A 56,246-nucleotide genomic window follows, 5' to 3' on the forward strand; every position below is an offset into this window, starting at 1 on the left:
TGTAGTTCAATCAGCTTTAGTGATTGCCCGCAGTTAACCCTCACTACTAGCCAATCACTTGACTAGCAGGGCTTACTGATATATTTAATTAACTTTGGTTATAATTTGTTAAATAAATCGTAACAGTTAGTTACCCTATTAATATTGATGTAACGGGTTAAATGTAGCATAGGGCGGGGGAGGAAGGCAAAAATTAGCTTTTTATTTACGTCCTTCTAGCAAAATCTTTTCTATCTCTTCAAAGTTATGAGCGAGCGCATGCTCTAGCGGGGTAACACCATCGTTGTCTGGAATATTTACATCAGCACCGTGTAGCGCTGTCTCCATGTTTGTCATCTCCTTTTTAACTTCTTGTTCTTGCGAGCATCCTTGCAAAAAAATTACGCAACAGATCATGCTTACTGTTTTTTTGAACATGGAATTTCAACCTCCTCATTTCAACTGTAAAATAGGAACATTAAATTTTTATAAAATGACGCTAAAATTACTATAAAATCGCTTGAGTATTTGAACATATATTTTTATGCTTATGAAGTAATAAGGATGGATAAAGTAAAATTTTAATCAGTGGGGTTTTGTTCATTCCACACGGATTATTAGCCCGCACCAATCGGGCGTTTACGTGCAGTTAATCTCCCGCATAACTCCCTCGCATTCGCCGGATTTTGAGATGGGAGTCTTACTGCACACAAATAGCGGGATAAAGTGAGGATGTAAATGATGTCTATTAAAACGAGGTTTTTATTTTCTTATATTGCCGTTATTCTCGTTTCTATTACGCTCATATTAGTTGCGGGATTTTTAATTGTTTTTTCGATAACGGGTGACTTGGAATCAGTGAAAAATTTCTATAAAAGTTCTTACATTCAAAAGCCATTAACGGCTGAAGAAGAAAATGTTTTTCTTGAATTGAAATCAGAGGCTAAACAGAATCAATCGCAACTATTAGATGAATCATTTGTGTCATCCATAGAAAAAGAGGATGTGAAAATAGTTGTAAGGAAAGGAGAAACAATTTCATATGCTTCAAAAGTATTTGAAAGCGCAGCTTTAAAAGAAGCCCTTCCAAAATTTGAATCAGCAAATATTAATAGTCGTGGTACAACGGAATTAGGCGATACATTTTATCGATATGTAAAATTTGATTTTTATTTTCCACAGAAAGAAGAAGGGAGTATATTTGTATTAAAAAAGCAAAGCTCGTTTGTAGATCTTACACAAAAATTATTTCCAATTTTGTTCGTATCGCTCTTACTTTTAGCCATTTTGCTTATTGGATTATTAAGTTATCTCGTCTCAAGAAGTGTGATAAAACCAATTTTTTTATTAAAAGGTGCAACGGAGAGAATTAAAGAAGGAAATTTAGATTTTCAAATTCCAGTTACATCGCATGATGAGATAGGACAGTTAAATCAAGGGTTTGAGGAAATGAGGAAGAAGTTAAAAGAGTCGATTGAAGTGCAAACGCAGTATGAAGAAAATCGAAAAGAGCTCATTTCAAACATCTCTCACGATTTAAAAACACCGATCACATCTATAATAGGGTATGTTGAAGGGATAAAGGATGGGGTAGCAAATACGCCGGAAAAAATGGATAAGTATTTAACAACTATCCATACGAAAGCAAAACATATGGATACACTCATTGACGAACTATTTTTATTTTCGAAGCTCGATCTGAATCGAGTCCCATTTCAATTTGAAACGATAGAATTAAATATGTTTATGCAGGAATTATTAGAAGAGATGCAGATGGATTTAAGTGAGGAAGGTATAGAGGTGTGTTTACAATTACCTTCATCACCACTATATGTAACGGCCGATTGTGAAAAGATAAATAGAGTTATATCGAATTTAATTCATAATAGTGTGAAGTACATGGATAAAGAAGAGAAAAAAATTACTGTAACAGTATCGAGTGGTAAGAATAAAGTTATTGTGAAAGTAATGGACAATGGATCAGGTATAGAATCTGATACGCTGCCGTATATATTTGAACGTTTTTATCGTGCGGAACAATCACGAAACTCTAGTACAGGTGGAAGTGGACTTGGCTTAGCGATAGCGAAACAAATTGTCGAAGAACATGGCGGGGACATTTGGGCGGAAAGTATGCTTGGGGAAGGCACAAGTATTTTCTTCTCATTGAAAAAAGTACAGGAATGTGGTGAGTAGAATGAAAAGGGTTTTACTAGTAGAAGATGAGGTAAGTATCGCAGAATTACAGCGAGATTATTTAGAGATTCATGATATTCATGTTGATGTAGAGCATTCCGGAGAAACAGGTTTACAAAGGGCTTTGCAGGAAGATTATGACTTAATTATTTTAGATATTATGCTTCCGAAGATGAACGGATTCGAAATTTGTAAACAAATACGTGCTATGAAAGATATTCCAATTTTACTTGTTTCGGCGAAAAAAGAAGATATAGATAAAATTCGCGGACTCGGATTAGGTGCGGATGATTATATAACGAAACCGTTTAGTCCGAGTGAATTAGTCGCAAGAGTAAAAGCACATATTTCTCGTTATGAAAGATTATCAGGAAATATGGTTAAGCAACGTGATACGTTATACATTCACGGGATTTCTATTGATCAGCGAGCGAGAAAAGTTTTTATAAATAATGAGGAAGTAGCCTTTACAACGAAGGAATTTGACTTATTAACATTTTTTGTAATGCATCCAAACCAAGTGTTAAATAAAGAACAGTTATTTGAACGTATTTGGGGATTAGATTCCGCTGGTGATTTGGCGACGGTTGTCGTTCATATTAGAAAGTTACGTGAAAAAATTGAAAGAGACCCTGCTCATCCGCAATATATTGAAACTGTGTGGGGAGCTGGTTATCGTTTTAATGTGTAGTGAACCTGTCGAATTGTTGACAGGTTTTTTTATTGAAAAGAATGAGATTAAAAATATATTACTTTTATTTTATCTTTTTTTAATAATTTATTTATGAGCAATTTATACCTGCTATTTATGATTAATATCACAGGAAGCAATGAAAATATTAATCATAAATTTGGAGGGTATAAAGATGAAAAAAATGAAATTTTTAGTACCGGCAGTGCTTGGATTTACAGTGCTTGTAACGGGGTGCGCGCAAGGTGAAACGAAGGCGGAAACAAAACACGAAACGAAGCAAGAAGCGAAAAAAGAGAAGAAAAAACAACAAGCACAAATTACGAAACTAGAGCCATTAAACGCAATGACATTACAACTAACATTTTCTAAACCTTTATCAGAAGAAGAAGTGAAATTAGAAAACTTAGATGCTATTAAGAAAAACTTCGTGTTTAGTAATGGCTTAGAAATTGTGAATGTACCAAGACTAAAAACAGGAGCAACGAGTACATATATCGTACCTGTAAAAGTGCAAAAGCCAGGTGGGAAATACACGTTGAGTTATAAGGGCGGGAAGAAAGAAAAGTTTGAAGGTAGTTCGGAAAAGCTTAATATTCGTCAGGCGAAGCAAGTGACGAGTGATACGTTTGAAATTGAATCATTTTTAGAAGATGGTGTGACAGATTACGCGAACATCATTGAAGCATATAAGGCTGGAAGAGGAAATCAAGCTTTCCAACTAGATGATGAAAATAAAGATAAAGATGGTAAACAATATCAAGTAATCTCTTCACTTCGTGATAGAAAACTAACGATTACAGCAAGTTCGGGTGAGAAAATTGAAGTTGCGTATGTTCCGTTTACACAAGCGGCAGATGGTAGACAAGCACCTAAATTCCGCTTACCTGTAGGTCAAACGTTGAAACCTGGAACAGAATATACAATTACGTCTGATTGGGCAACTGTTAAAAATCCGAAATTTACAGCTTCAACTATTGCACCGTTAGCCATTCAAAGTGCAGAAGGAATAGACAATGAGTCTCTTCAAGTGACATTAGATAAAGATCCGGGCATGGAACTCTTTGCTGGTAGAAAAGTAGAATTACAAAGTGAAGATGGAAAGAAAGTAGAAGCACAATATCGCTTCAGCTCTCGAAAAGGTGCAGTAGGAATCTTTGATTTACAAAACGGTGCAACATTAGAGCAAGGAATGAAGTATACGGTCGTACCAACGGGAGGCTGGGCGACTGGTGAGCAAGTTACGTTTGTAGGGAAGTAAAATATGAAAAAAGTAGCAGGTTTAGTGCCTGTTACTTTTTGGTTGTAACGATTCATAAAATTTTTGAGTAGTAGAAATAAATGGGGTGACTTCTTCTAGAAAAGGGTAATGGTTACTGTCCTCAAATGGAACGAAGATAGAATTACAAATGCTCTCATGCATCTCAATAGAATACTGAATCGGACACTGTACATCATGCCTGCCGCACATAATAAGTGTTTTTGTTTGGATAGAAGGTAAGCATTCTCTCAAATCAAATGAAGAGTATTCTTTAGCGAAAGCGTTCATTCGGCTAGCAGACATTGTTTTTACGATTGGTTTACAAAAATAAGAGTTATAGCTTTCCGGTTTATACAAAGATAATTTTGTTCGTTTAGTAGATAATTCCTTTCGTTCTTCATTTGTAAGATGAGGGCTTTTTAAGTTTTCGATGATTTGTTGCATATAATGAAACTGCGGATGTTCTGGGTGATAAATGCAGAATGGTGTTTCGGTATAGTTACTTGCTGCGGCTCCCACAACGACTAATGATTGTAAGGAAGTTGGATATGTAATCGCATATAAAAGCCCAAGTATACCGCCTGTTGAATGACCCGCGAAGTGCCATGTAGGAAGTTGTAAAGCTTCACGTATCGCTTCTAAGTCGTGAATCGTTTCAATCATACTTAATTCGTTTTCTACTTTGGCTTTTACAGATTTACCAGCATCTCGCAAATTAATGAGGAATACACGATGCGTAGTAGTGAAAACATCCGCAAAGTAATCGCCAGTTTCATTAAATTGTGAATAATGGTGTGTAATACAAAGTGGTTCGCCATTGCCTTTTATAAAGAGTTCGAATGTGCCACGTTTCGTGTGGATCATTTGTTGTTCCCACATAATATCACGACCTTTTTTATTAGAGTTGGGATAGTCGATTAGTAACTTAAAATATATCAGCGATTTTTCGAATATATCGACCGTAACTCGAAATATATCAGCGTTTTTTTGATTATATCGACCACAACTTGAAATATATCGGCGATTCGACACAGGATATCGATTTACCAACAAAAAACGACATGGGTAGTAATTATACAAGCAAAAGGAGACCGTTCAAAAAAACGAGTCTCCTTTTGTTTAATACAAAGATTTTGTCATATTATTCCGAATAATTTCAAGAGATTTCGCTACAGTTAATGCATTCTTTTCTTCAATTTCTGGTTTTCTAGGGATAGGTTGATACATGTTGTCTGGATCTTCCCATGTGAGGGGAAGTTCTGTTTCTGCTTGTCCTTTCCAAGCGTCAATCCATTCTGGAGGGAGATAACCTGAGATGTTTTGGATGTTGTTCATTTCGAGCCAAATAAGTGCCCAAGCTCTTGGTACGACGCGCCAGTGGTCATAGCCACCACCGCCAACAGCGATCCAGCGACCGTCGCAATATTCATTAGCGATTTCGCGAGCGAGCTTCGGTATTTCACGGTAAATATTCATCGTTGAACAAAGGTGTGTAAGTGGGTCGTAATAATGCGCGTCAGCACCGTTTTGCGTTAAAATAATATCCGGTTTAAAGTATGCGGCAACTTCTTTTACAACTGTTCGATATGATTCTAAAAAGGATTCATCTTCTGTAAAGGCATCGAGTGGAACGTTAAAAGAGTAACTATAGCCATTACCTTGCCCACGTTCATTTACAGCACCAGTTCCAGGGAATAAATAACGCCCAGTTTCATGTAATGAAATAGTGCATACGTTAGGATCGTCGTAAAAAGACCACTGTACACCATCACCGTGATGAGCGTCTGTATCAATGTATAAAACGCGTAAACCGTATTTCTTTTGAATATACTTCATTGCGATGGAGCTATCGTTATAAATGCAAAAGCCAGATGCTTTGCCGCGGAAGCCATGATGTAAGCCACCGCCTAAATTGAGGGCGTGCTTTACTTTCCCAGAAAGAACAGCATCGACAGCTGTTAATGTTCCGCCAACGAGTAATGCACTTGCTTCGTGCATATTTGGAAACATCGGTGTATCTTCTGTTCCGAGTCCGTATGTCATTGCAATTGATTTTTCTAACTTTCCTTCTCCAGCAAGTTTTACCGCATTTATGTACTCCTCTGTATGAACGTAGGCAATCTCTTCATCTGTAGCCATTCGCGGGGAGATGACTTGAGAGGGAGAGATAAAACCGCCCTTTTGTAATAAATCGTACGTAAGAGTGACGCGCAGTTGGTTAAAAGGATGTTCAGGGCTAAACGAATAGCCCTGAAAGTCATCCGAATAAATAAACGCGCTACTCATGCTTGCATCCCCATGATGTTCGGCCATAATACGCGGTATCCCTCTGCTTCAAGTGCATCAATCACTTTTAGAGGATTCATCGTTTGAATGCGGAAAACGAGTACTTTATCATTCTCATCTTTTGCTGGATAGACGAGAACGCTCACGATATTTATTTGCAAATCGCTAAAAATAGCAACAACTTTTCCGAGAATACCAGGTTCATTTTTTACTTGAATTTCAATTTGTGAACTTGGTTGATGCGCTCCAGTTAATTTCACTAACGTATGCAATACAGTAGATTCAGAAATGATTCCAACTAACTTTCCGGCCTTTGTCACAGGAAGGCAGCCAATTTTATTTTCAAAAAATAAAGTAGCAATTTCCTCAACGAAATCGAGAGGATGACAAGTCATGACAGGGTGTTTCATAATAAGTTCAAGTGGTTGCTTCAGCATATCGAGTGAAACTTGTTCATCTAAAATAGACGGACTTGCATCTCTTACATCCCGATCAGAAATAATGCCTACGACATGATTATTTTGATCGACAATTGGAATGTGCCGAATGCCTTTTGTACGTATCGTTCGGATTGCTGTTTCAATTGTATCGTTTGGATGTAGTGTCACTACATTTTGATTCATAATTTCTTCTACAATCATTCCAGTTGCCCCCTTTATTAATACATAAAACGATTGTGAAAACGTAGACGATCAAATGCTTGAATAGAATCCGTATCAACGCGTTTACCGATGCGAACCATTAAACAGTTGGCAGGATGTGAACAAATTTCAGGATCATCTGTAGCCATCCATTGTAAACCACCAGCATTCATCATCTTTTCCATTACTTTTCGGTATTCCCAAACATTTAAGCCTGTTTGCTTTAAATCCCAGTGCCAATAATATTCAGTCGTCAATATAATGTAATCTTCCATATGATCGTCCATCATTGAAACTTCTAATAAGTTTTTTCCGACAGAGCACCCGCGAAAGGCTGGGACAACTTCAATCGCCCCAAGTTCAATTAAGTTTTCTATTTTTCCTTCTGACCATCGCTCGAGTGGATCAGGATACAAGTATGTAACATATCCAACAATCATTTGTTCATGTCTAGCAATAATGAGACGAGCTTCTGGTAATTTAGAAATTTCGACAATTGCTTTATATTGCTGCTCGGCAGGACGAAAAGCAATTAAGTCTGGATGAAATTCATACATTTCTAAGTTATGTGTAGAGACAGGACCTTCAATAATTAAAGTGCCTTTCGCTGTTTTTAAGTTTCTAGCATTATATATTTTTTTATGGATCAATGTATTGCTCACCACCTTGAGGGTTTGTGAATCTATTAATATCGTACTTTATAATATATGCGATGTGAATCGAAATTTGTCATTAAAAATTTGTCTAAAAATCAACAAATATACTGAAAATTTTAAATAATGTCATTATAATAGATAATAGAATACATAGGAGGGGGATGTAAAGTATGAAAGTAGAAACGCTTCCTGTCATTAAAGGAGAAAATAATTTGCCGAATTATGAAGAGGCATACGCGAATTTTAACTGGGAAGAGGTTAATAAAAATTTTACTTGGAATGAAACAGGCCGAGTGAATATGGCGTATGAGGCAATTGATAAGCATGCGAAATCCGAACGGAAGAATAAAGTAGCACTTTATTATCAAGATGGATCGCGAAAAGAGAAATATACATTTAAGGAAATGAAGGATTTTTCTAATAAAGCAGGAAACGTCCTGAAAAATTATGGCGATGTTGAAAAAGGCGATCGCGTTTTTATTTTTATGCCGCGTTCTCCAGAATTATATTTTGCACTTTTAGGTGCAGTGAAATTAGGGGCAATTGTTGGACCGTTATTTGAAGCATTTATGGAAGGTGCAGTTCGCGATCGTTTAGAAGATAGTGAAGCAAAGGTGTTAATTACAACGCCTGAATTGCTAGAGCGCGTACCATTAAATGATTTACCTGCTTTAAAAACAGTCTTCCTTGTTGGAGATAATGTAGAAGAAGGCGGTAAAACGGTAGCGTTCAATCCTTTATTTGAACAAGCTTCAAAAGAATTACATATCGAATGGTTAGGCCGTGAAGACGGTTTAATTCTTCACTATACGTCGGGTTCTACTGGTAAGCCAAAAGGTGTGCTTCATGCGCAAAACGCAATGGTTCAGCACTATCAAACGGCGAAATGGGTATTAGATTTAAAAGAAGACGATGTATATTGGTGTACTGCTGACCCAGGCTGGGTAACTGGAACTGCTTACGGTATTTTTGCACCGTGGTTAGTCGGAGCATCAAATGTTATTTTAGGTGGACGCTTTAGCCCAGAAGCTTGGTATGAAGCACTGCAAGATTACGGTGTAACAGTGTGGTATAGTGCACCAACAGCGTTCCGTATGTTAATGGGCGCTGGACAAGATGCAATTAAAAAATATAATCTATCACAAGTGCGCCACGTATTAAGCGTTGGTGAGCCATTAAATCCAGAAGTAATTCGCTGGGGTATGAACGCATTTGGTCTTCGTATTCATGATACGTGGTGGATGACAGAAACAGGTGGACAAGTTATTTGTAACTACCCTTGTATGGAAATCCGTCCAGGCTCAATGGGTAAACCAATTCCAGGTGTGAAAGCAGCGATTGTTGATAATGAAGGAAACGAAGTGCCTCCATACACAATGGGGAACTTAGCGATTGCGAAAGGTTGGCCAGCTATGATGCGTGGAATCTGGAATAACCCGCAAAAGTATGAGTCTTACTTCATGCCAGGAGATTGGTACGTATCAGGTGATTCAGCTTATATGGATGAAGACGGATACTTCTGGTTCCAAGGACGTATTGACGATGTAATTATGACGTCAGGTGAGCGCGTTGGTCCGTTTGAAGTAGAAAGTAAATTAATCGAGCACGCTGCTGTTGCAGAAGCTGGAGTAATCGGTATTCCTGATCCGGTTCGCGGAGAAATCATTAAAGCATTTATTGCGCTTCGAACAGGATACGAACCATCTGAAGAATTAAAAGAAGAAATTCGTCAATTTGTAAAGAAAGGTCTAGCAGCTCATGCAGCGCCAAGGCAAATTGAATTTAAAGATAAATTACCGAAAACGAGAAGTGGTAAAATTATGCGCCGCGTATTAAAAGCGTGGGAGTTAAACTTACCGACAGGTGATTTATCAACGATGGAAGATTAAGAGAGGAAGGTCTGAACGAAAAACGTTCAGGCCTTTCTTTTTGTAAATAATAAAGGAGTTAATATAGATGAAGATACCAATTTTAGAAGGAGACATAGTGTGCTTGCGTTCTGTAGAACCTGAAAAAGATTACAAACAGTGGTATGAGGTAATGAAAGATCCTGATATGCATTATTGGACGGGGAATACGATTCCAAAAGATAGTAATGAAATTAAGGACTTGTTGCATACTTATAAAAATTTAAAAGATATTATGGCTTGGTCAATTGTAATGAAACAATCAAAGGAAATGATAGGGACATATTGGATTTCTATGCCAACGGTGAATGAAAATAAAAAGTTAATTGTAACTTCAGAAGCTCAGCGGATTGCCCGTAAGTATTGGCGTACAGGTGTCAATCAAGAAGCGAGAAACTTAATATATAATTACATATTTTTAACTTTAGATGTGGATGAAGTTCATGCGCAGGCTTGGGATAATAATATCAATTCGTGCAGGTCTATGGAACAAATAGGTTTTAAATTAGAGAAACAAGTGAAACGCCTATTCCCTAAATACAATGAAATGTTTGTAGAAAACCATTATGTGCTATATAAAAAGGGCTGGCTTGTATAAAAGGTTATGGTTGAAAAAAATATTTGTTGATGTAAAATAATATCAAACTTATACATATGAGTTAAAGGGGATAGTATGATGAAAACAGAAAAAGAAAAGATGATACTAGGAGAAATGTACATACCGGCTGATCCAGTTTTAGTAAAAGAGAGAGCACAAGCGCGTATATTAACGAGAAAATTCAATGATACGCCAGAAGTGCAATTAAAAGAGCGTAGCGAAATCGTAAAAGAACTATTCGGAACGACAGGAGACAATATTCATCTTGAATCTTCTTTTAGATGCGATTACGGTTACAACATTCACGTTGGCGAAAATTTTTACGCGAACTTTGATTGTACGATTTTAGACGTATGCCCAGTAACAATCGGAGTGAATTGTATGTTAGCTCCAGGCGTTCACATTTATACAGCAACACACCCGCTTGATCCAGTAGAGCGCATAAGCGGATTAGAATATGGAAAACCAGTAACAATTGGCGATAACGTATGGATTGGCGGAAGAGCGATTATTAATCCAGGTGTAACAATTGGAGATAATGCGGTTATCGCATCTGGCGCTGTTGTAACGAAAGATGTGCCGGATAATGTAGTAGTTGGCGGGAATCCTGCGAAGATTATAAAAAAAATTAAATAATATTTGAACGAAGCGCCTTCCTCGTCTGTATACATTTATGAAAGAATAGATGAGGGAGGCTTTTATATGTCTAATAAGTTACTTCTTACTTTTGCTTTAGTTGGAATTATAGTTGTGTTTTCTTGTGGTCTGCTATTACCGATGCCAATCGGATTTAAAGTTTCAATGATTACAGCTGGCGTTATGATGATTGTGATGTTTTCCATCATCATTCCATTTGATAGAAAATATATAGTACGGAAAAAAGGATATAAAATTGATTTTACAAAAACAAAAGTGTACTTTCGCTGGAATGTATTTGATACGATTTCGGCTTGTCTTGCAGTGTATGCATGCATATGTGTGCAAGCATTAAATATTTTAGTTTCAACCGGACAGACAATTCAAAACCCGTATGTTCAATTTTTTACGAATCAATCGCAAGTATGGATCATTGTCGCTAGTTGCTATTTAATTTCCCGCATTTCATTAACGTTAAAAGGAATAAAGGAGATCAAAAATCATGGCGCAGATTGGGATTGAGGAGGAACTCATGCTTGCGTATCAAAGTGGGGATAAACAGGCGGGAGAAAAACTATATGTTTTAATTAAACCAGCGCTATATACATTTTTGTATCGCTTTAACCGAGATGAACAATTAAGTATCGACCTTGTGCAAGATACGTTTTTGATGCTAGAGCGTAAGAAACATATGTATGAACCTGAAAAGGGCAAAATAAAAACGTATTTATTTCAAATTGGTTATCGTCTTATGATTAATAAATTAAATAGAAGAAAAAAGTGGCGTACGCTTTTGCCATTTTTAGTGCCGATTCAGGAAAAAGAATTTTCTCACGAAGATCGGCTCACAGTAAGAGAAGCAATTTTGAAAGTTCCCGAAGAGCAAAGAGCGGTCCTAATCCTTTCTTATTATCATGACATGCAACAAAAAGAAATTGCAGAGGTATTAGATATTCCAGTCGGAACGGTGAAGTCGAGACTTCATAACGGAATAAAGAAATTGAAACAATTGCTGGAGGTGGATGAAATTGAGCGAAAATCCCTTTAAGAATGAATATAAATTACAGCAGCATTTAGATAGTGACCATGTAGAAATACCGGATTTTCCAAAAACGGTAAGTCGCTTCGATCGATTAATCGGATTTCTTGCTTCTCCGGCGAAAGATCCTGTGGAAGCGACGATTGGGAATGATCTATCGATGGTTTTTCATGTTTCGATATTAGTTGGTGTTCCAGTTCTTTCTCTTATTACGATACTCCTTGCGACGTTGTAATGGATTGGAAAGAAGAGAAATCCTACCTCTATTTGACACGCCTATATAAATGATGGTATAAAGAAAAGTATATGAATAATTGAGCGTGGAAAGGGAGAAGTAGTGATCATTTCCCTGTTTTAGAGAGCTGATGGCCGGTGAAAATCAGCACATAGATGATCGCGAATTACGCCCCTAGAGCATCTTTTTTCGATTGAATTGTATTCAAAAGGGAAAAGACGGTGCTAAGCCGTTATGTAAATAAGGTGGTAGGCTTTTTTTGCCTGCAACTAGGGTGGTAACGCGATGATTAAAATCGTCCCTTATTTGAAGGGGCGATTTTTTTATGTTTTCAACCTTCACGCCAGTAATGAACTTAAAGGAGAGTATGTAGGATATGGGTATTTTACAAGATCTTGAATTTCGCGGTCTAATTAATCAGCAAACAGACGCTGAGGGCCTTGAGCAACTATTAGAAAAAGAAAGCGTTAAATTATACTGTGGTTTCGACCCGACAGCGGATAGCTTACACATCGGTCATATGTTACCAGTATTAATGTTACGTCGTTTTCAATTAGCTGGTCACCAACCAATCGCACTTGTTGGCGGTGGTACTGGTATGATCGGTGACCCAAGTGGTAAAAAAGCAGAGCGTACATTAAATACGAAAGATACAGTTGCTTACTACACAGAAAGCATTAAAAACCAACTTTCAAACTTCTTAGAGTTTGAAAATGTGGACAACCCAGCAACGATGGCTAACAACTATGACTGGCTAGGTAACTTAGATGTAATTACATTCTTACGCGATATCGGTAAAAACTTCGGTTTAAACTATATGTTAGCAAAAGATACAGTAGCATCTCGTTTAGAGACTGGTATTTCATTCACTGAGTTCAGTTACATGATTTTACAATCATACGACTTCTTAAACTTATACCAACAACATAATTGTCGTCTGCAAATCGGTGGTAGTGACCAATGGGGCAACATTACAGCTGGTCTTGAATTAATCCGTAAATCAGAAGAAGATGCGAAAGCATTCGGTTTAACAATTCCACTTGTTACAAAATCTGACGGTACGAAGTTTGGTAAAACAGAAGGCGGCGCAATTTGGTTAGACCCAGAGAAAACAACTCCTTACGAGTTCTACCAATTCTGGATTAACACAGATGACCGCGACGTTGTTAAATACTTAAAATACTTCACATTCTTATCTCATGAAGAAATTCTTGAGCTTGAGAAGCAAGTAGCTGAAGCGCCAGAAAAACGTGCAGCACAAAAAGCATTAGGTTCTGAAATGACAAAACTTGTTCACGGCGAAGAAGCGTTAGAGCAAGCAATTAAAATTTCAGCTGCATTATTCAGCGGTTCTGTAGCAGAACTTACTGCAAGCGAAATCGAACAAGGCTTCAAAGACGTACCATCTGTAGAACGTACTGCAGAAGATACAGTATTAATCGACTTACTTGTAGAAAGCAAAATCTCTCCATCAAAACGTCAAGCACGTGAAGATGTAACAAACGGTGCAATCTACGTAAACGGTGAGCGTACACAAGCATTAGACTACGTTGTAACAGAAAACGACCGCATCGAAGGTAAATTCACAATCATTCGCCGTGGTAAAAAGAAATATTTCTTAATTCGTTACTAATAAGAAACGAATTGAAAAAAATAGTACCCCGAATTGTAGGCTGAAAAGTCTATAATTCGGGGTTTTTATATTGCCTCATGATTTCTTTTAAATAGAATATGAAGAATTAATACGAGCATATAAAGTAAGCTAATTAACATAACGACAAATGCCGCGGGATAAAATTTTGCCGCATATATAAAGAAATCGATTTGATAAATATCGTCATAATGTGAAACGTACCCTTTAAAATAATTCGTAAACTTAGCGCTATATTTCCATTCATCAGGATAATCTATTAAATTACTTCCTTGATACCAACTCATAAGTGCCGAAGTAATAAATAGCATAAATGCACTACCCAATTGAACCATTTGGTTTATTGTCAAAACGAATCAACCTCCTATTTTATGGTTATTATAACGTAATAATTTGCTTTAATAAAATGTTTTCGGGATAGGGTACATTATCAGTCCTGTAACTTTTTTGTTGTAATCTCCTTTTCGAGTTCATACGGAAATCACATGTAAGCGGTATGATAAACGTATAACAAATAGAAAGGAGTGGTAAAACGAAATGTCACTAGAAGCGCTCATTATTTTTTCTTTGCTAAATGCGGGTCAGCTTGCAGAGAATTCGAAGGTTGATATACATAAAGAGCAGAAAGATGCTTATGTATATGTTCAAAAAGAAGAAAATAAATAACGTTAATATATATAAATAAAAGCTATTTGAAGTGACCACTAAGTTGCTTTAGGTAGCTTTTAAATTTGTATAGCTTTATAAGTTTTAGAATGAAATGAAGCTGTAATTATTTGATATTAGAAATATAAAAGCGCTTGAGAAAGTATGTATGGTGAGAAATAGTACTTACCAGTGAATTTTTTAGGGATCATGCATATAGTATAGATGGTAATTCTTTTTGGAATAAACTGGAGGAGGATTGTATTGAGTAATAAAAAGGATACTTCTAAAGAGTTGTTATCAGCGGCTACATCGAATCCAATTTTGGTAGGGCCAACATTACCACCTATCCCGCCGTTTACATTACCAACGGGAGCAACAGGAGCGACTGGGAGAATCTGTAACAATAAATAATAAAACCTCGTATAAAGTCAGATACAGCTGTACTGAAAAAAAAGCAGATGAATGTGCAAATCGATTAACTATTGATATTGGCCATTGGGATGGCTATCATGGACGCTTTTTTGAATGTAAAGTAAATCCATTTTCTGTGGGTTGTAAAGAACGGAATTATAGGATTACATTGGATGAATGCTTAAAAAATAACAGTATTAGTCATGAAAGAGTGAAAATGATATTAGAGGAAAAGGGTATTGAAAAACAATTTAAGCCGCTGGGTTATGACACTTTGTTTGCATAAATAAAGTTATCGAATGAATTATTTTGATAGTTGTTAATACAAAATCTAAAAATCTATCATGTTGTTAATATTTCCTTTTGTTAAAAATATCCATTTCAAGTGTTGTCTTGAGAAAGCTGTTTTTTTGTGGGATTTAATCTTTTTAATATTAGCTCCCCTATCGAAAATTTAAATTTTCGATAGGGGAGGATAGGTAGCGTAGGGGGTATTTTTATCGTTAGACAACATTTTAAAAAATAAAGGGGGTGTGAAATGTCTAGGGGAATTTATAAATACTACATAATAAAAGCCACAGCTCGTGTGAGTGTGACTTAAATGTTTTTATTCTGCTAAATTGTCCCCTTCTTCATGAGGTTTATGTATATATTGGAAACCATATCCAGCTTTCGTAACTATTTCCTCAGTCTTTTCAAAAAACTCTTCACCGTACTCAGTACAACGATATTTTCCGTGTATGCTAATAACAAATTGTCGTCCCTTAGCATCAGGATACATTTCATATATCGCTCCACTTTCAATAACTCCTAAGTAGGCATAAATCTTCTCTATCAATAAAGATACGTGTTCTTCTTCGTCTGACCAATCCTCTTCATCAGCAATAATAAGGTGAACATACCCTGTTTCCTTTTCAACGGCTAATAAGTCTATTTGTTCTAATTCTCTTAAAGACATATATACCAACTCATCCTCTACTGTTTACGTACAATTTCGACTTTAGATGGCGGTATTTCAGTCCCGCCAACTAACGGTGGTTTCCCTTTCCCTTTTACAATAGCCCCATACTTCTCGATTTCAGGGAAAGCTGCTTTTTGATTTTTTGTTAAAGGTGCGGTTAAGGAAGCTTTCGCCTCATATAAATTAATCTTACTATTTTCTTTACCAATTGCAGCTAAATCAACTCTACTATGTTTAAAATAAAAAAAGAAGAACGTTAATCCTCATGACAAGGCGTTCTTCTTTCATTTCTATTATTCTTCTGTATTTTCAATTTCTTCAGACGGCCTGTAATTAAACTGTAAGCCATATCCAGCAGCATGTAACTGATCTCGTAAGAGAGCATAAAACTCTTTTCCATATACGTTAAGTTCATGTAAAGCATACACTTGTATAACAAATTTATTTTTCCCTACTGTTTCTGGTGTTGTTTCATAAACTTCGCCGCTTTCGATAAAGGCTAAATAATTATTAATTTTATCTTGTAAGAGTAATGCATGTTCATGCTCTTCTTTCCAATTTAATGCATCAAAAATAGTTAAGTATACAATATCTTTATTGTTATTATCTAAGGAAATTAAATCAACCTGATCTATATCATGTAACGCCATATAAATCCTCCTATTCTTTTTTTCGTATCACGTTAACTTTAGTGGGTGGGATTTCTTCGAGATATTCAAAAGGTGGCTTATTTTTACTTCTAATAACAGCGCCACTTTCTTCAATTTCAGGAAATGCTTTTTTCTGATTTTTGGTAAGTGGTGCTGTTGGCGATGATTTTAACTCAATTAATTCTATTTTACCATGTATGTCTTTCCCACCTATGTCTACACGGGTTCGAACACCTGATTTTGTCATTATAGTGACTTGATTATTTAATTCGAATTGTGATTTCTCATTTTTTATAACTGTTTCCATTTCTTTTTCAAATGCTTTTCCGACTTTTATATTTGTATCTAAAGTTTTTCTTTGTTTTTCTAGTTTTGTTGCTGCATCTATTGTATTTGCAACCTTTTTACCTGATTTTAATATTTTAACACCTTTACCAATCGGTGTGATACCAGCTGCAAGAGAATTAATCATACAAAGAAAACGTGAGCATAGAAAGAAGCTAAATGAATTGAAAAGCATGAAAGAAGGTGAATAACATTCTTGATATTAAAATAGATGAGCAAAAGATTGAAGAACTTTTCTTAGAAGAGTTACGAAAACGGCTAGATAATATTGAACAGAGAAAAACGTTTTGGGATATGAAAGAATTGTGTAGACAAACAAGTATGAGTGGAAGCTCCATCAGAGAATATTTCTTTTATGATGAACGTTTTCCAAAATTTAAGATAGGTGGAAAGTGGTATTTTCCAGCATTAGAAGCAGAGAACTTTTTATTTATGTGGATAAAAGAACAATGAAAGTTTTTGAAGAAAAGAAGGGCTAATAATTATTAACTACAAATAAGATAAATGTACTATGGATCCATAGAGTTTCTTATTATTTTGTTTACACTTACCCATTTCTATACACACGCCAGCCTTATATTTTTTTGCCCCAAGCTAGCCCCACTTAGCCCCAGGTGCCTTATTTTGCATTATTAATAACAAATAAAAAAAGCCCAGGCCCCTTGATAAACAAGGTTCCTAAGGCTTTTAATACGACTCTTTTCAGAGTACCGAGATTAACGAGAGTAGAACTCTACGATTAATGCTTCGTTGATTTCAGCTGCTAACTCAGAACGCTCAGCGTGACGAGTGTAAGTAGCTTCTAATTTATCAGCATCGAAAGTTAAGTATTCTGGTACGAAGTTGTTAACTTCGATCGCTTCTTTAACAACAACAAGGCTGTTAGATTTTTCGCGAACGCTGATAGTTTGACCAGGTTTTACACGGTAAGATGGGATATCTACGCGAGATCCATCAACTGTGATGTGACCGTGGTTTACTAATTGGCGAGCTGCACGACGAGTGCGAGCTAAGCCCATACGGTAAACTAAGTTGTCAAGACGAGCTTCAAGAAGGATCATGAAGTTTTCGCCGTGCTTACCAGGCATTTTACCTGCTTGGTCAAATGTGCGACGGAATTGACGCTCAGTCATGCCGTACATGTGACGAAGTTTTTGTTTCTCTTGTAATTGTAAACCGTATTCTGAAAGTTTCTTACGTTGGTTAGGACCGTGAGGACCTGGTGCGTAAGGGCGTTTTTCTAATTCTTTTCCTGTGCCGCTTAGAGAGATTCCAAGACGACGAGACAGTTTCCAAGCTGGACCTGTATAACGAGCCATAGTTGACTCCTCCTTTAAAAATGTTTTTATTTACGTAAAATAAAAACAGACGTAATCGATATTTACGGGCATTTTGTTTTCATGTACCTTCGCTCCAGCAGCAGGGAGTTACGAGATACACCTCCGTAGAGGAACAAAATACAAACGATAAACTCACATTACAAGGCTGCCTTTTTATTTTACACAAACGCTATTATATCTTTTACCCAGAGTTTCGTCAAGCGAGTACGTTTTTGTTTTATTCATATAAATTTTGGAAATTAACAAGAAGGAATTTAAAACAATGTAAAAGAAGAGAGTTAGAAACACAAATAAAACGCTTACATAAAATGTGGTAAAAACGTTCATCAAATTTTTATTGATGAATATGCGGCAATAAAAACATAAAAGGGGATGTTTTTATGAAAAAGAAACATATGGAGACAGCGTTAATTCATCACGGTTATACATCTGAGGAACATAAAGGAAGTTTAACACCACCTTTATTTCAAACGTCTACATTTACATTTGAGACTGCGCAGCAAGGCGAGGCAAGTTTTGCGGGAGTGGATCCATCTTATATTTACTCAAGACTTGGAAATCCAACTGTGAAATTATTTGAAGAACGTATGGCGGTGTTAGAAGGAGGAGAAGAAGCGCTTGCCTTCGGATCTGGTATGGCAGCTATTTCAGCAACTTTAATTGGTTTTCTAAAGGCTGGAGATCATATTATTTGTTCAAATGGATTATATGGATGTACGTACGGTTTTTTAGAAGTGTTAGAAGAGAAATTTATGATTACGCATTCGTTTTGTGATATGGAGAGCGAGGAGGATCTTGAAAGTAAGATTCGTCCAAATACAAAGCTTATTTTCGTTGAAACACCGATTAATCCAACGATGAAATTAATTGATTTAAAACAGGTTATTCGTGTTGCGAAGCGAAATGGCTTACTTGTCATTGTTGATAATACGTTTTGTTCACCTTATTTACAAAGACCGCTTGAACTTGGTTGTGACGCTGTTGTGCATAGTGCGACAAAATATATTGGTGGTCACGGTGATGTTGTAGCGGGTGTCACAATTTGTAAAACGAAAACGTTAGCTGACAAAATTCGCCCGATGCGAAAAGATATCGGCGGTATTATGGCGCCGTTTGATGCGTGGTTATTGTTACGCGGATTAAAGACGTTAGCGGTAAGAATGGATCGCCATTGCGATAATGCAGAAAAAATTGTATCGTTTCTGAAAAATCATGATGCGGTAGAAGGTGTTTGGTATCCAGAAGGAGATGTAGCATCTCGCCAAATGAAGCGGGGCGGCGGCGTTATTTCTTTTTCAGTAAAAGGCGGAAAAGAAGAGACGCAAGCTTTTATCAATGATCTACATTTTATTACGATTGCGGTAAGTTTAGGAGATACAGAAACGTTAATTCAGCATCCAGCGACGATGACGCACGCTGCGATTCCGGCTGAACTAAGAAAAAAAATGGGTATTTTTGATAATTTAATACGTTTATCAGTCGGTTTAGAATCGTGGGAAGATATCGTTTCTGATTTAGAGCAGGCGTTAAAGAAAATATCGACTGTGAATCAATAAAAAGAGTGAGCTATCGATTTCGTACATGACGTACTGAATCGATAACTCACCTTTTTTTTGTTTTATATATGTTTTAACAGTGTTTCCACAAACTTTTCTAAATAGTGCTGATCTACTTCGTCGAAACGATTTTTTTCGGGACTATCAATATCAAGTACACCGATGACATTTCCTTCTTTCATAATCGGTACAACGATTTCCGAATTCGAAGCACTATCGCAAGCGATATGCCCTGGGAATTGGTGAACGTCCGCTACAAGCTGCGTTGTTTTCGTTTCAGCTGCCACGCCGCAAACGCCTCGTCCGAATGGAATGCGCACGCAAGCAGGCATTCCTTGGAATGGTCCAAGAACAAGCTGATTTCCTTCTGTTACGTAAAAGCCAACCCAATTAACACGATCTAAAAATTGATTTAATAGTGCGGCCGCATTTGATAAGTTTGCGACGGCGTTTGATTCGCCCGTTAATAATGCATCCAGTTGTTTAATTACTGTCTCATATTGCTCTTCACGAGATCCTGCATAACTTTCTTTTGTAAACATGGAAACAACTCCCTTTTTATCGAGGTGTGTAAAATATTAGCAAAATACGATGTATTTCACATGACTTTGTCGATAGAAAATTAAAGGAATTTGTCTTAAAAGTCAAGAAATTTACACTATAGCTGTTCAGTGAGAGGAAGTGAGCGCATGAAACAGACGAAACAAAAGGTAATTGATGCGGCAATATCGTTGTTTAATACGAAAGGTTATGATGGAACGTCGGTACGAGACATTGCAAAGCGGGCGGATGTGAATGTAGCGAATATTTCATATTATTTTGCTGGAAAGCAAGGTTTATTAGAACAGCTTATTACTGATTTCTTAGAAGGATATATTCATGTAATTGAAACGTCATTTGAACAGAGAGAATATTTGTCGGCTAAAGATGTGATGGTGCAAATGGTGCGCGGGATTTTACGATATCAATTTGAAAATAGGGAACTGACACGTTTCTTCTACCGAGAGCTTTCGCTTGATACGACATTAATTCGTGAAGTGATGACGATTTATTTTTCTAAAGAAAGATATTATATAGAGCAAATTGTTAGACAGGGACAAATGAACCAAGAATTTAAGAAGGTATCTTTTACAATGTTTATGACGCAATTAAAAGGTATGATGAATATGCCGTTTTTATATCCGCAATATATATCAGAAGTGCTGCATTCTTTTCCATCCGAGACGTTTTTCTTAGAAATGTATACGAAAGAAATTGAACAATGGATGGAGCGAGCATTGTGCAACACGAATATGTATTATGAATTGCCAAGAGCTGTTCATATGTGAAAAATCCCCACCTAACGAACTGAGGTGGGGATTTTTGTCGTTTCTTTTCTTTGCCATAAATTGTTGCATAATAGCGCAATGATTGTTAATGAGGCTCCGGCAATTTCAATTTTTTCGACGGTATAACCTCGAAATATGGAACCAATAAGAGCAAGTACAGGAACTAAATTCATAAATAATATGCCGTTAATTGATGAAATATAGCGATTTCCTGTGTTCCAGCAAAATACAGCGATAACGCCCGCGACAATTGACATATAAAAGAGTTCAAAACGAACGCTCATAATTGTGTGCAATGACGGTACAGCGACTATATTTGCACTTGTTAATGCAGTAACGATTATAACGAGTGAAATAGAACCAAATAAACAAGTTAATGTTGTGTACCTAAGTGGTGACCAAGATTGAAAACGAGCACCGCCATTCGTATAAATGACCCAGCAAGTAACGCCACATAACATCAATATGTTTGTTGATAAGTGGCTTGCTGCTCCAAATAATAAGTGAATATTTCCTTTTGAAATGACAAGCATAACACCGAGTAACGCAACGAACATACAAAAAAATGTGTAGTTTTGAGGGCGTTTGTTTTTCGTTATCCATTGCAATAATAAGGCGATGAGTGGCATAAGAGACTGAATCATCGCGGCATGGATTGCTCCGGAAGGCCCAGCAAGTTGTTGGCCGTAGAAAACGAGAAAACCGTATCCTGCGAAACCGACTGTTCCGTAAAAGAATAACGAAAGAGTTCGTTTTTCGAAGCGGAGTGAATTTCTTCCTTCAGCGATTAAGAGAAGAATAAGGAAAATAATAGCTGCTGATCCATATCGAATAGTTGTGAAGAAGAACGGATCGATAAATTGCAAAGCATTTGCCATTACAGGAAACATAAATCCCCAAGCAGTTACAGCAAGTAAGCATAGAAGAGAGCCGAGTAGCATTTGTTTTTTGTCCAAGAGTTTCTTTCCCCTTTACATTTCGTTTATAGTAAGTTGATGAAATAAGTATAAAGATTGATTTCTACTAAAAGGAAATATCGATTTTTTATAGCAGTTATAACTTTTTGTTAGAGGTGTGTACGATGGATTTAGAGGCAGTACGATCGTTTATAGAAGTAAAGCATACGCGAAGTTTATCAAAGGCGAGTAAGCTTTTACATATTTCTCAACCGGCGCTTAGTAAACAAATTCAAAGATTAGAAGCGGATTTAGAGGTTACGTTACTTAAGCGTTCTGCTCAAGGAGTGGAGTTAACAGAGGCTGGAGAATTATTTATAAAAAGAATGTTACCGATTTTGGAACAAATAAATGAAGTGAAAACGGAAATGAAGGGATATCAAGAGAACCGGAAACTTTCAATTGGCATATTACCAAGTTTAGCGGAGCGTTACATATCAAAATGTAAAGATATATTAGGTGATGCATTCGAAGTGGAATGGCAAATTGAGCATACGAAAGTATTAAGGGAATTATTTAAAGCGCGGAAGATTGAAGCGATGTTCATCGATTCGGTAGTAGAAGGTGCTACGTATATAAAAGAAGTGAAACAAGAGAGAATTGTTTGTGCCGTTTCACATAATCATTCGTATAAAGAGAAGACGGTAATTCAAATGGAAGAGCTGCAAAATGAAAAGTTAATTGTATATCCAGAAATATGTGATGTACGGAAAATGATTATGAACATGTTTCATGGTATAGGTGTAAAACCAACTATAGCTGTTGAAACATCGTATGCAGAACCGATGCTTGCGATGGTAAAAGCTGGTCTTGGTATTACGTTGCTTCCAGAAATGGTGGTAGAGCAGGCGATAAGGCAAGGGGATGTACATGTAATTTCTATTGAACCACCACTCATGCGAAAAATTTATTTCATATCTCATAGGGAAGACGGCCTTTTATTGCGTGCATTTGAAGAGGAGAGATAGGGTAGACGGAATATTAAGAAAAATTACGGTTGCATTTAAAGAAACATGAAATTTTAAAAAAAACTAGGTCAAAAACACGCCATTACATGGTATGATTAGAACATTGTTAGTTGTTAAATATAGGGGAATTCCCTTTTTATACATAATGCCTTCCATTTCATAAACGGAACGGACAAAAAAAGAGATATAACTAGGAGGCTTTTTTGCATGGATTCTATCCTGACGATCGTTATCATTGTAGTAAGCTCTATTCTAGTGCTGCTCATGATAGAGCTTGTGATAAGAAATCGTTCATATAAAGATATTGAAGCACTGGAGCAGTGGAAACAAGAAATAAAAGATAAACCTGTGGCAGATGAACTAAAACGGGTAAAAGATTTAAATATGACGGGTCAAACAGAAGAACTGTTTGGCAAATGGCGTGAAGAATGGGATGAAATTGTATCAACAACCCTTCCGAAAGCTGAAAAAGATTTAGCGCAAGCGCGAAAATTCGCCTCGCAATTCTCCTTCCGAAAAGCAAAGCATTCGATGAATGAATCCATAAGTGGTTTAGATGACGCTGATAATCGTATTACTGACATTTTAAATGAATTACAGCAATTGTTAGAAAGCCATGAGAAAAATAGCTCGGAAATTGAAGGATTACGTGATACATATCGTAGTATGAAAAAGAGTGTTCTTGCCCATAGACACATGTATGGAGCAGCTGAGCAAAAAATCGAAGAGATGTTAGATGTTGAATCCGAGAAGTTCAAAACTTTTGAAGAGGCAACAGATAATGGTGATTATTTAAAAGCACGAGAAATTGTTATTAGTTTAGAAGAAGGTTTAGCAAGTTTAGAAATCATCATTCATCAAATTCCAGATTTATTGGTAGAGTGTCAAGCGACATTACCAGTTCAGCTAGAAGATTTATTACAAGGTCATGATGATATGATAAGACAAGGCTATGTATTAGAGTATTTGGATATTCCTAAAGAAGTTCGCGATATGACGACACAACTACAAACATGTTTAATGGATATACAGGAGCTTCATATAACGGAAGCTGCAGGAAAAGTAGAAAACTTAAAAACTCGTTTAGATGGTTTCTATGATCAACTTGAACAAGAAGTGCATGCGAGACATTATGTGGAACAAAAAACACTTTCTGTTTATGAAGATTTAGAAGAAATTCGTGTTGAAACGATCGAAACAAAAGCAGAAACACAACTTGTGAAACAAAGTTATCAATTACAAGACAAAGATATTGAGTCGCAAAAAGTAATTGAAAAACAAATGCACATTTTAATGAAACGTTTTGAAGTGTTGCAATTACGCGTTGCGGAACAAGATATTGCCTTCTCTATTATTCGTGAGGAATTAGAAGAGATTTATGAGCAATGTGAAACGTTAAAAGTGCTCCATACAGAGTATAAAGAAATGCTACAAACGATGCGCAAAGAAGAATTTGAAGCACGTGAGAAGTTACAAGAAATGCGAAACACAATTTTAGAAACGAAACGCTTTATGCATAAGTCGAATTTGCCAGGTCTTCCGACAAGCATTATGGAAGATTTACAAAGAGGACAAATGGCAATGCAAGCTGTATATGATCAATTAGAAGTAAAACCGTTAAATATGAATGCTGTAAATAGCAGTTTAGAAGAGGCGTACACAACTGTTAACGGTGTAGCAGAAATGACAGAAGAGTTAATTGGACAAGCGTATTTAGTTGAAAAATTAATTCAATACGGTAACCGTTACCGCAGTCATGATGAGAATCTTGCAGAAAGCTTAAATTTCGCTGAGAAATTATTCCGTGAATATCAATACGATGCAGCTTTAGAACAAGCGGCTTCTGTATTAGAGCAACTTGAGCCTGGCGTTGTTCAAAAAATAGCTGAATATGTAGACAATGAACAAACCCTTTCATAAAGGGTTTGTTTTTTGTGTAATTTTGAAGGTGATGTTGCTATAATGAATAGCGGAATACAGTAAGGTTATTCGTTTTAAAATAAAACGAAACCTTTGAGTAGTTTTAGCGTAATTACACGTATTTATGATATGATTATACGATGTGATAGCGCTGAAAGGGGAAGAACGATGATCTATTTTGATAATAGTGCGACGACGAAGCCATATCCAGAAGCCCTTCAATCGTACGTAACGGTTGCTGGAAAATATTTTGGAAATCCTTCTTCCATTCATTCGCTTGGAGGAGAGGCAGAGCGTCTATTAACACAATCAAGAACGATTGCAGCGCAGCTCCTTCACGTTAAACCTTCTGAAATTATTTTCACATCAGGTGGAACGGAAGGGAATAACCTTGCGATTAAAGGGATTGCGATGAGGAATCGTTCGCGCGGTAGACATATCATTACAACAAATATTGAACACGCGTCTGTGTTTGAAGCATATAAGCAATTAGAAGAGCTTGGATTTGATGTAACCTATTTACCGGTTAACGAGCATGGTGTTGTATCGGTAGAAGATGTAAAACGAGCGCTTCGTGAAGATACGATTCTTGTGTCAATTATTCATGTGAACAACGAGACTGGAGCAATTCAGCCTGTTGTTGAAATTGGAACGTTATTATCGAATTACCCGAAAATAAGATTCCATGTGGACCATGTACAAGGGATAGGAAAAGTACCGCTTGATTTATACGCTTCTCATATTGATCTTTGTTCAATATCTGGGCATAAATTTCATAGTGTAAAGGGAACAGGACTTCTTTACGTACGTGATGGTGTAAGATTAGATCCAATCTTATCAGGTGGTCAGCAAGAGCTTAAGTATCGCTCAGGCACAGAAAACTTACCTGGTATTGTAGCGATGGTGAAAGCACTTCGTATGACGATGGAGCAAGTGAATGAAAAGATCGTTCATTTGCAAAGTTTACAAACAGAGCTTGTCCGTTTCTTTGAAGAGATGGAAGATGTAACGATTAATACGTCGCTTGAATTTGCGGCACCGCACATTTTAAATGTATCGTTTGTCGGTTTAAAACCGGAAGTGGTCGTTCATGCTTTAGAAGAACACGGTGTATATGTATCAACGAAGTCTGCTTGTTCTTCAAAAGCAAATGAAGTGAGCCGAGTACTCGTGTCAATGGGGGTACCACATGCCGCCGCTGCAAGTGCTATTCGCATTAGTTTAGCACCGGAAAACACGATGGAAGAAGTAAAACAATTTGAAGGTATTGTAAAAGAGACAATGCCAAAATTATATGAAGTGATGAGGTAAAGAAATATGATGACATATGAATATATTTTAGTTCGTTACGGAGAAATGACGACAAAAGGTAAGAATCGTTCTAAGTTTGTAAGCACATTAAAAGATAATGTGAAGTTCAAACTGAAAAAGTTTCCAAATATTAAAATCGATGCAACACATGACCGTATGTACATCCAATTAAATGGGGAAGATCATGAAGCGATCTCTGAAAGATTGCAAGATGTATTCGGTATTCATAAGTTTAACTTAGCAATGAAAGTACCATCAGAATTAGAAGACATTAAAAAAGGTGCATTAGCAGCTTTCTTACAAGTAAAAGGCGATGTGAAAACATTTAAAATTACAGTGCACCGCTCTGATAAACGCTTCCCAATGAAGACGATGGAGTTACTTCCAGAAATCGGTGGACACATTCTAGAAAATACAGAAGATATTACAGTTGATGTTCATAATCCAGATGTGAATGTACGTGTAGAAATTCGCAGTGGTTACAGCTATATTATGTGTGGTGAGCGCATGGGAGCTGGCGGTTTACCAGTTGGTGTTGGTGGAAAAGTAATGGTACTTCTTTCTGGTGGTATTGATAGCCCAGTAGCAGCGTACTTAACGATGAAGCGCGGCGTATCTGTGGAAGCAGTTCACTTCCATAGCCCACCTTTCACAAGTGAGCGTGCAAAACAAAAAGTAATCGATTTAGCACAAGAATTAACGAAGTACTGTAAACGTGTAACACTTCACCTTGTTCCATTTACAGAAGTGCAAAAAACGATTAATAAAGAAATTCCATCTAGCTATTCAATGACAGTTATGCGCCGTATGATGATGCGTATTACAGAGCGCATCGCAGAGGAGCGTAACGCACTTGCAATTACGACTGGTGAAAGCCTTGGACAAGTAGCAAGCCAAACGCTAGATAGTATGCATACGATTAACGAAGTAACAAACTATCCAGTTATTCGTCCACTTATTACAATGGACAAATTAGAAATTATTAAAATTGCAGAAGAAATTGGAACGTACGATATTTCGATTCGTCCATATGAAGATTGCTGTACAGTGTTCACACCAGCAAGCCCAGCGACGAAACCAAAGCGCGAAAAAGCAAATCGTTTTGAAGCGAAATATGATTTCACGCCGTTAATCGAAGAAGCTGTAGCGAACAAAGAAACAATGGTATTACAAACAGTAGAAGTGGTGGCGGAAGAAGAAAAGTTCGAGGAACTTTTCTAAACCCATAAATTACCACGTTCAAATGTGTATGAAGTCATGTTGTTTATCACACTCTATACTCACAAGGAGGTGATACAACATGGCAAGCACAAATAAATTAGCAGTATCTGGTGCTCAAGCAGCATTAGATCAAATGAAATACGAAATCGCTCAAGAGTTTGGTGTTCAACTTGGAGCTGATGCAACATCTCGCGCTAACGGTTCTGTTGGTGGAGAAATTACTAAACGTCTAGTTTCACTAGCTGAGCAACAATTAGGCGGTTTCCAAAAATAATCCCATATACGATGGCTTAGAAAGAGCGGGTTCCCCGCTCTTTCTTTTTTTGTTTGTATCGTTATAAATTCAATTCGACATAGATATAAAAAATTTGTCAAAAGAAGAGGGTTCAAAATTTACTGAAAATTCTTTATTATATAAGGGAGGCATAGAAATAAAGGAGGATGTTTTTATGAAGAGAGAGGAATTGTTGGCACCACCATCTTATAATTTAGTTTCAGAAATAGAGAAATATACGAATGATAAAGAGAAGCTTGCTGTAATTTGGCAGGATGATAAAGGAAATAGACGAGAAGTTACATATTGTGAATTAATGCAAGGTGCGAATAAAATTGGAAATGCTTTTATAAAAAGTGGCTTACAAAAAGGGGACAAGCTCCTCATTATGATGCCGCGTTTAATTGAAGCTTACATGACGTATATTGCTGCGATTAAAGCAGGATTTGTCGTAATTCCAAGCTCGGAAATGTTGCGTAAAAAAGATATTGAGTATCGCATTGGGCACGGAGAAGTAAAGGCAATCGTAAGTTATGAACCGTACATTAAACAGTTTGATAACATAGAGGCGATGGACTCTCTTCAAAAGTTCGTCCTGAGCGAGCAGTCAGTAGATGGATGGATTAATTTGAAAACAGCATTAGAAACAGAGAGTGACATGTTGGAAATGGCGAAGACAGATAAAGAAGATATGGTCTTTTTATCGTACACGTCAGGGACGACAGGAAATCCAAAAGGTGTCGTTCATACGCATGCGTGGGCATATGCTCATTTACGTACGAGCGCCCCAAATTGGCTCGGAATTGAAGAGAATGATGTTGTATGGGCAACAGCTAGTCCAGGCTGGCAAAAATGGATTTGGAGCCCGTTTTTAGCAACTCTCGGCTCAGGGGCAACAGGATTTGTATACCACGGTAAATTTGAACCGAAAACATATTTAAATTTATTAGATGATAATAAAGTGAACGTGCTTTGTTGTACGCCGACTGAGTATAGATTAATGGCTAAGGTAGAAAACTTAAACGAGTACAATTTAGAAGCGTTACAGAGCGCTGTATCAGCAGGTGAACCATTAAATAGGGAAGTTATTGAAACGTTCCAAAAGCATTTTGACATTACAGTAAGAGACGGTTATGGACAAACGGAAAATACGTTACTTGTTGGGACGATGAAAGGGATGGACATTAGACCGGGATCAATGGGAAAACCGACGCCAGGCAACCATGTTGATATCGTAAATGAGGAAGGTATTCCAGTGCAGGTAGGAGAAGTTGGTGATATTGCAGTTCACATTGAAACACCAGCCCTCTTTAAACAGTACTATAAAGATGATGAGCGTACAGCGATGCAATTCCGTGGTGATTATTATATTACCGGTGACAAGGCGAAAAAAGATGAAGATGGCTACTTCTGGTTTGAAGGACGCGGAGATGATATTATTATTAGCTCCGGTTATACAATTGGACCGTTCGAAGTCGAAGACGCACTTGTAAAACATCCATACGTAAGAGAATGTGCGGTTGTCGCAAGTCCAGATGAAATTCGTGGAAGTGTCGTGAAGGCATTTATCGTATTAAGAGAGAATATAGAAAAGAACGAAGAAACATTGATTCCAGTACTTCAACAACACGTCAAAGAACTCACTGCACCATATAAATATCCTCGCAAAATTGAATTTGTAGATGAACTACCAAAAACGATTTCTGGAAAAATTCGTCGTATTGAACTTAGAAAACAAGAGATGGAGATTCCTTCAAAATAATTTCGAAAATAGTGAAGGAAATAGTTGAATGAAATGTAAAACGTATGATATTATAAAAACGAACACGAGTTCGGTTTTATAAATTTTAAAAAAGAGGTGTCCGTATGATTTTAGGTATTAATCCTTACTTAGTTTTAGATGGTAGTGGGCAAGAAGCTGTTCAGTTTTACAAAGAGGCGTTAGACGCAAAAGTAGAAGTCATGCAAACCTTTGGTGATATGCCTGAAAATCCAGAATACCCGATTCCAGCTGAAGCGAAAGAGCGCGTTTTACATGCTACTTTAAAAGTTGGCAATACGGAACTGATGATTTCTGATACATTCCCAGGTAAAGGGCATGCGATCGGATCTCAAGTGACAATCGCAATTCAAATTAGTAACGCGGAAAAAGCGAAAGAAGTATTTGATAAGTTACAAGAAGGTGGCGAAGTTATTATGCCACTTCAAGAAACATTCTGGAGCCCAGCATACGGACAAGTAAAAGATAAATTTAGCATTGAATGGCAAATTACAACGAATCCTACTGAACAAAATTAATTTTTAAAAAAGCACCATGTTTTGAAATGGTGCTTTTTTCTATACAATAAAAATAAAGGAGATGGGATATATGGGAGAAATTTGGTACGGCGGCACCATTTACACGATGAGAGAAGAAAATGAAAAAGTGGATGCTATTTACGTTGAAAATGGCGTCATTGTTGACGTGGGGAATAAAGAAAAGTTAGAAAACCGATATTCAGAAGTGAAGTTATATGACTTAAAAGGGCAAACGATGATTCCAGGGCTTGTTGATAGCCATATGCATCTTATTGGGCATGGGGAGAGGTTACTCCGTCTAGATTTATCAAATTGTACATCTTATAGTGAAGTACTTACTCTCGTTCAGAAGCGAGTAGAAGGAGCTCCACAAGGAACATGGATTATCGGAGAAGGATGGAATGAAAATAATTTTACAGATACAAAACAAGTTCATGTACGTGATTTAGATGAGATTTCTAAAGAACATCCGATTTTATTAAAGCGCGTTTGTCGTCACGTGACATGGGTGAATTCATACATACTGCAAGAAGCGAACATAACAGAAGCGGCGCAAGACCCGAAAGGCGGGAAGATCGGCCGGGATTCATCAAATAAGTTAACAGGACTTTTATATGAACAAGGACAAGAATTAATTAAACATGTTCAGCCTGAAATTGATGAAGCCTATTTACAAGGGGCTCTGCAAACAGCGATTAAAGACTGCTGGCAATACGGACTCGTTGGTGGGCATACGGAAGATTTAAATTATTATGGCGGTTTTAGAAAAACATACAATGCGTTTTCACACGTTATAAAAGAAATGCCATTTAAAGCCCATTTGCTCGTTCATCATGAAGTAGCGAATGAGCGAAAAGAATATGAAAATGAGCACTACATTGAATTTGGGGCGATGAAAATTTTTTCTGATGGCTCTTTTGGCGGAAGAACAGCTTTATTAAGTAAACCATATGAAGATGCGCAGGAAACGAATGGAGTTGCGATTTTTTCACGTGCAGAGCTTGCAGAGTTAGTGAAGAAAGCTCGTGATTTACATATGCCAGTTGCCATTCATACAATTGGTGACTTATCGCTTGAATATGTCATTGATGCACTCGAATTATATCCGCCAGCAAAAGGATTACGTGACCGCATTATTCATTGTCAGCTCGCTCGTGAAGAGTTGATTGAAAGAATGAAACACTTGCCGGCTATTATCGATATTCAGCCAGTCTTTGTTTCATCGGATTTCCCGTCAGTCATTGAAAAACTAGGGAAGCATCGTCTTCGTTATGCATACGCTTGGAAGACGTTACTAGATGCAGGATTACACTGCAACGGTGGGTCTGATGCTCCAATCGAACAAGTGAATCCGTTTTTAGGTATATATAGTGCTGTTACACGTAGAAGTTTTATTGACGGCGTATGCTATATGCCAGAAGAAAGGCTAACGGTATATGAGGCTGTTTCTTTATTTACAACAGGAAGTGCCTATGCAATTGGGAAAGAAGAGAAGCGGGGGCAAATTACAACAGGATATGAAGCAGACTTTACAATATTAGACCGCGACATATTTGAAATCGAGTCAGAAGAAATAAAAGAAGTACAGGCAGAAATGACCGTCATTGATGGGGAAATCGTGTATAGAAAAGGTGCGTAAAAATATATCGACTTACCGACAAAAAATGACAAGAAAAGTTGCCGGATAATAGAGGGGGTTACCCGCGTTAATCGGGGTAAATAAAAAACCGACAAATTATGATATTTCATAATTTGTCGGTTTTTTTAATACTATAAAAACGTTCTCTGTACTTTTTCCCAGAAAGAGTTATTTTTTAATTTAACTGTTTTAATTTGTTTATCGCTTAAGCGTACAACAACTTTTTCCACTTGTTTAATGCTAAGTGCTTCATTATCCATGCCGATAACCGGATAATCATTACTGTCTGGTTTTAATGCTAAAGTTAATGTACGTTCGTGATTTAAGATGAACGGTGAACCAAGTGTACGGTATGTGTTGTTATTTAAAGATGCTAATTCACTTACTTGGAAGCAAGGGATAAGCGGATCAACAACTGCACCATGCAATGATTTATTGTAAGCCGTACTTCCTGTTGGAGTAGAAACAACTAAACCGTCGCCTCTAAATGTTTCAAAATATAAATCATCAACGTGAACATCCACAACGAATGTTTTAATGATGCTTGAGCGTAAAGAAAATTCATTTAAACAATGGAAAGATGTTCCGTGATCTACATCTACTTGAATTGTTGGGTATTTTCGCACTTCAATTTCGTTCTTTGTAATTTCTTGAAGGGCTGTATCAACGTGATCAATATGGAAATCGCAGTAGAAAGAAATTTCATCTTTCGTAGAAATCCCTGCGTATAAGCAATCTTCTCTAAAACCAGTTTTACGAACGGCTTGTAAGAAAGTTCCATCATCTCCAACGCTGACAATAGCGTTTGCATTTTTTGGATGATCTAATATGGTAAATCCATTCTCTTCTAAAATACGATAGATTGGTTTCATTTTTTCAACAAGTGTTACTTTGTCATCACCATAAAAGAAAAATAAATTGCGACGATCTGCCATTATGTATCCCTCCACTGCAGTTAAGTTTTCTGTTCTTCGTGCTACATATCATGAGAATGTGTCCTCGATGATATGTTCAAATAATATATTTCGATATAAATTGTCAAAATCCCTTTTTATTTTTAGAAAAATTTTTATATTCAATTTTATGAAAGGTTGTTTAATGGTGAATAAACTTGTCGATAATGGGTATGGAGTGAAAGGATGGTACAAATGAAGTGGCTCGTAATTGGAATGATAATTCTTCTACTTTTTATTTTGCTTATACTATTGTCGAAAATATCACTTAAGGTGACGTTTTTATATTCAGAAATGGAAAAGCAATGTTTGTTTCAAGTGAAAATATGGATGATTCGATATACATTTGATGTGTTGGAAAGAATTGAAAAACAACAGAAAAAGACGGAGCAAAAAATCGAAAAAGCTGAGAAAGATGGCGGCATAGATAATAAAATTATGGCACAACTTGATAGCATGGGTGAACTGATAAAAAAGCTTCAAGAAGTTCATACTATTGTTAAAGATTTTCTCAAACGAGTGAAAATCAATGGTTGGAAATGGCATTCACAAATTGGAACAGGCGACGCAGCCAGTACCGGAATTGTCACTGGATATGCATGGGGGACAAAAGGAATGGCTGCTGGAATTGTAGGACAATATATGCATATTGTTGACGTACCAGAATTTGAAATTACACCTGTCTTTCAAGGGAAGGGATTTGCATCAAGAGGTGAGTTAACAGCATCTTTTCGTATATTCCGTACTGTAAAAACAGCGGTGAAATTACTCATATTTATGAGGAAACAAAGATCTGGTATGACAGAAAAACCAGTTCAAGCATAGGGGGGATATAGAATGGACCATCCAATTCAAGGTTTAATGACAACCGCAATGCAGCATTTAAAACAAATGACTGACGTTAATACAATTGTTGGAGACCCAATTAAAGCAGCAGATGGAAGTGTAATTCTTACCGTTTCAAAAGTCAGTTTCGGTTTTGCTGCTGGTGGAAGTGAATTTGGTAAAGTAGAATATTCAGGCCGTCATCCATTTGGTGGAGGTAGTGGTGGAGGAGTTTCTATTAATCCTGTTGCCTTTCTTGTTATAAATGGAGAAGGTGTGAAAGTGTTGCATTTAGATAAACAAACACACGTCATCGATAAAATAATTGAATTAGCGCCACAAGCTGTTGATAAAGTGAAAGAAATGATGGATAAACGAAAAGAAGATGATCCAGAATTTCAAATTTAACGAATAGAGGTCGTCTCAAAGGGTGTTTTGGGACGACCTTCTAATATGTATAGGTTGCTACTATTGTCTTATTTTTCGTTAAGTTGATATATTTAGAGTTGTGTACGATAGGATTTCAATTACTATTGTAATCGTAAAGTTAAGAGCTCTACTTTTAGGATGTTCTCTTTTTTTATTTTTTTGTAAATAAAGCGATTTTATTTGCATTATCGATAGGGACAAACTATCATTTACAGTGTACATATTTTGTTTAAATAAGGGAGGATTCTCAAGTGGCAAACGTAACTTTTAAAGGTAATCCAATGACTTTAGTTGGAACAGAAGTTAAAGTTGGCGATCAAGCGCCAAACTTCCAAGTGTTAGCAAACGACTTATCTCCAGTAAGTTTAGAAACATACAAAGGTGAAGTGAAATTAATTAGTGTTGTACCTTCAATCGACACAGGTGTGTGTGATGCGCAAACACGTCGTTTTAACCAAGATGCAGCAGGTATTGAAAACGCGAAAGTATTAACAATTAGCGCTGACTTACCATTCGCTCAAAAACGTTGGTGTGCAGCAAACGGTTTAGAAAATGTTGTAACACTTTCTGACCACCGCGACCTTTCATTCGGCGAAGCTTACGGCTTAGTAATGAAAGAACTTCGTTTACTTGCTCGTGCAGTATTCGTAGTAGATAGCAATGACAAAGTAGTTTACGCAGAATACGTAAGCGAAGGTACAAGCCATCCAAACTATGAAGCAGCATTAGAAGCAGCAAAATTGGCGAAGTAATGTAAATGAAGATGACCTCTAATTAAAGTTTCACTTTAGAAGAGGTCGTCTTTTCTCATATATTGTTAAATGAACCGATATATGAGAAAAGACGTTACGTCATACATCACTTAAAAGGGAGCTCCTAAAAAGAGGTCGCTTTTTCTTTTGGGAAAAAATCAGATTATGGTATGATATAAGTTATGTGTAAAAGAGAGAAGGAGGAATGTACGTGAGTCAGGCAGTAGAAACATTATTTTCTATTTTTGATTCTTCTATGGTAGTTTTACGTAAAGAATTAGATGTGACATATTTAGAGGCGCTTGTAGAAACAGGTGATAACTTGTTTGAAGGAGCAATTTTACAAGAAGAATTATCCGAGGCAACAATTGAAAGGTTGAATCGTGAATATAGTACGTTTAATGAAGAAACATATAAAGGGGAAGAAATTCGTAAAGCATTTCAGCTAGCCATTTTAAAAGGAATGAAAGAAGGCGTGCAAGCGAATCATGAAATGACGCCTGATGCAGTTGGAATGTTCATGAGCTACTTATTCCATAAATTTATGCAAGGGCAAAAAGAAATTACTGTTTTAGACCCTGCAATTGGAACAGGTAACTTAATGACTACAGTGTTTAATAGCGCCAAAGAAGGACTTGAAATGAGTGGATTTGGTGTAGAAGTGGATGAAGTGCTAATTAAACTTGCTTTGGTAAATGCGAATTTACAAAAGCATGCAATCGAATTCTTCCATCAAGATGGACTAGCACCACTTTATATTGATCCAGTTGATGCAGTTGTTTCAGATTTACCAATCGGTTACTATCCAAATGAAATCGGTGCAAGTGAATATAAGTTAAAAGCAGATGAAGGAATGTCATATGCGCATCACTTATTTATTGAACAAAGTGTGAAACATACGAAAGAAGGCGGATACTTATTCTTCTTAGTACCGAACTTCATTTTCGAAAGTGATCAGGCGCCAAAATTACATGCATTTATTAAAGAAACATGTTTTATTCAAGGGTTATTACAGCTACCTGTTTCCATGTTTAAAAACGAGAAAAATGCAAAAAGTATATTTGTGCTCCAAAAGAAAGGCCAAGGTGTAACAATGCCGAAACAGGCACTACTAGTGGAATTACCTAAGTTCTCTAACATGAAGGCTATGGAGAACATTATGGATCAATTGAATACTTGGTTTGCAACACATAAATAATACGATATATATGTAACAGGGTTAGTAATTACTATAGTACAGTTGTATATGATGTGTAATATTTTTTAGTATATACAAGATTTAACTGAATTTTTTTGAAATCTGTAATATATTTTTTTTCTTGGTGTTACAATTTTTTCACTTGAAATATATCTCAGACGATGTTTAAATTAAAATCGTGAGTATAAAATTTACTGATGATGAAATGGTTTCATAATGAGTAAGTTTAATTAGATAAAATCGAGCGGTTTGTGGAATGATCCACACAACTACCAAGAGAAAAAGGGGCGAAAGACTAGATGTCAAAAATCATCGCGATTAACGCAGGAAGCTCTTCCTTAAAATTCCAATTATTTGAAATGCCAAGTGAAACAGTATTAACAAAAGGTTTAGTAGAACGTATCGGTTTAGAAGATAGTATCTTCACTATTACTGTAGATGGCGAAAAACAAAAAGAAATTACAAGCATCCCAGATCACGCAGTAGCAGTTAATATGCTTCTTAAAAAATTAACTGAAAACGGAATCGTTAAGTCTCTAGATGAGATTAGCGGTATCGGTCACCGTGTTGTTCACGGCGGCGAAAAATTTGCTGACTCTGTTTTACTTACTGATGAAGTATTAGCTGATATCGAAGAATTAAGCGATTTAGCACCACTTCACAACCCAGCAAACATTGTTGGTATTAAAGCATTCCAAGAAGTATTACCAAACGTACCAGCAGTAGTAGTATTTGATACAGCATTCCACCAAACAATGCCGGAATCTGCATTCCTATACAGCTTACCATATGAGTACTATGAGAAATTTGGCATCCGTAAATACGGTTTCCACGGAACTTCTCACAAATATGTAACTGAGCGTGCGGCTGAATTATTAGGTCGTCCACTTGAAAGCTTAAGCTTACTTTCTTGTCACTTAGGTAACGGTGCAAGTATCGCAGCAGTAGAAGGCGGTAAATCTATCGATACTTCTATGGGCTTCACTCCACTTGCTGGTGTAACAATGGGTACACGTTCTGGTAACATTGACCCTGCGTTAATTCCATACATCATGGAAAAAACAGGCCAAACAGTAGAAGAAGTTCTTAACGTATTAAACAAGAAAAGTGGTATGTTAGGTCTTTCTGGATTCTCTAGTGACTTACGTGACATCGAACAAGCGGAAGAAGAAGGAAACCACCGTGCAGAAGTAGCGCTAGAAGTATTCGTAGGACGTATCCATAAGTATATTGGTTCTTATGCAGCTCGTATGAAAGGTGTAGACGCAATCATCTTTACAGCTGGTATTGGAGAAAATAGTGCTCTAATTCGTGAGCGTGTATTAGAAGGCCTTGAGTTCATGGGCGTATACTTCGATCCAAAACGTAACGACATTCGTGGCGAAGAAGCATTCATCAGCTTCCCACACTCTCCAGTAAAAATTATCGTAATTCCAACTGACGAAGAAGTTATGATTGCTCGTGACGTACTACGTCTTGGAGATATTGGTTAATATATGCATGAAAAAGACGAGATCCTAAAGGGTTTCGTCTTTTTTTGTATAGGGACGATTATAATGTAGTTGAATAGAAATTAGTAACATTTATTTGGATAGATTCTTGCAATTTATATTCCATATAAAGAATGTGCAATGTATAAGCATATTTGCAAAGAATAAGCGGAAATATGTTACAATAGAAAAAAATCAAACGAGGTGGTTGTTACGGTGCGATCGAAGCGAGAACAAGCCATTTTAGACAATATAAAGGAATGGGAAGCGCAATTAATTGAGCAAGAATCGACCGATTTTCAAAAAATGTTTGATAAATGGGTACATACTACAATTGCGAAATTACCTGAGAAAAAACGAAAAGATTTCTTTACGAAAGCAGATGGATGGCTCTTTCATTTGCATGCGCTTATTCAAAGTTCACAATCACAGCTAGATGCACGTAATCGTATTTTAGGAACGTCGAGATTATTTGATGAATCAATTGAGCAACTTGAAGATTTGAAATCATTATCTATTGATCAATTAACATACATAGCAGAGCAGCAAACAGCACGTCATCGCCTATATTCATTCGTACAAGGCGGAGCAACGGGTGCTGGTGGTTTATTATTATTAACAGCTGATTTTCCGGTTATGATTGCGTTAAATGTAAAGGCCGTACAGCTTATTGCAACATCATTTGGGCATGATGTGAACAAGCCTTATGAAATGATGCTTGCGTTAAAGGTATTTCATGCGTCATTACTACCAGGAAGACTTCAGCAGTACGCATGGTACAATTTATTGCAAGAACTGGAGCAAGAAGATTCGTTCTTTTATGAAGGAGACGAAGCGGTGTTACAACCAGCTTCTACGGAGGTTGTGTTAAAGCAAATTTTGAAGACATTTTCGATTTATGCGCTTCGTCGTAAGTTATTCCAAGGCATTCCGGTAATTGGAATGGCAATCGGATCTACAGTGAACTATCGTTTAACAAGAAATGTTACTGAATTTGCGAATCGATTTTATCAAGTGCGCCACATAGTCGAAAAAGAAAAAAGAGCGTAAAAAAAAAGCGAGAGGCCGAAGCCTTTCGCTTTTTAGTTTGTTGCATGTTTTTTGGACATTGGAATTGATACTGGTTGCTTTGTTGCTTTCTTTTCTGTTTTTGGATAGTAAATTAAATCCAATGTTTTTGCCTGTACGGCAATCGAAAGAATAGTAAAAGCAATTTCTGTCCAATTTAAATAATATAATGAAAGCGCAAGAACAATCGCGTCAAAGACGAAGAAAATTTGCCCAATTGTAAAACGAGTTCGTTTACTTAATACAATCGTTAAAATATCGTCTCCGCCGGTTGCACCGCCAAATCGCAATATAAAACCGAGTCCAATACCAGCTAACGCACCGCCAACTACTGCAGCTACAAATAAATTATTTGATAAATCTACCGTAAATGGAGAATAATTTTCCATAAGGGAATAAAATACTCCGAATGAAATTGAACCTAAGAATGAATAGCCAACCATTTTTCTACCTAAAAATGAAGCACATAGTAAAATAATAGGGATATCCATTATCACAGTTGAAATAGATGGTGAAATATCATAAAAATTTTGGATAAATAGTGCAATACCTACAAATCCACCTTCTGTTAAGTGGTTTTGGAAGTGAATGTGATATAGCGCTGCTGCTAAAATAAATGAACCGATTAAAACCATAAAAATTTCTTTAATAATTTGTCGACTTTGGATGTTCCTCATCGTTATTCCTTCTTTCCGTAGTTAGTAGTCCTTTTGGTGTTGTAAACTAACTACGAGCTCACATGTAGCTTTCAGTTAGTTTACGTAAAACTAACTACGCTATATGTCGCTGAAGAAATAACGAATAATCCTCTCGTCCATCAATTCTCCCTACCTTCGTTTTAGTTTAAGTCTTAAAGCGACTAAACAAAACGTGGAGTAGAATTCTTCATTTAGCAATCCTGCTCTTCTTTGTTTTGTTTAGCTAATAACAATTAAGTCCTAAACAAAACGCTATGTGTAAGAAGAGTCTTTTTTTTGCCAAATTATCCTTCGGGCAATCATAATTTCCCCACTCTCGTATTTTTTTCGCTAGACTAAAGTATCTGAGCTGAAAAATACGCTACGTGTATGATTCGTCAATACGATGCCACATGCTCCTTCGGGCGATCATGATATCAAAATCCCTTCCTTCAAGATTTATATAATTATATCATACTTTCAAAAAATGTATGCGGATGGAAACCGACAATAAACGGAGGAAATCTACAAAAATTGTTATGTTTAAATATTTTTGTAGAAAAGCCTAAGTTATTTCGTAAGATAGGAAAGGTTTTAAAGTTTGTCCAATAAGTAAGGAAAGAGTCTGCTAGTAGGTCCATTTGATGTGTGTTTGGCGAAAACAGCACAAGAAATATATTGTAAATCGTGTTACGACAAAAAAGCATGACCCAAAGTAATTGAGGGGCATGCTTTTTTCATTGGTGTGCTTTTCCCTCAGATACGTTTTGGGTAAGGCGATACCAAAGCCAAAGATCGTTAATAATTGAAGCAAGATCAGCAATTTCAGAATTAAGCTTACAGGAAATTTCAAAATTCTCTTCGTTATTTAAACGATGTTGTTTTTGATTAATGTAATGTTCAAGTTCTTTTATACGATCGGGTATTTTTCCCCGAATTTGCTCCCATTTTAATAAAATAGCGTGCTGCGTTTTTTTAGAGATGTCTTCCCATTCTTCTTGTATGTTCGGCACTGCAATTCCTAGATGCTCGTTGTATATAAAATATTTTTCCATAGATACACCTCCATTTTCCTGCCTCTATTTTACATAAAAAAAGAAAGAAGTTCGACGAAATTGTTTGAAAAAAATTGAAAATGACTCTTGATACATTTTGTAAAAGGTGTTAAAGTGTGAATTATTATAAAAGAAAATGAATATTTATTCTTTAGGGGGATGCAAAAATGGAGAAGAAAAAAGTTGTATTAGCATATTCTGGAGGTCTTGATACTTCCGTTGCAATTAAATGGTTACAAGAGAAAAATTATGATATTATCGCGCTTTGCTTAGACTTAGGGGAAGGTAAAGACTTAGCATTTGTAAAAGAAAAAGCACTTTCAGTAGGTGCAATTAAATCGTATATGGTGGATGTTCAAGAGGAATTCGCGAATGAATATGCATTGATGGCGATGCAAGCACACACATTATACGAAGGAAAATACCCTCTTGTCTCTGCGTTATCTCGTCCGCTGATTGCGAAAAAATTAGTAGAAATCGCAGAACAAGAAGGTGCGACTGCAGTTGCACACGGATGTACAGGGAAAGGGAATGACCAAGTTCGTTTTGAAGTTTCTATTCAAGCATTAAATCCTTACTTAGAAGTAATTGCACCTGTGCGTGAATGGAAATGGTCACGTGAAGAAGAAATTGCATATGCAAAAGAAAATAATGTACCAATTCCAATTAATTTAGATAGCCCATTTTCAATCGATCAAAACTTATGGGGACGCAGCAACGAATGTGGAATTTTAGAAGATCCATGGGCAGCGCCGCCAGAAGATGCATATGAGATGACATTGGCATTAGAAGATACACCGAATAAACCAGAGTTTGTAGAAATTGGATTTGAAGCAGGCGTACCGACTACTTTAAATGGCACTGCATATCCACTTTCAGAATTAATTAAAACGTTAAATGCACTTGCTGGAAAACACGGCGTTGGACGTATCGATCACGTAGAAAATCGTCTTGTCGGTATTAAATCTCGTGAAGTATACGAATGTCCAGCAGCGATGACGTTAATTACAGCGCATAAAGAGCTGGAAGATTTAACACTTGTGAAAGAAGTAGCGCATTTTAAACCGATGATTGAACAGAAAATAACAGAACTTATTTATAACGGCCTATGGTTCTCACCTTTAAAACAAGCGCTTAATGCTTTCTTACAAGAAACGCAAAAAAATGTAACAGGTACAGTGCGTGTGAAATTATTTAAAGGTCATGCAATTGTAGAAGGTCGTAAATCTGAGTACTCTTTATATGATGAGAAATTAGCAACATATACTGCTCAGGATGAATTTAATCATGATGCGGCAGTTGGATTCATTTCATTATTCGGTTTACCTACGAAAGTATACAGCCAAGTGAATCAAAAGAAGGTGGAAGCGTGAGCAAACTTTGGGGCGGACGTTTTACAGAAGAAGCGGAAGCATGGGTTGAAGAGTTTGGAGCATCCATCTCCTTCGATCAACAATTAGTAAATCAAGATATAACTGGGAGTATTGCACACGTAACGATGCTAGCAAAGCAAGGCATCGTTACGAAAGAAGAAGCAGAGAAAATAAAGATAGGGCTTCAATATTTACTAGAGGAAGCGAAAGAAAATAAATTGAGTTTCTCAGTCGAGGCTGAGGACATTCATTTAAATATTGAAAAGATGTTAATTGAAAAAATCGGTGAAGTAGGAGGAAAACTTCATACAGGCCGAAGCCGTAACGATCAAGTAGCGACTGATATGCACTTATATTTAAAAGAAAAAGTGCAAGATATTATAAAGGCTACAAAACAATTGCAAACTGTTCTTGTTCATCAAGCGGAAAATAACATTGAAACAATTATGCCTGGGTATACGCACTTGCAGCGTGCGCAGCCTATATCATTTGCACATCATATTCTTGCTTACTTTTGGATGTTAGAGCGCGATGTGAATCGTTATGAAGATTCATTAAAGCGTATTAACATCTCCCCATTAGGAGCAGGAGCGCTAGCTGGGACAACATTCCCGATTGACCGAGAATATAGTGCGGAGCTTCTTGGATTTAATGGAATCTATGAAAATAGTTTAGATGCGGTAAGCGATCGTGATTTCATACTGGAGTTTTTAAGTAACTCGTCTATGCTCATGATGCACTTATCACGCTTTTGCGAAGAACTTATTTTATGGAGTAGCCAAGAGTTTCAATTTATTGAAATGAGCGATCAATACGCAACGGGAAGCAGTATTATGCCGCAAAAGAAGAATCCGGATATGGCGGAACTAATCCGCGGTAAAACGGGCAGAGTATACGGTAACTTATTCAGTTTACTTACAGTAATGAAAGGATTACCGCTCGCTTACAATAAAGATTTGCAAGAAGATAAAGAAGGAATGTTTGATACAGTAAAAACAGTAGAAGGATGCCTGCATATTATGGGCGGCATGCTAGAAACGATGACTGTAAACAAAGAAAAGATGGGGCAAGCTGTAACGCAAGATTTCTCTAATGCAACAGAAATTGCTGACTATTTAGCAAACAAGGGACTACCATTCCGTCAAGCTCATGAAATTGTTGGAAAGTTAGTTCTACATTGCACACAAAAAGGAATTTATTTATTAGATGTACCACTTGAAACGTATAAAGAAATGAGTTCGTTATTTGAAGAAGATTTATATGAAGTTCTTTCACCATATGCGGCTGTAAAGCGCCGTAATAGTGCTGGCGGAACAGGGTTTGAACAAATCCAAAACGCTTTGGAAAAAGCGAAGGGGTTAGTTGGAGAGTTTGTTGGAAGTTAAATGATGTATGATATAGAAGGTAAGGTGCTTTTTTTAAAGTACCTTACCTTTTTGTATTTAGACTTTTAGGTACGCATCTATCATTTCATAATTTTTTTGCATAATCATAAAGTGATGCTTCTCATGAATCGCTAATAGTTGAATAGATTGAATAAGGTTAGGATAGTGAGCAATGGGGTCTAAAAATACGATATGCCCTGCGATATTTTCTTCTATATTTTGAACTAGTTTTTTTAGTTCATCTGTTTCATGTGAAAGTAATTCTTCTAATTCGTTTACATTCATAGAGTGATAGACTTTTTTTGAAGGGATTAAAATCCAAGGGGCTTTCATGCCTCTGCCGTGTTTTTCTTTATATTCGGCATAAATATCATGTATGTCAGTTGCAAATGGCGCGTTTTTTCTTAGCTTGGCATAAGGGATAAGAGTGAAAGAGAATTTAATCGCTATTTTTAGCATCCTTGCAATTAAATATAAGTGATAAAAGTGTTCACCAATAGACCATTTTCCATCCTCTTTCCTATACCATAGTTGTTCTTGTGAAAGTGAATGAAGCTTAGGAAGGAACTGGTTTCTTTGTACATGTAATGTATGAAAATGTTTTGAGATATTTTCAGATTTCATAGTAGAGCATCCTCCATACTTGTTTTTTCCTAATTATAACATTTTTCGTATAGATTTAATTAAGCCTAGAACAATATGTTCTAGGCTTAAAGTTTCATCGATTAATCATACTTATGTCGATCTTTCGTAATTCGAATATACTCAATATCCATCAAATCTCGAAGTAATGCACCATTACTTAGTTCCACACCATGTTTCTCTTTAAAATGTGTGCGAATCGTATCTAACATTTCGATCTCTTTCCCATTCACATCTAAAATAATACGTTCAGAATCATCCATGTAGCATCCTCCTTTTCTAAACACACATATTGTGTCCGTCTATTTCTAAAAAATGTATGTTAGTGTAATGTTAGGAAATGAGAAAGGAATGGAAGATGCGACGTATTGTTTTTCTTTAGTGATTGTTGCTGCTTGTCTTGTATTTATCGTGAAATATGTGAAATGAAAAACACCAAGCCCCTGGGGACTTGGTGTTTTATTTATGAATTAAAGATCACCTTGCTCCTCATCACCACGAACAACAAGGACATCGCATTTCGCATAGCGAATAATATGTTCAGAGACGCTACCAATTAGGAAACGCTCAACAGCATTTAAACCAGTTGCACCACACATAATTAAATCTACTTTATTGTTTGGAGCGATTTCTTTTGAAATTTTAGATTTAGGATTACCAAATTCTAATACAGTTTCAATTTTTTCAAGGCCAGCTTCAAGCGCAGTTTTTTTGTAGTCTTCTAATAAGTCTTCTGCAAATAGATTTGCACGTTCAGCAATCGCGCGGCTATAAGCCTCTACTGCTGAGTACGCTTTTACATCAACGATATGAGCGATTGTTAATGTTGCATTGTTTCGTTTTGCAACTTGAATTGCTTTTTTAAACGCTTTTTCTGCTTCTTTAGAACCGTCCACCGCAATTAAAATATTTGTATATGTATTATTCATAGTAAATTCCTCCCAATCATTTTTATAACTGTTTACAACTTAATTATAAAACAAATTATGGTAATGCGCTCGCTAAAACGTTACAGAATTTTGAAAACTTTGTTTCAATTCATTTTAGTTGTAATTGGAGCGAGAACTTGTTACATATGAACTATAGCAATTTAAAAGGAGGGCATGTTTGTGAGACACGCGCTCATTACAGCCGGTACGAAAGGTTTAGGAAAGCAAGTAACAGAAAAGTTATTGGCTAAAGGCTATTCAGTAACAGTAACGTATCATAGCGATATGGCTGCTATGGAAACAATGAAAGAAACATATAAAAATGTGGAAGAACGTCTACAGTTCGTGCGAGCTGATGTCACGAAAAAGGAAGATTTACATAAAATAGTAGAAGAAGCGATGAGCCGTTTTGGCAAAATTGACTTTTTAATTAATAATGCTGGTCCATATGTATTTGAACGAAAAAAGTTAGTCGATTATGAAGAAGGCGAATGGAATGAAATGATTCAGGGCAATTTAACAGCGGTATTTCATTTATTAAAACTTGTCGTTCCGGTTATGAGAAAACAGAACTTTGGCCGTATTATTAATTACGGATTCCAAGGGGCAGATAGTGCGCCGGGATGGATTTATCGCTCAGCTTTTGCGGCAGCGAAAGTAGGACTTGTTTCATTAACGAAAACAGTTGCTTACGAAGAAGCGGAATATGGTATTACTGCGAACATGGTATGTCCTGGTGATATTATTGGTGAAATGAAAGAGGCGACAATTCAAGAAGCGCGTCAGCAGAAAGAACATAAAACACCAATTGGTAGATCTGGAACAGGTGAAGATATCGCAAGAACTATTTCGTTTTTATGTGAGGACGATTCCGATATGATCACCGGTACAATTATTGAAGTAACCGGTGCAGTGGATGTTATTCATAGACATCGATAGAATTAAATAAAGTGAAGTTTCGAATAATTGGACAGTTTATCCTTTATACTGAAAGGTGCGGATAATACTGTCCTTTAATGTAAGATTAAATCTATCGGAAAACTTGTCTTATTTTTTGTCAAATATTGAGATATTATGTTAAAATATAAGAGCGTAGAAAGCGCTTTAAAAAATGATTCAGGGGTCATTTCATAACTCAAGGGGGAACTAATAATGCGTATCGGTATTCCAACAGAAATTAAAAACAATGAAAACCGCGTGGCAATGACGCCAGCGGGAGCTGTACATTTAGTGCAAAATGGTCATGAAGTTTTTGTTCAAAAAGGAGCAGGTATAGGATCAGGCTTTACAGATGAAGAATACGTACAAGCTGGTGCGAAACTTGTTGAAACTGCTGAAGAAGCATGGAATCAAGATATGGTTATGAAGGTAAAAGAGCCAGTTGCAAGTGAATATGGTTACTTCCGCGAAGGTTTAATTTTATTCACATACTTACACTTAGCTCCAGAGCCAGAATTAACGAAAGCATTAATCGATAACAAAGTCGCATCAATTGCATACGAAACAGTACAATTAGATAATCGTTCATTACCATTACTTGCGCCTATGAGTGAAGTTGCAGGTCGTATGGCTGCGCAAATCGGTGCACAATTCCTTGAGAAAAACAAAGGTGGTAAAGGTATTTTACTTGCAGGCGTTCCAGGGGTGAAACGTGGCAAAGTAACAATTATCGGCGGTGGTCAAGCTGGTACAAACGCAGCGAAGATTGCAGTAGGTTTAGGTGCAGATGTAACAATCATCGACTTAAGTGCAGAACGTCTTCGTCAATTAGATGACATTTTCGGTAACCAAGTAAAAACATTAATGTCTAATCCATACAACATTGCAGAAGCTGTGAAAGAATCTGACCTTGTAATTGGTGCAGTATTAATTCCAGGTGCAAAAGCGCCAAAACTTGTAACTGAAGAAATGATTCAATCAATGGAACCAGGTTCTGTCGTTGTAGATATCGCGATTGACCAAGGTGGTATTTTCGAAACAACTGACCGTATTACAACTCATGACAACCCAACTTATGAAAAACACGGTGTTGTTCATTATGCAGTTGCTAATATGCCAGGTGCGGTTCCACGTACATCAACTCTTGCATTAACAAACGTAACAGTACCATATGCAGTACAAATTGCGAACAAAGGCTACAAAGAAGCTTGCCTAGGCAACGCTGCATTATTAAAAGGTATTAACACATTAGATGGATATGTAACATTCGAAGCAGTTGCAGAAGCACACGGCTTACAATACGCTGATGCAAAAGAGCTTCTTGAAAAAGCTCCTGCTTTATCATAATAGAGATACATGTAAGCCCCTCCTTTTGTAAGGAGGGGCTTTTTATTTGGATCAATTGTCTAGTTTCTTTACAATTTTCAATCCGAACATCATTGTAAAGAAAAGAATGCCGAATAAGTAATACAGAGCATATTCAACTCGTATCGTCGAATTTTTGTCAGTGATATATAAAATAAATAATATCGCAGAGCCGATTAAATGAGAGAGACCGAAAATTTGCGCCATAAGTTTTAAACTCATCTTCTCGATTCTTTCATCCATCTCAGGTAATGGATATTTCTCTGCATCGTTCTTTTTTTTCTTAAAGAATATTCGTTTCACTACTAATAGTATCAAGGCTAAGAGTATGTATACGCCAGCGAATAGAAGGACAGAACTAATTTTTTCTTCATCACTACTACTGAAATAAAGAAAGGCTGATCCTAACACTAAAATAGTAAGATGCGAGGCAAACCTTTGGATGAAATTATTTTTCATTTTTTTCCTCCCCAGTTTTATCTAATTGAAATAAATCTTCTACTTTACAGTTGAAAAACTCACATAATTTCAATGCTAATTCTAAACTTGGGTTGTATTTATTCTTCTCGATAGCGATGAGGGATTGTCTAGTGATTTGAACAGAGGAAGCTAATTGTTCTTGGGTGATGTTTCTAACGACGCGGAATTGTTTCACATTATTTTTAATCAAATATACAAAATCTCTTTTTTTGTAAATTTGTTACATTAACTTTATCCATTTTTAGGTAAAAAGTAAATAAAACTTTACAAAAAGTAAACAAAATTTTACGAGAAATATAGCTTGTTATGATGTGTTTTTTTGTGATAATTTGGAATTAAATAGAAAGTGAAAGTCGAAAGAGGGGATTCGATGGGGAGCAAAAAGAGGAAGAAAAAGCAAGCTAAGAGACAAAAATATATAAAGAAAAATCAGGAACAGAACATACCCATTTCAAAAAAAATAGTCCGTATTATAGAAAAAACATTTAAGTATATTTGTATGGTTCTGTATGTAATTTTGTGTGGTTATTCATTCGAGCTATTTTATAGTTTTGGGATAACTCCTAATATTATTGAGAGTATTTTAGTATTTATACTTGTCGCAATAGAGTTAGTCTTATTCTTTATATTGTTTGATAAAGTGTGGCCTAGTCATGAAAGCGGTAAAGATAGAAAAAGGAGCAAAAAATCTTCACAAGCTTCAAGCTCATCAAGTGGATTTGGCGACTACAGTAGCAACGATTGTAGCAGCTCAAGTGATGGTGGAGGCGATTGCGGAGGTGGTGGAGACTAAATTAGTTTTTGACTAATGAAAGGATGGATCGAAAGATGGAAGCTGTGAACTTAATAGAATTAACAAAGGATATTCAAAATCAACATAAAAACTTCGTCGTTTCAAATGTAAATAATCATTGCTTACGAATTGCTGTGTTTACTGGTGAATATGATTGGCACTATCACTCTAACTCCGACGAATTATTCATTGTATTAGAGGGAGAATTACTTATTGATTTTGAAGATGGAGAAACAGCGGTTTTAAAGCCGAATGATTCTATCTTAATTCCGGCTTGTACGATTCATAGAACGAGAGCATTAAAGAGAACGGTAAATCTTTGTTTTGAAAATATAGAGGCTGATACGATTAAGGTGGAGCAAGTATGAAAAAATTATCTGTAGCCGAGTATAGAAAAATCCTTCCGATTTTAGAAAGTCATACAAAAACGACGACGTTTGCTTATGCGGTATGTGATCAAATGATAGATGGTGAGGTTTTTGCAAACGAGAAGTTAACAGCAGGACTAATTAGTACAGCTAATGGCATTTATTATGTATTTGGTAATACGCAAGATGAAAGTTATAACGAAGATTTATTTTCGTATATAAAAACGGCTATTGAAAAAACAGAGAAGAGATTTACATTGTTCACTTCGAGTGAAGAGTGGGAAATGATGATAGAAGAGCGTTTTAGTAATGCACTTAGGAACATCCCGCGAATGAAATTTCAAAGAGTAACCTTTGAAGAGAGAAAACGAGATTGTAATAAAAGTACATATGAAGTGAAGCGTATCGATAGAAAAGATATAGCACGAAGCAATGAATTTACAGAGGAATATTATAAAGAATATTGGGGATCAATTGAAGCGTTTTTGAATGATGGTTTTGGATTTTGCATAGAACAAGAGGGAACGATTGTAGCGGAATGTGTTTCGATATTTAGCGGGAACGGGTTTGCTGAAATTGATATTGCGACGCATAAATCATATCAAGGGAAAGGATTAGCCCGAGCTGTTGCAACACGGTTCATTGAATATTGCATGAAAAATGATATTACACCGTGCTGGGATTGTTATGTAGACAATATTCCTTCGCAAAAATTAGCTAGTAAATTAAGTTTTTATAATCCCATAGAATATAGATTGTTTGTACGTAAGAAAACGGGGGAATAAAAATGAATGTGGAATTATCGAGATTTAAAGTGAAACAAGGTAAAAGTCATCGTGTAGACGAATGGATGCAGCTTCTTAATGACAATATGAAAGAAGTGCTTTTGACATTAAACGACGAAAAGATGTATGTAGAGACAATTTTCCGGGAAATAAGAGATGGAGAAGAGTACTTATATTGGCATTCTGTGCAAGGAGAAGGTGGGGCTGTTGTCGAAAATTCTCATCATGAAATTGATAAAAAGCACTTGGAATTTTGGTATGAATGTATTGATGAGGAAGTACCGTCTGTTGATATGAAAACAGAAGTTGTTATGATTCAAGATGTTGTGAAAGAAGCGATGAAATAATAAAAAGCACATTAAAATAGATTTGCTTTTTATTATGAACATTTTTTAGAAAAACAGTATACATTTTATGCTCTCAAACAGTATATAGAGAGGAGAGCATAAGGAGTCGTGGTATGTTTGGATATCTTTAAGTGAAAATAAAGTGGAATTTCAAAAATATTTTAGGGCAAACTATAATGAGATGAAAAGCTTCAAACTAAAAAATTTACAAATATACGGTGTAGTCGTAATAGGAATAACAGAGGATTTACAAAGTTTACAAGGGTCACCGTATATTAAGGCTGCTGTAAGAGGTGTAACAGTTGAGAAATATTGATTACGAGTAATTAATGTGAATAATCAGAAAATTTATGTTATAATATGGGAAAAGGAGGTTTATATGAGGCAAATACATGGAGCAATTTATATTTACATAACAATGTTTTTCGTGGTGATATCTTATGGGTTAGGGCACGTGTATTCGCATCCTATATTAACTTTTTTAAGCGGAGCATGTATGGCGTTTGCGCTTCTCGTCCATCTTTTCTCAGTTTGGATTGTGAAATTTCAATTGAATATTAGTGAGATAGAAGAAGGCACTTTTTAAAGAAAGGGCCTTCTTTTTTTATAATATTAGATTGGCTCTTGTAGTAATCTTTCAACTTTGTATTCCGCTTCTTTACATATAGACATTGAGAAGAATGAGACGAGAAATAAGTGCTTTTAAATGGAGGAGAATTATGAAGAAAGTATTATTTTTGTTCATTAGTATTTTCTTTTTAGGAAGTTGTTCAATTTCATATGTTACTTTTTCTAGCGAGAGCAAAAGTTGGAAGGGGCAATATAAAGGCCATATTGAGGATGACAGTGAAGATGGCATGTTTACGTTTCAATATAAGGGTGGAGATGGAAATACAGAATTGAAAAATTTAGAGATTGCTATTAATGGAGCCTTTAGTACGATGACACAAACGTCAGAAAATCATAAAGGAGCAAAGGTTGAAATGAAGTCTTCTTGTGTAAGTTGTGCACCCCTATCTAAAGATGAACCGATAGAGATTGTGATTAAATGGGATAATAAGTATGAAGAGAAGATGGTTTTAAAGCAGAAATAGAAAAAGGCAGCAATCACGCTGCCTTTTTATTATTTCACAAATTGTAATTCTTTCGGGAATTTCGTTAAAATTTCTGATCCGTCTTTTGTGATGTAAATATCATCTTCAATACGAACGCCACCTACGTTTGGTACGTAAATACCTGGTTCGATTGTGAAGACCATACCTTCTTTTAATAGAGAATCGTTGCCTTCTTTTACATCTGGATATTCGTGTACGCTAATTCCAAGTCCGTGACCAAGGCGGTGCGGGAAGAAGTCTCCGTAGCCTGCATCTGCGATGACAGAGCGAGCAGCTGTGTCGATTGCACCAAGTGTAACGCCTGGTTTACATGCTTCAACTGCTTGTAATTGTCCAGCAAGTACAGTGTTGTAAATGCGAGTTTGTTCTTCAGAAAGTTCACCGAATGCTACTGTACGTGTAATGTCAGAGCAGTAACCGTCAATGATTACACCTAAATCAAATAGTACGAAATCGCCGCGTTTCATTTTGTTTGCGCCTGGAATACCGTGTGGAAGAGCAGAGTTTGCACCTGCTAATACCATCGTATCAAATGACATTTTATGGATGCCTTTTGTTTTTAATTCATGCTCAATAATTGCTAATACTTCTAGCTCGCTACGATTTTCTTTAATTGCATTTACACCAACTTCAACAGCATAGTCTGCCATTTTAGCTGCTTCACGTAAAATAGAAAGTTCTTTTTCGTCTTTAATTAAGCGAAGTTCGCGAACTTTCTCTTCAGCTGATTTGAAAGCTGCATTTGGGAATAATTTTGTTAATTCTTCGTAACGTTCTACGTTTAAATGTTCTTTTTCAATTGCAACTGCATTTGCATTGATACCGCGGTCTTTAATTGCTTTTGCAATCATATCCCATGGTCTGTCAGTATCAGTAAATCCGATGATTTCATGTGCCCATCCAGCGTTACGTGCTTGACCTTCTTCCATTTTAGGACAAATTAAAATAGGTTCTTTTTCTTGGAATACAAACATACCAAGAAGTCTTTCGTGTGGTTCACAGTGGAAGTTCGTCATGTAGAAAACGTTTGGTGTAGAAGTTAAGAAAGCAGCTTCTACGTTTTTTTCTTTTAGCCATTGCATTAAATTTTCTAATCTAGCATTCATCGATTGGCACCCCCGAGATATTTAATTACAAATATAACTTTACATCGGATGAAAGCGTTATGACAAGTAAATAGATGTTAGAAAAGACAGGGAATTAAGAAATCATGTAGAATACAAAGTGTGAATGTGAATAGGGGAGGAATATAATAATGAAAGTATCTTATCACGGGCATTCGGTTGTAAAGATTGAAACGAATGGAAAGGTTATTTTAATTGACCCATTTTTAACAGGGAATCCGAAAACAGATTTAAAGGCTGAAGATGTAAAAGTAGATGCGATTCTTTTATCGCATGGACATGGTGATCATGTGGGAGATACAGTAGCACTTGCGAAGAAAAATAATGCGGTCGTTGTAGCACCATTTGAATTAGCTACATTTTTAAGTTGGCAAGGTGTGAATACACATCCGATGCATATTGGGGGTTCACATGAATTTGACTTTGGAAAAGTGAAATTTACCCAGGCATTCCACGGCTCTAGTTATATTGATGAAGAAAATAAGACGATTACATATACAGGTATGCCAGCTGGTATTTTGTTTACAGCAGAAGAGAAAACTATATATCATGCGGGAGATACTGCACTGTTCTCTGATATGAAGTTAATTGGAGAACTGAATGATATTGATGTAGCATTTTTACCGATTGGTGATAATTTCACAATGGGACCAGAAGACGCTGTTTTAGCTGCAAAATGGGTTGGTGCAAAAACAGTCGTACCGATGCATTACAATACGTTCCCAGTTATTGAACAAGACCCATATCAATTTGTTGAAAAGCTACAAAATTGTACAGGGAAAGTATTAGACGCTGGAGGAAGTATTACACTATAAAAAAGAAACCCTTCATTTGAAAAGACAAGTGAAGGGTTTTTTACGTATGCAGTACAGTTTTTAAAGTTTGTACTTGTTTTGGTGATTCTTGTCTTTTTGTACGTGGCTGTTCAGGTGTTTCATTCAACTCCATCGCAACTTTTTTCCCGTCTACGAAAGCTAAAAACACAGCACCTACAACCTCTAAAAATTTTTTCATCATGTATTCGCTCCTTTGTTTCATATCTTGTCTTAATTGTATAGGGAATCGAGTGGACTAACTATCGAACGAGATGACAATAGCATTACATTGTTGTAATAGAGTGGCTTGTGGAATGTAAGGATTATTTTGTTATAAAAAAAATAGTACAGATACAGAAAGAGAGAGTGTAACAGTTTTGGAAATATAGTATACTGAAAATACAACACATGAAGAATTTAGGGAAAAGAAAGTATGGTGAAACCATTTGGCTACCAAACATAATCAAATTTTAGAACATATTAATAGCCTGCCGGTAGGGCATAAAATTTCTGTAAGGCAAATTGCGAAGGATTTGAGTGTAAGTGAAGGTACAGCTTATCGTGCAATTAAAGATGCAGAAAATAAAGGGTATGTTAGTACAATTGAACGTGTCGGAACAATTCGAATTGAACAAAAGAAGAAAGAAAATATCGAAAAACTGACATATGCAGAAGTCGTTAACATTGTCGATGGTCAAGTACTTGGGGGCAGAGAAGGACTACATAAAACATTAAATAAATTCGTAATCGGAGCTATGAAATTAGAAGCGATGATGCGCTATACAGAAGCAGGGAATTTACTTATTATCGGTAATCGTACGAACGCACATCAATTAGCGCTAGAAGCTGGTGCAGCGGTGCTAATTACGGGCGGATTTGATACGGAAGATCATGTGAAGAAATTAGCAGACGAATTAAAGCTTCCAATTATTTCGAGTAGTTATGATACATTTACGGTCGCAACGTTAATTAACCGTGCAATTTATGATCAACTTATTAAGAAAGAAATCGTACTCGTTGAAGATATTTTAACACCAATTGAAGAGACGTTATATTTAAAGCCAGATGATAAAGTACAGCAATGGCATGCGTATAATGAAGAGACAATGCACGGAAGATATCCAATTGTCGATGAAAATAAAAAAGTGCTAGGTATCGTAACTTCAAAAGATATGATTGGTGTAGCGAAAGAAACACCGATTGATAAAGTCATGACAAAACATCCGATTACAGTGAATGGTAAAATGTCTGTCGCAGCTGCGGCACGTATGATGGTATGGGAAGGCATTGAATTACTTCCTGTTGTTGATGAAGGAAATAAACTGCAAGGAATTATTAGCCGTCAAGATGTACTTCAAGCGCTGCAAATGATTCAGCGTCAACCACAAGTTGGTGAAACGATCGATGATATTGTAACGAATCAATTTATGACGCCGAAAGAAGCGAAAAATGAGCATCTATATCAATTTTCAGTGACGCCACAGATGACGAATTCAATCGGAACGTTATCATACGGTGTATTTGCAACAATTGTGACGGAAGCAACGACGCGCGTCATTCGTGCGCAAAAGAAGAGCGATTTAATTGTTGAAAACTTAACAATTTACTTCGTAAAACCGGTTCAAATTGATAATGTTGTATCCGTTCATCCGAAAGTATTAGAAATTGGACGTAAATTTGGTAAGGTTGATGTAGAAGTGCATCATGAAGGTAATGTTGTTGGAAAAGCATTACTTATGGTGCAGTTAATCGATAAATAAAAGATAGAACAAATCGTTTTGATTTGTTCTATCTTTTTTGTTAGTTTAAGTTTAGAAAGCATTATTAAAGATGTGAGTTTTAGCGGAATATGTATAAGGTGAAGTGGGGAAAATTAGTGGGAAGGCAATGTGTAAAAAGACAGAATATTAATTCAACTTGATTGTGTATTATGTTATAATTCTATTGTAAGAAAATGTATTTCAGGAAGGCGGTATGCAATATGTCATCAGAAGTGCTCTTTTTTGGTGGTGTCGCACTCTTTTACTTTCTTGTGATGATACCGTTTCAATATTTATACATACAAGGATTAAATGAAAAAAAGAAACGGACAGGATTATCTCAGCGAGAATTATATGAAAAAATGTCTTTTGAAGAAGAACAATTACATTTTCATGTGCAAGGAAATCCATTTAATATACCTTCTGCGTTTGTTGCATATATGATTTTGAAAGTTAGAGGACGTAAAAAAGCATCACAATGTTGATGCTTTTTTACGTTGCTTCATAAGCTTCGGCTTCTTTAACTGCTAATGGTAAGAAATGTTTATATTGGCGAAATCCATTAAATGCACTTGCACTACCAAATACAACGAATAAAACACCAACGATAATACGGGCAGTTGAAAGTTCTAAAAAGAATTGGTTTACCCCGAAGAACAAGACGAATGAACCGAGTGCCATTGCAGATTTTCCAGAGAGCCAACCCTTCTCCATCGGACGGTTTGTACGAAAGAATTTTGTTTTGTAGAAGAGGTACAACATAAATGAGACGATAATACAGAAGACTAATACTGGCATAATGCACACTCCCATCGATTTGTGAAAAATAATAGTGGAGAAAAAAGAAATATCAAAACTTTCTAACTTTTATTATAAAGCAATTGTTCGCATGTATGAAATACTTTCCGTTATAATGGAGGATAAAGTGAAACTTTAATTAGTGTGAGGATGTTTCCACGCGCTAATGATTAGTCCGCACCAATTGGGCTTTTACTGCACGTTAAAGTGAAGAAGTTGAATAAAAAGGAGATTATACATATGCATGAGCAAATTTTAGGAGCAATTAAAGAGTTTGATACGATTATTATTCATCGTCACGTACGTCCGGATCCAGATGCATTAGGTTCACAGGGCGGTCTTAGTACAATTCTGCAAGAATCGTTTCCAGAGAAAAATATTTATACGGTTGGGTACAATGAACCATCACTAGCATACTTACGAGTAATGGACGATATTGAAGATAGTGTATATGAAAATGCACTTGTTATCGTATGTGATACAGCAAACCAAGAACGTGTTGACGATCAACGCTATACAAAAGGGAAGATGTTAATTAAAATTGATCATCATCCAAATGAAGATCCGTACGGAGATATTACGTGGGTAGATACGACAGCGAGCTCTACAAGTGAAATGATTTATGAGTTTTACACGTATGGAAAAGATAAAGGATTAAAGATAACAACAGAATCGGCCCGCCTTATTTTAGCGGGAATTGTCGGTGATACAGGTCGTTTCTTATTCCCGAATACAACAGCGAAAACACTTCGTTACGTAAGTGAGCTTGTTGACATGGACGTGAAATTTACAGATTTATACAATGAAATGTATAAGACGAAAGAAAAAATTGCTCGTTTAAACGGCTATATTTTACAAAACTTTACGATGGTAGAAGAAGGAGCAGCTTACATTAAATTAACGAAAGAAGTATTAGAAGAATTTGATGTACTTCCTTCTGAAGCATCTGGTGTTGTTGGAGCTCTTGGTAATATTGATGGATTAAAGGCGTGGGTTCTATTTTTAGAGGAAGACGATGTGATTCGTGTTCGCCTTCGTTCAAAAGGACCAGTTATAAATAAACTAGCGATGCAATATAACGGCGGAGGACATCCGATGGCTTCTGGTGCAAAAGCATCTTCTTGGGAAGAAGCGGATCGTCTGTTTGCTGATTTACGTGAGATTTGTAAATAAGAGATT

Annotated in this window: 65 protein-coding genes, 2 pseudogenes and 1 other annotated feature; of the genes and pseudogenes, 44 read left to right on the forward strand and 23 right to left on the reverse strand. The window is 36.4% G+C overall.

Features of this window, described 5'->3' with window-relative positions; genetic code table 11:
* Nucleotides 1–213 precede the first annotated feature (213 nt).
* Nucleotides 214–417 (reverse strand): annotated as a pseudogene (locus tag COC96_RS12120) (ankyrin repeat domain-containing protein); the annotation flags it as partial.
* Between the two features lie 303 nt (nucleotides 418–720).
* On the opposite strand from COC96_RS12120, the gene COC96_RS12125 reads away from it, so the two are divergent.
* From COC96_RS12125 to COC96_RS12135, 3 genes are all read left to right on the forward strand, one after another.
* Nucleotides 721–2,175: a sensor histidine kinase gene (locus COC96_RS12125; RefSeq protein ID WP_098268892.1), complete on the forward strand. Its 1,455-nt coding sequence runs from the start codon at nucleotides 721–723 to the stop codon at nucleotides 2,173–2,175.
* A gap of 1 nt (nucleotide 2,176) precedes the next feature.
* A complete protein-coding gene (locus COC96_RS12130; protein ID WP_098768873.1) occupies nucleotides 2,177–2,866 on the forward strand; it encodes a response regulator transcription factor in 690 nt (229 codons plus the stop codon).
* A 175-nt stretch (nucleotides 2,867–3,041) separates the two neighbouring features.
* Nucleotides 3,042–4,127: a hypothetical protein gene (locus COC96_RS12135; protein WP_098268890.1), complete on the forward strand. Its 1,086-nt coding sequence runs from the start codon at nucleotides 3,042–3,044 to the stop codon at nucleotides 4,125–4,127.
* Nucleotides 4,128–4,148: 21 nt separating this feature from the next.
* Here the strand turns inward: COC96_RS12135 and COC96_RS12140 are convergent, their stop codons facing one another.
* From COC96_RS12140 to acuA, 4 genes are all read right to left on the reverse strand, one after another.
* Nucleotides 4,149–5,006, reverse strand: coding sequence for an alpha/beta fold hydrolase (locus tag COC96_RS12140; protein WP_142339996.1), 858 nt, complete (start codon nucleotides 5,004–5,006; stop codon nucleotides 4,149–4,151).
* A 240-nt stretch (nucleotides 5,007–5,246) separates the two neighbouring features.
* Nucleotides 5,247–6,413 (reverse strand): acetoin utilization protein AcuC, encoded by a 1,167-nt coding sequence (gene acuC, locus COC96_RS12145; RefSeq protein WP_098768874.1) that lies wholly within the window; start codon nucleotides 6,411–6,413, stop codon nucleotides 5,247–5,249.
* Nucleotides 6,410–7,054, reverse strand: a complete 645-nt coding sequence (locus COC96_RS12150) for an acetoin utilization AcuB family protein (RefSeq protein WP_002123078.1) — start codon at nucleotides 7,052–7,054, stop codon at nucleotides 6,410–6,412. The genes acuC and COC96_RS12150 overlap by 4 nt, the downstream gene beginning before the upstream one ends.
* Before the next feature lie 17 nt (nucleotides 7,055–7,071).
* On the reverse strand, nucleotides 7,072–7,704 hold the full coding sequence (gene acuA / locus COC96_RS12155; protein WP_098768875.1) for an acetoin utilization protein acetyltransferase AcuA: 633 nt from the start codon (nucleotides 7,702–7,704) through the stop codon (nucleotides 7,072–7,074).
* 176 nt (nucleotides 7,705–7,880) lie between these two features.
* Between acuA and acsA the strand changes: the two genes are divergently transcribed.
* The 7 genes from acsA (at nucleotide 7,881) to tyrS (ending at nucleotide 13,758) form a co-directional block, all read left to right on the forward strand.
* On the forward strand, nucleotides 7,881–9,599 hold the full coding sequence (gene acsA / locus COC96_RS12160) for an acetate--CoA ligase (RefSeq protein WP_098768876.1): 1,719 nt from the start codon (nucleotides 7,881–7,883) through the stop codon (nucleotides 9,597–9,599).
* Between the two features lie 67 nt (nucleotides 9,600–9,666).
* A complete protein-coding gene (locus COC96_RS12165; protein ID WP_098768877.1) occupies nucleotides 9,667–10,215 on the forward strand; it encodes a GNAT family N-acetyltransferase in 549 nt (182 codons plus the stop codon).
* A gap of 75 nt (nucleotides 10,216–10,290) precedes the next feature.
* Complete coding sequence (locus tag COC96_RS12170; RefSeq protein ID WP_098268884.1) at nucleotides 10,291–10,851, forward strand: maltose acetyltransferase domain-containing protein; 561 nt, start codon at nucleotides 10,291–10,293, stop codon at nucleotides 10,849–10,851.
* A gap of 66 nt (nucleotides 10,852–10,917) precedes the next feature.
* Nucleotides 10,918–11,373 carry a hypothetical protein gene (locus COC96_RS12175; RefSeq protein WP_071710333.1) on the forward strand — a complete coding sequence of 152 codons (456 nt, stop codon included), beginning with the start codon at nucleotides 10,918–10,920 and terminating at the stop codon, nucleotides 11,371–11,373.
* Nucleotides 11,354–11,899, forward strand: coding sequence for an RNA polymerase sigma factor (locus COC96_RS12180; protein ID WP_098268883.1), 546 nt, complete (start codon nucleotides 11,354–11,356; stop codon nucleotides 11,897–11,899). Before COC96_RS12175 ends, COC96_RS12180 begins: the two co-directional genes overlap by 20 nt.
* Nucleotides 11,880–12,125 (forward strand): hypothetical protein, encoded by a 246-nt coding sequence (locus COC96_RS12185; protein WP_098268882.1) that lies wholly within the window; start codon nucleotides 11,880–11,882, stop codon nucleotides 12,123–12,125. The genes COC96_RS12180 and COC96_RS12185 overlap by 20 nt, the downstream gene beginning before the upstream one ends.
* A gap of 77 nt (nucleotides 12,126–12,202) precedes the next feature.
* Nucleotides 12,203–12,431 (forward strand) — a binding site (T-box leader).
* A 70-nt stretch (nucleotides 12,432–12,501) separates the two neighbouring features.
* Nucleotides 12,502–13,758, forward strand: a complete 1,257-nt coding sequence (gene tyrS / locus COC96_RS12190) for a tyrosine--tRNA ligase (RefSeq protein WP_097905702.1) — start codon at nucleotides 12,502–12,504, stop codon at nucleotides 13,756–13,758.
* Nucleotides 13,759–13,823: 65 nt separating this feature from the next.
* Here tyrS and COC96_RS12195 read toward each other — a convergent pair whose 3' ends face one another.
* The gene (locus tag COC96_RS12195; RefSeq protein ID WP_098268881.1) at nucleotides 13,824–14,126 is read right to left on the reverse strand and encodes a YjdJ family protein; all 303 of its coding nucleotides are present in this window, start codon (nucleotides 14,124–14,126) and stop codon (nucleotides 13,824–13,826) included.
* Nucleotides 14,127–14,313: 187 nt separating this feature from the next.
* On the opposite strand from COC96_RS12195, the gene COC96_RS12200 reads away from it, so the two are divergent.
* A complete protein-coding gene (locus COC96_RS12200; protein WP_000050940.1) occupies nucleotides 14,314–14,442 on the forward strand; it encodes a hypothetical protein in 129 nt (42 codons plus the stop codon).
* 243 nt (nucleotides 14,443–14,685) lie between these two features.
* Nucleotides 14,686–14,835: an exosporium leader peptide-containing protein gene (locus tag COC96_RS12205; protein ID WP_272953174.1), complete on the forward strand. Its 150-nt coding sequence runs from the start codon at nucleotides 14,686–14,688 to the stop codon at nucleotides 14,833–14,835.
* A 607-nt stretch (nucleotides 14,836–15,442) separates the two neighbouring features.
* Here the strand turns inward: COC96_RS12205 and COC96_RS12215 are convergent.
* From COC96_RS12215 to COC96_RS28035, 3 genes are all read right to left on the reverse strand, one after another.
* Complete coding sequence (locus tag COC96_RS12215) at nucleotides 15,443–15,793, reverse strand: DUF6572 domain-containing protein (RefSeq protein WP_098768878.1); 351 nt, start codon at nucleotides 15,791–15,793, stop codon at nucleotides 15,443–15,445.
* Nucleotides 15,794–16,089: 296 nt separating this feature from the next.
* The gene (locus tag COC96_RS12220) at nucleotides 16,090–16,446 is read right to left on the reverse strand and encodes a DUF6572 domain-containing protein (protein ID WP_098268878.1); all 357 of its coding nucleotides are present in this window, start codon (nucleotides 16,444–16,446) and stop codon (nucleotides 16,090–16,092) included.
* A 10-nt stretch (nucleotides 16,447–16,456) separates the two neighbouring features.
* Nucleotides 16,457–16,918 (reverse strand): hypothetical protein, encoded by a 462-nt coding sequence (locus tag COC96_RS28035; protein ID WP_225315994.1) that lies wholly within the window; start codon nucleotides 16,916–16,918, stop codon nucleotides 16,457–16,459.
* Between the two features lie 56 nt (nucleotides 16,919–16,974).
* On the opposite strand from COC96_RS28035, the gene COC96_RS12230 reads away from it, so the two are divergent.
* Nucleotides 16,975–17,244 (forward strand): hypothetical protein, encoded by a 270-nt coding sequence (locus COC96_RS12230; protein ID WP_098268877.1) that lies wholly within the window; start codon nucleotides 16,975–16,977, stop codon nucleotides 17,242–17,244.
* 263 nt (nucleotides 17,245–17,507) lie between these two features.
* On the opposite strand, the gene rpsD is transcribed toward COC96_RS12230, so the two are convergent.
* Nucleotides 17,508–18,110 (reverse strand): 30S ribosomal protein S4, encoded by a 603-nt coding sequence (gene rpsD, locus COC96_RS12235; RefSeq protein ID WP_000135322.1) that lies wholly within the window; start codon nucleotides 18,108–18,110, stop codon nucleotides 17,508–17,510.
* 401 nt (nucleotides 18,111–18,511) lie between these two features.
* Here rpsD and megL point away from each other — a divergent pair, with 401 nt between their 5' ends.
* Complete coding sequence (gene megL / locus COC96_RS12245) at nucleotides 18,512–19,687, forward strand: methionine gamma-lyase (RefSeq protein WP_098268876.1); 1,176 nt, start codon at nucleotides 18,512–18,514, stop codon at nucleotides 19,685–19,687.
* 62 nt (nucleotides 19,688–19,749) lie between these two features.
* On the opposite strand, the gene COC96_RS12250 is transcribed toward megL, so the two are convergent.
* Complete coding sequence (locus tag COC96_RS12250; protein WP_098268875.1) at nucleotides 19,750–20,229, reverse strand: GAF domain-containing protein; 480 nt, start codon at nucleotides 20,227–20,229, stop codon at nucleotides 19,750–19,752.
* A gap of 147 nt (nucleotides 20,230–20,376) precedes the next feature.
* On the opposite strand from COC96_RS12250, the gene refZ reads away from it, so the two are divergent.
* Nucleotides 20,377–21,015 (forward strand): forespore capture DNA-binding protein RefZ, encoded by a 639-nt coding sequence (gene refZ / locus COC96_RS12255; protein ID WP_098268874.1) that lies wholly within the window; start codon nucleotides 20,377–20,379, stop codon nucleotides 21,013–21,015.
* An 11-nt stretch (nucleotides 21,016–21,026) separates the two neighbouring features.
* Here refZ and COC96_RS12260 read toward each other — a convergent pair whose 3' ends face one another.
* Entirely contained in the window at nucleotides 21,027–21,971 is a 945-nt protein-coding gene (locus COC96_RS12260; protein WP_098268873.1) for a DMT family transporter, read from the reverse strand.
* Between the two features lie 125 nt (nucleotides 21,972–22,096).
* Here COC96_RS12260 and COC96_RS12265 point away from each other — a divergent pair, with 125 nt between their 5' ends.
* The 8 genes from COC96_RS12265 to COC96_RS12300 all read left to right on the forward strand — a co-directional run bounded on the left by COC96_RS12265 (nucleotide 22,097) and on the right by COC96_RS12300 (nucleotide 31,602).
* The gene (locus COC96_RS12265) at nucleotides 22,097–22,939 is read left to right on the forward strand and encodes a LysR family transcriptional regulator (protein WP_141535893.1); all 843 of its coding nucleotides are present in this window, start codon (nucleotides 22,097–22,099) and stop codon (nucleotides 22,937–22,939) included.
* 207 nt (nucleotides 22,940–23,146) lie between these two features.
* Entirely contained in the window at nucleotides 23,147–24,859 is a 1,713-nt protein-coding gene (gene ezrA, locus COC96_RS12270; protein ID WP_098268871.1) for a septation ring formation regulator EzrA, read from the forward strand.
* A 168-nt stretch (nucleotides 24,860–25,027) separates the two neighbouring features.
* Nucleotides 25,028–26,170, forward strand: a complete 1,143-nt coding sequence (locus tag COC96_RS12275; RefSeq protein ID WP_098268870.1) for a cysteine desulfurase family protein — start codon at nucleotides 25,028–25,030, stop codon at nucleotides 26,168–26,170.
* A gap of 6 nt (nucleotides 26,171–26,176) precedes the next feature.
* Nucleotides 26,177–27,391, forward strand: coding sequence for a tRNA uracil 4-sulfurtransferase ThiI (gene thiI, locus COC96_RS12280; protein WP_097905712.1), 1,215 nt, complete (start codon nucleotides 26,177–26,179; stop codon nucleotides 27,389–27,391).
* A 79-nt stretch (nucleotides 27,392–27,470) separates the two neighbouring features.
* A complete protein-coding gene (locus COC96_RS12285; RefSeq protein ID WP_000168890.1) occupies nucleotides 27,471–27,665 on the forward strand; it encodes an alpha/beta-type small acid-soluble spore protein in 195 nt (64 codons plus the stop codon).
* 175 nt (nucleotides 27,666–27,840) lie between these two features.
* The gene (gene mbcS, locus COC96_RS12290) at nucleotides 27,841–29,427 is read left to right on the forward strand and encodes an acyl-CoA synthetase MbcS (protein WP_098268869.1); all 1,587 of its coding nucleotides are present in this window, start codon (nucleotides 27,841–27,843) and stop codon (nucleotides 29,425–29,427) included.
* Nucleotides 29,428–29,531: 104 nt separating this feature from the next.
* Nucleotides 29,532–29,963 carry a VOC family protein gene (locus tag COC96_RS12295; protein ID WP_098268868.1) on the forward strand — a complete coding sequence of 144 codons (432 nt, stop codon included), beginning with the start codon at nucleotides 29,532–29,534 and terminating at the stop codon, nucleotides 29,961–29,963.
* A 61-nt stretch (nucleotides 29,964–30,024) separates the two neighbouring features.
* Complete coding sequence (locus COC96_RS12300; protein ID WP_141535892.1) at nucleotides 30,025–31,602, forward strand: amidohydrolase; 1,578 nt, start codon at nucleotides 30,025–30,027, stop codon at nucleotides 31,600–31,602.
* A 131-nt stretch (nucleotides 31,603–31,733) separates the two neighbouring features.
* Here COC96_RS12300 and COC96_RS12305 read toward each other — a convergent pair whose 3' ends face one another.
* Nucleotides 31,734–32,537: an NAD kinase gene (locus COC96_RS12305; RefSeq protein WP_098268866.1), complete on the reverse strand. Its 804-nt coding sequence runs from the start codon at nucleotides 32,535–32,537 to the stop codon at nucleotides 31,734–31,736.
* A gap of 204 nt (nucleotides 32,538–32,741) precedes the next feature.
* Here COC96_RS12305 and COC96_RS12310 point away from each other — a divergent pair, with 204 nt between their 5' ends.
* From COC96_RS12310 to COC96_RS12335, 6 genes are all read left to right on the forward strand, one after another.
* A complete protein-coding gene (locus COC96_RS12310) occupies nucleotides 32,742–33,380 on the forward strand; it encodes a DUF2953 domain-containing protein (RefSeq protein WP_098268865.1) in 639 nt (212 codons plus the stop codon).
* A 12-nt stretch (nucleotides 33,381–33,392) separates the two neighbouring features.
* On the forward strand, nucleotides 33,393–33,788 hold the full coding sequence (gene ytfJ, locus COC96_RS12315) for a GerW family sporulation protein (RefSeq protein WP_097905717.1): 396 nt from the start codon (nucleotides 33,393–33,395) through the stop codon (nucleotides 33,786–33,788).
* Nucleotides 33,789–34,060: 272 nt separating this feature from the next.
* Entirely contained in the window at nucleotides 34,061–34,561 is a 501-nt protein-coding gene (gene tpx, locus COC96_RS12320; RefSeq protein WP_097905718.1) for a thiol peroxidase, read from the forward strand.
* Between the two features lie 211 nt (nucleotides 34,562–34,772).
* A complete protein-coding gene (locus tag COC96_RS12325; protein ID WP_142339997.1) occupies nucleotides 34,773–35,759 on the forward strand; it encodes a class I SAM-dependent methyltransferase in 987 nt (328 codons plus the stop codon).
* A gap of 299 nt (nucleotides 35,760–36,058) precedes the next feature.
* Nucleotides 36,059–37,252, forward strand: a complete 1,194-nt coding sequence (locus tag COC96_RS12330; RefSeq protein WP_098268863.1) for an acetate kinase — start codon at nucleotides 36,059–36,061, stop codon at nucleotides 37,250–37,252.
* A gap of 213 nt (nucleotides 37,253–37,465) precedes the next feature.
* Nucleotides 37,466–38,299, forward strand: coding sequence for an EcsC family protein (locus COC96_RS12335; protein WP_098268862.1), 834 nt, complete (start codon nucleotides 37,466–37,468; stop codon nucleotides 38,297–38,299).
* Between the two features lie 32 nt (nucleotides 38,300–38,331).
* Here the strand turns inward: COC96_RS12335 and COC96_RS12340 are convergent, their stop codons facing one another.
* A complete protein-coding gene (locus COC96_RS12340; RefSeq protein ID WP_098268861.1) occupies nucleotides 38,332–38,994 on the reverse strand; it encodes a YitT family protein in 663 nt (220 codons plus the stop codon).
* A gap of 737 nt (nucleotides 38,995–39,731) precedes the next feature.
* Nucleotides 39,732–40,049 carry a radical SAM protein gene (locus COC96_RS12350; RefSeq protein WP_098268895.1) on the reverse strand — a complete coding sequence of 106 codons (318 nt, stop codon included), beginning with the start codon at nucleotides 40,047–40,049 and terminating at the stop codon, nucleotides 39,732–39,734.
* 167 nt (nucleotides 40,050–40,216) lie between these two features.
* Here COC96_RS12350 and COC96_RS12355 point away from each other — a divergent pair, with 167 nt between their 5' ends.
* Both COC96_RS12355 and argH read left to right on the forward strand, forming a co-directional pair.
* Nucleotides 40,217–41,422 (forward strand): argininosuccinate synthase, encoded by a 1,206-nt coding sequence (locus COC96_RS12355; RefSeq protein WP_088232197.1) that lies wholly within the window; start codon nucleotides 40,217–40,219, stop codon nucleotides 41,420–41,422.
* Entirely contained in the window at nucleotides 41,419–42,807 is a 1,389-nt protein-coding gene (gene argH, locus COC96_RS12360; RefSeq protein WP_098268860.1) for an argininosuccinate lyase, read from the forward strand. The genes COC96_RS12355 and argH overlap by 4 nt, the downstream gene beginning before the upstream one ends.
* Nucleotides 42,808–42,864: 57 nt before the next feature.
* Here the strand turns inward: argH and COC96_RS12365 are convergent, their stop codons facing one another.
* The 3 genes from COC96_RS12365 to COC96_RS12375 form a co-directional block, all read right to left on the reverse strand.
* A complete protein-coding gene (locus COC96_RS12365; protein ID WP_098268859.1) occupies nucleotides 42,865–43,431 on the reverse strand; it encodes a DinB family protein in 567 nt (188 codons plus the stop codon).
* 101 nt (nucleotides 43,432–43,532) lie between these two features.
* Nucleotides 43,533–43,712 carry a ProA domain protein gene (locus COC96_RS12370; RefSeq protein WP_141436518.1) on the reverse strand — a complete coding sequence of 60 codons (180 nt, stop codon included), beginning with the start codon at nucleotides 43,710–43,712 and terminating at the stop codon, nucleotides 43,533–43,535.
* A 207-nt stretch (nucleotides 43,713–43,919) separates the two neighbouring features.
* Entirely contained in the window at nucleotides 43,920–44,378 is a 459-nt protein-coding gene (locus COC96_RS12375) for a universal stress protein (RefSeq protein ID WP_001066674.1), read from the reverse strand.
* Nucleotides 44,379–44,558: 180 nt separating this feature from the next.
* On the opposite strand from COC96_RS12375, the gene COC96_RS12380 reads away from it, so the two are divergent.
* Complete coding sequence (locus tag COC96_RS12380; protein ID WP_141535890.1) at nucleotides 44,559–45,317, forward strand: SDR family oxidoreductase; 759 nt, start codon at nucleotides 44,559–44,561, stop codon at nucleotides 45,315–45,317.
* A gap of 213 nt (nucleotides 45,318–45,530) precedes the next feature.
* The gene (gene ald / locus COC96_RS12385) at nucleotides 45,531–46,664 is read left to right on the forward strand and encodes an alanine dehydrogenase (RefSeq protein ID WP_098268858.1); all 1,134 of its coding nucleotides are present in this window, start codon (nucleotides 45,531–45,533) and stop codon (nucleotides 46,662–46,664) included.
* A 51-nt stretch (nucleotides 46,665–46,715) separates the two neighbouring features.
* On the opposite strand, the gene COC96_RS12390 is transcribed toward ald, so the two are convergent.
* A complete protein-coding gene (locus tag COC96_RS12390) occupies nucleotides 46,716–47,141 on the reverse strand; it encodes a hypothetical protein (protein ID WP_098268857.1) in 426 nt (141 codons plus the stop codon).
* Nucleotides 47,131–47,352 carry a helix-turn-helix transcriptional regulator gene (locus tag COC96_RS12395; RefSeq protein WP_141535889.1) on the reverse strand — a complete coding sequence of 74 codons (222 nt, stop codon included), beginning with the start codon at nucleotides 47,350–47,352 and terminating at the stop codon, nucleotides 47,131–47,133. Before COC96_RS12395 ends, COC96_RS12390 begins: the two co-directional genes overlap by 11 nt.
* Before the next feature lie 180 nt (nucleotides 47,353–47,532).
* Here COC96_RS12395 and COC96_RS12400 point away from each other — a divergent pair, with 180 nt between their 5' ends.
* The 7 genes and pseudogenes from COC96_RS12400 (at nucleotide 47,533) to COC96_RS12430 (ending at nucleotide 50,549) form a co-directional block, all read left to right on the forward strand.
* On the forward strand, nucleotides 47,533–47,955 hold the full coding sequence (locus tag COC96_RS12400) for a hypothetical protein (protein WP_098268856.1): 423 nt from the start codon (nucleotides 47,533–47,535) through the stop codon (nucleotides 47,953–47,955).
* Between the two features lie 35 nt (nucleotides 47,956–47,990).
* Entirely contained in the window at nucleotides 47,991–48,323 is a 333-nt protein-coding gene (locus COC96_RS12405) for a cupin domain-containing protein (protein ID WP_098268855.1), read from the forward strand.
* Nucleotides 48,320–49,108, forward strand: coding sequence for a GNAT family N-acetyltransferase (locus COC96_RS12410; RefSeq protein WP_098268854.1), 789 nt, complete (start codon nucleotides 48,320–48,322; stop codon nucleotides 49,106–49,108). Before COC96_RS12405 ends, COC96_RS12410 begins: the two co-directional genes overlap by 4 nt.
* 2 nt (nucleotides 49,109–49,110) lie before the next feature.
* Entirely contained in the window at nucleotides 49,111–49,455 is a 345-nt protein-coding gene (locus COC96_RS12415) for a DUF6176 family protein (protein ID WP_098268853.1), read from the forward strand.
* 124 nt (nucleotides 49,456–49,579) lie between these two features.
* A pseudogene (locus COC96_RS12420) lies at nucleotides 49,580–49,771 on the forward strand (anti sigma factor C-terminal domain-containing protein); the annotation flags it as partial.
* A 63-nt stretch (nucleotides 49,772–49,834) separates the two neighbouring features.
* Entirely contained in the window at nucleotides 49,835–50,041 is a 207-nt protein-coding gene (locus COC96_RS12425) for a hypothetical protein (RefSeq protein WP_070145098.1), read from the forward strand.
* A 133-nt stretch (nucleotides 50,042–50,174) separates the two neighbouring features.
* Nucleotides 50,175–50,549: a hypothetical protein gene (locus COC96_RS12430; protein WP_141535887.1), complete on the forward strand. Its 375-nt coding sequence runs from the start codon at nucleotides 50,175–50,177 to the stop codon at nucleotides 50,547–50,549.
* Between the two features lie 29 nt (nucleotides 50,550–50,578).
* Here the strand turns inward: COC96_RS12430 and pepQ are convergent, their stop codons facing one another.
* Nucleotides 50,579–51,676: a Xaa-Pro dipeptidase gene (gene pepQ / locus COC96_RS12435; RefSeq protein WP_098268851.1), complete on the reverse strand. Its 1,098-nt coding sequence runs from the start codon at nucleotides 51,674–51,676 to the stop codon at nucleotides 50,579–50,581.
* A gap of 149 nt (nucleotides 51,677–51,825) precedes the next feature.
* Between pepQ and COC96_RS12440 the strand changes: the two genes are divergently transcribed.
* Nucleotides 51,826–52,509, forward strand: a complete 684-nt coding sequence (locus COC96_RS12440; protein WP_098268850.1) for a metal-dependent hydrolase — start codon at nucleotides 51,826–51,828, stop codon at nucleotides 52,507–52,509.
* Nucleotides 52,510–52,549: 40 nt separating this feature from the next.
* Here the strand turns inward: COC96_RS12440 and COC96_RS27565 are convergent, their stop codons facing one another.
* Nucleotides 52,550–52,711 (reverse strand): hypothetical protein, encoded by a 162-nt coding sequence (locus COC96_RS27565; RefSeq protein WP_098768880.1) that lies wholly within the window; start codon nucleotides 52,709–52,711, stop codon nucleotides 52,550–52,552.
* A 244-nt stretch (nucleotides 52,712–52,955) separates the two neighbouring features.
* Between COC96_RS27565 and COC96_RS12450 the strand changes: the two genes are divergently transcribed.
* Both COC96_RS12450 and COC96_RS12455 read left to right on the forward strand, forming a co-directional pair.
* Nucleotides 52,956–54,269 carry a CBS domain-containing protein gene (locus COC96_RS12450; protein ID WP_098268848.1) on the forward strand — a complete coding sequence of 438 codons (1,314 nt, stop codon included), beginning with the start codon at nucleotides 52,956–52,958 and terminating at the stop codon, nucleotides 54,267–54,269.
* 221 nt (nucleotides 54,270–54,490) lie between these two features.
* On the forward strand, nucleotides 54,491–54,754 hold the full coding sequence (locus COC96_RS12455) for a DUF3949 domain-containing protein (protein WP_141436521.1): 264 nt from the start codon (nucleotides 54,491–54,493) through the stop codon (nucleotides 54,752–54,754).
* Between the two features lie 7 nt (nucleotides 54,755–54,761).
* Here the strand turns inward: COC96_RS12455 and COC96_RS12460 are convergent, their stop codons facing one another.
* Nucleotides 54,762–55,067 (reverse strand): YtpI family protein, encoded by a 306-nt coding sequence (locus COC96_RS12460; protein ID WP_098268846.1) that lies wholly within the window; start codon nucleotides 55,065–55,067, stop codon nucleotides 54,762–54,764.
* 240 nt (nucleotides 55,068–55,307) lie between these two features.
* Here COC96_RS12460 and COC96_RS12470 point away from each other — a divergent pair, with 240 nt between their 5' ends.
* Nucleotides 55,308–56,240 carry a DHH family phosphoesterase gene (locus COC96_RS12470; RefSeq protein WP_218009829.1) on the forward strand — a complete coding sequence of 311 codons (933 nt, stop codon included), beginning with the start codon at nucleotides 55,308–55,310 and terminating at the stop codon, nucleotides 56,238–56,240.
* The last annotated feature ends 6 nt before the right edge of the window (nucleotides 56,241–56,246 follow it).

The sequence above is a fragment of the Bacillus cereus genome (genome assembly GCF_002577405.1).
GTDB lineage: Bacteria > Bacillota > Bacilli > Bacillales > Bacillaceae_G > Bacillus_A > Bacillus_A cereus_AU.

What these genes read in the sequence shown, in the direction of transcription:
- COC96_RS12125 (WP_098268892.1), top strand. Translation starts at nt 721, where the DNA reads ATGTCTATTAAAACGAGGTTTTTATTTTCTTATATTGCCGTTATTCTC.
- COC96_RS12130 (WP_098768873.1), top strand. Translation starts at nt 2,177, where the DNA reads ATGAAAAGGGTTTTACTAGTAGAAGATGAGGTAAGTATCGCAGAATTA.
- COC96_RS12135 (WP_098268890.1), top strand. Translation starts at nt 3,042, where the DNA reads ATGAAAAAAATGAAATTTTTAGTACCGGCAGTGCTTGGATTTACAGTG.
- COC96_RS12140 (WP_142339996.1), bottom strand. Translation starts at nt 5,006, where the DNA reads ATGTGGGAACAACAAATGATCCACACGAAACGTGGCACATTCGAACTC.
- acuC (WP_098768874.1), bottom strand. Translation starts at nt 6,413, where the DNA reads ATGAGTAGCGCGTTTATTTATTCGGATGACTTTCAGGGCTATTCGTTT.
- COC96_RS12150 (WP_002123078.1), bottom strand. Translation starts at nt 7,054, where the DNA reads ATGATTGTAGAAGAAATTATGAATCAAAATGTAGTGACACTACATCCA.
- acsA (WP_098768876.1), top strand. Translation starts at nt 7,881, where the DNA reads ATGAAAGTAGAAACGCTTCCTGTCATTAAAGGAGAAAATAATTTGCCG.
- COC96_RS12165 (WP_098768877.1), top strand. Translation starts at nt 9,667, where the DNA reads ATGAAGATACCAATTTTAGAAGGAGACATAGTGTGCTTGCGTTCTGTA.
- COC96_RS12170 (WP_098268884.1), top strand. Translation starts at nt 10,291, where the DNA reads ATGATGAAAACAGAAAAAGAAAAGATGATACTAGGAGAAATGTACATA.
- COC96_RS12175 (WP_071710333.1), top strand. Translation starts at nt 10,918, where the DNA reads ATGTCTAATAAGTTACTTCTTACTTTTGCTTTAGTTGGAATTATAGTT.
- COC96_RS12180 (WP_098268883.1), top strand. Translation starts at nt 11,354, where the DNA reads ATGGCGCAGATTGGGATTGAGGAGGAACTCATGCTTGCGTATCAAAGT.
- tyrS (WP_097905702.1), top strand. Translation starts at nt 12,502, where the DNA reads ATGGGTATTTTACAAGATCTTGAATTTCGCGGTCTAATTAATCAGCAA.
- COC96_RS12200 (WP_000050940.1), top strand. Translation starts at nt 14,314, where the DNA reads ATGTCACTAGAAGCGCTCATTATTTTTTCTTTGCTAAATGCGGGTCAG.
- COC96_RS12215 (WP_098768878.1), bottom strand. Translation starts at nt 15,793, where the DNA reads ATGTCTTTAAGAGAATTAGAACAAATAGACTTATTAGCCGTTGAAAAG.
- COC96_RS12220 (WP_098268878.1), bottom strand. Translation starts at nt 16,446, where the DNA reads ATGGCGTTACATGATATAGATCAGGTTGATTTAATTTCCTTAGATAAT.
- COC96_RS28035 (WP_225315994.1), bottom strand. Translation starts at nt 16,918, where the DNA reads ATGATTAATTCTCTTGCAGCTGGTATCACACCGATTGGTAAAGGTGTT.
- rpsD (WP_000135322.1), bottom strand. Translation starts at nt 18,110, where the DNA reads ATGGCTCGTTATACAGGTCCAGCTTGGAAACTGTCTCGTCGTCTTGGA.
- megL (WP_098268876.1), top strand. Translation starts at nt 18,512, where the DNA reads ATGAAAAAGAAACATATGGAGACAGCGTTAATTCATCACGGTTATACA.
- COC96_RS12250 (WP_098268875.1), bottom strand. Translation starts at nt 20,229, where the DNA reads ATGTTTACAAAAGAAAGTTATGCAGGATCTCGTGAAGAGCAATATGAG.
- refZ (WP_098268874.1), top strand. Translation starts at nt 20,377, where the DNA reads ATGAAACAGACGAAACAAAAGGTAATTGATGCGGCAATATCGTTGTTT.
- COC96_RS12265 (WP_141535893.1), top strand. Translation starts at nt 22,097, where the DNA reads ATGGATTTAGAGGCAGTACGATCGTTTATAGAAGTAAAGCATACGCGA.
- ezrA (WP_098268871.1), top strand. Translation starts at nt 23,147, where the DNA reads ATGGATTCTATCCTGACGATCGTTATCATTGTAGTAAGCTCTATTCTA.
- COC96_RS12275 (WP_098268870.1), top strand. Translation starts at nt 25,028, where the DNA reads ATGATCTATTTTGATAATAGTGCGACGACGAAGCCATATCCAGAAGCC.
- thiI (WP_097905712.1), top strand. Translation starts at nt 26,177, where the DNA reads ATGATGACATATGAATATATTTTAGTTCGTTACGGAGAAATGACGACA.
- COC96_RS12285 (WP_000168890.1), top strand. Translation starts at nt 27,471, where the DNA reads ATGGCAAGCACAAATAAATTAGCAGTATCTGGTGCTCAAGCAGCATTA.
- mbcS (WP_098268869.1), top strand. Translation starts at nt 27,841, where the DNA reads ATGAAGAGAGAGGAATTGTTGGCACCACCATCTTATAATTTAGTTTCA.
- COC96_RS12295 (WP_098268868.1), top strand. Translation starts at nt 29,532, where the DNA reads ATGATTTTAGGTATTAATCCTTACTTAGTTTTAGATGGTAGTGGGCAA.
- COC96_RS12300 (WP_141535892.1), top strand. Translation starts at nt 30,025, where the DNA reads ATGGGATATATGGGAGAAATTTGGTACGGCGGCACCATTTACACGATG.
- COC96_RS12305 (WP_098268866.1), bottom strand. Translation starts at nt 32,537, where the DNA reads ATGGCAGATCGTCGCAATTTATTTTTCTTTTATGGTGATGACAAAGTA.
- COC96_RS12310 (WP_098268865.1), top strand. Translation starts at nt 32,742, where the DNA reads ATGGTACAAATGAAGTGGCTCGTAATTGGAATGATAATTCTTCTACTT.
- ytfJ (WP_097905717.1), top strand. Translation starts at nt 33,393, where the DNA reads ATGGACCATCCAATTCAAGGTTTAATGACAACCGCAATGCAGCATTTA.
- COC96_RS12330 (WP_098268863.1), top strand. Translation starts at nt 36,059, where the DNA reads ATGTCAAAAATCATCGCGATTAACGCAGGAAGCTCTTCCTTAAAATTC.
- COC96_RS12340 (WP_098268861.1), bottom strand. Translation starts at nt 38,994, where the DNA reads ATGAGGAACATCCAAAGTCGACAAATTATTAAAGAAATTTTTATGGTT.
- COC96_RS12350 (WP_098268895.1), bottom strand. Translation starts at nt 40,049, where the DNA reads ATGGAAAAATATTTTATATACAACGAGCATCTAGGAATTGCAGTGCCG.
- COC96_RS12355 (WP_088232197.1), top strand. Translation starts at nt 40,217, where the DNA reads ATGGAGAAGAAAAAAGTTGTATTAGCATATTCTGGAGGTCTTGATACT.
- COC96_RS12365 (WP_098268859.1), bottom strand. Translation starts at nt 43,431, where the DNA reads ATGAAATCTGAAAATATCTCAAAACATTTTCATACATTACATGTACAA.
- COC96_RS12370 (WP_141436518.1), bottom strand. Translation starts at nt 43,712, where the DNA reads ATGGATGATTCTGAACGTATTATTTTAGATGTGAATGGGAAAGAGATC.
- COC96_RS12375 (WP_001066674.1), bottom strand. Translation starts at nt 44,378, where the DNA reads ATGAATAATACATATACAAATATTTTAATTGCGGTGGACGGTTCTAAA.
- ald (WP_098268858.1), top strand. Translation starts at nt 45,531, where the DNA reads ATGCGTATCGGTATTCCAACAGAAATTAAAAACAATGAAAACCGCGTG.
- COC96_RS12390 (WP_098268857.1), bottom strand. Translation starts at nt 47,141, where the DNA reads ATGAAAAATAATTTCATCCAAAGGTTTGCCTCGCATCTTACTATTTTA.
- COC96_RS12400 (WP_098268856.1), top strand. Translation starts at nt 47,533, where the DNA reads ATGGGGAGCAAAAAGAGGAAGAAAAAGCAAGCTAAGAGACAAAAATAT.
- COC96_RS12405 (WP_098268855.1), top strand. Translation starts at nt 47,991, where the DNA reads ATGGAAGCTGTGAACTTAATAGAATTAACAAAGGATATTCAAAATCAA.
- COC96_RS12410 (WP_098268854.1), top strand. Translation starts at nt 48,320, where the DNA reads ATGAAAAAATTATCTGTAGCCGAGTATAGAAAAATCCTTCCGATTTTA.
- COC96_RS12415 (WP_098268853.1), top strand. Translation starts at nt 49,111, where the DNA reads ATGAATGTGGAATTATCGAGATTTAAAGTGAAACAAGGTAAAAGTCAT.
- COC96_RS12425 (WP_070145098.1), top strand. Translation starts at nt 49,835, where the DNA reads ATGAGGCAAATACATGGAGCAATTTATATTTACATAACAATGTTTTTC.
- COC96_RS12430 (WP_141535887.1), top strand. Translation starts at nt 50,175, where the DNA reads ATGAAGAAAGTATTATTTTTGTTCATTAGTATTTTCTTTTTAGGAAGT.
- pepQ (WP_098268851.1), bottom strand. Translation starts at nt 51,676, where the DNA reads ATGAATGCTAGATTAGAAAATTTAATGCAATGGCTAAAAGAAAAAAAC.
- COC96_RS12440 (WP_098268850.1), top strand. Translation starts at nt 51,826, where the DNA reads ATGAAAGTATCTTATCACGGGCATTCGGTTGTAAAGATTGAAACGAAT.
- COC96_RS27565 (WP_098768880.1), bottom strand. Translation starts at nt 52,711, where the DNA reads ATGATGAAAAAATTTTTAGAGGTTGTAGGTGCTGTGTTTTTAGCTTTC.
- COC96_RS12455 (WP_141436521.1), top strand. Translation starts at nt 54,491, where the DNA reads ATGTCATCAGAAGTGCTCTTTTTTGGTGGTGTCGCACTCTTTTACTTT.
- COC96_RS12460 (WP_098268846.1), bottom strand. Translation starts at nt 55,067, where the DNA reads ATGCCAGTATTAGTCTTCTGTATTATCGTCTCATTTATGTTGTACCTC.
- COC96_RS12470 (WP_218009829.1), top strand. Translation starts at nt 55,308, where the DNA reads ATGCATGAGCAAATTTTAGGAGCAATTAAAGAGTTTGATACGATTATT.